This is a genomic window from Hallella faecis (assembly GCF_018789675.1).
In the GTDB taxonomy this organism is placed as follows: Bacteria; Bacteroidota; Bacteroidia; order Bacteroidales; family Bacteroidaceae; genus Prevotella; species Prevotella faecis.
Map to the genome: position 1 here is coordinate 57672 of NZ_JAHKBE010000004.1, position 56491 is coordinate 114162.

Here is a 56491-nt window from a genome sequence, read left to right on the forward strand (position 1 = left end):
ATGGATCGACGCTTATCAGTACGCCACCTATTACCTGACGCTTGAGGGGCAGCGCTTCACTTCAGCCAACCGCGACTTCATGGTTCAGTTGACCATCCTCAACCAGATCCATGAGCTCACGCAGCACATCGACGCCAAACTCGCCAAAAAGGAAGGCGCTGAGGTGCAGGCTAAGTTGAACCAGTTCATCGGCAAGGGTGGCCAACCCATGCAGTAAACCCCTGTTCACTTAAACAACCAATCATAAAAGAGCGCCTGACGGCGAAGAGCTTTGCCGATGCAACAGCCCTTCATCCGCCAGGCGCTTTTAGTTAAAACACAATTCAAATGTTTATAGAACAACCCGCAAAGTGGCTGAGATGGCTCTATCCCAACGCCCTGTGGCGCATGGACAAGAACGACCATTCGGTCTATCTCACGTTCGACGATGGCCCCATTCCCGAGTCGACGCCCTTCATCCTCGAAACATTGCGCCGCTACAACGCCAAGGCCACCTTCTTCATGGTGGGCGAGAACGTGCTGCGCTACCACGATCTCTACAATCAGATTGTGGCCGAAGGTCATCAGGTGGGCAACCACACGTTCAACCATATCGGGTCGTTCAAACACTGGACCCTCACCTATGCCCTGAACATCCAGCAGGCCAACGACCTCATCAAGGCCCATCTCTTCCGCCCGCCCCACGGCTGGATGCGCCATTCCGTATATTGGTGGTTCCAACGCCGTTACAAGATTGTGATGTGGGACTTGGTGACACGCGACTACTCCAAGTGGCTGACGGCCGAGGATGTGGTGCGCAACGTGAAGCGTTACACCCGCAATGGCTCCATCATCACCTTCCACGACTCGCTCAAGAGCATCGATAAGTTGAAAACCGCCCTGCCTGAAGCCCTGGAATGGCTTCAGGAACAAGGCTACGAGTTCAAGACCTTCGAATAATCAGCATGCCGCTTTCCCGTCACGATCTCACGGCGCTCATCAAGGCCGAAGCCCAGAAGTTGGGTTTCGCCGCATGTGGTGTGGCCCAAGCCTCCCACGTCAGCGAGGACGAGGAGGCCCACCTCCGTCGGTGGCTTGACGAGGGCAAGTATGCCGACATGCACTATATGACCAACTATTTAGACAAGCGCCTCGATCCCCGTAAGTTGATGGACGGGCTGAAGAGCATCGTGTCGTTGGCCATGAACTACGCCCCCGAACGTCGGTTGGCCGCTGGCGAGCCACAGATTGCCGCCTACGCGTTGGGCAAAGACTATCACGACGTGATGAAGGAGCGCATCCACCGCTTGGCCGCCTTTGTGTCGGAGCAAGTGGGGCACGAGCTAACCTATCGCGCGTTTGTCGACAGCGGCCCCGTGCTGGAGCGCTATTGGGCTGTGCAAGCGGGCTTAGGATGGGTGGGACGCAACCATCTGCTCATCATCCCCAAGGCCGGAAGCGAGTTTTTCCTGGGCGAGTTGTTTCTCGACATAGAGCTCGATTACGACCAACCCATGGCCAACCATTGCGGCCATTGCCACCGCTGCGTCGACCAATGTCCTACCCATGCGCTGAGCTATACCCATGCGTTCGACGCCCATCTCTGCCTTTCCTACCAAACCATCGAAAACCGTGGCGAGCTGAGCGACGACGCCAAGGCGAAGATGGGTGCGTTCATCTACGGATGCGACCGTTGCCAACTGGCATGCCCCTGGAACCGTTTCGCCCACCCCACCAACATCGCCGAGTTCCAACCGAGCGAGGAATTGCTCTCCATGACGCGCCAACAATGGGAGCAACTGAGCGAGGACGACTATCGCCGGCTCTTCAAAGGATCGGCCGTAAAGCGCGCAAAATATGCCGGCCTCATGCGCAACATCCATAACATGAGCGCCCAAACGAGCGCCACAACCCACCCATCCAACGATGAACCAACCCCGTCAGAACCCTAAGGGTGATAGGGATTTAACGTGTTCAAAACACGTCGTTTTTTGAAAGATAACAGGGGTAGGAAGCCCTCATTTTCGGGTAGGAAGCCCCTATTATTAGCATTCCTTGGGGTTTCTATGATTTTTAACGTCCAAAAGGGCCCTCATTCGTAATCTTTTTTGTAATTTTACACCATGATTCACACCATGCAAGACGACATCAGCTTGTTCTTCCGCCAATTTGCCCTCCAGCGGTTGTCACCGGCTGGCTCGGGCAACATTGACCCACAAGCCATCAAGATGATGATGGTCAACCATTGCGAAGAGATTTATCCCGCATTCTCCGAGACCGAAATCTTCAAGCTCCACTACCAACAAGCGGGCCACGACCAGATGGTTGAGGAGTACAAACGATGCTTCACCCTGCTCCTTTCAGGACGTCTGCCGTGATTAAACCTATAGCTAACCAACAAACATATCACACTTAACCCGACATAACGCAGCAAGCGAACAGCGCAGCTGACACCAACACCCCACTAACAATCACATCGCACCTAATAATACCTAATAACAAATTATTTTATGTCAAACAACAAAACATTCTATGTCCCCTTAGCTTTTGTGGGATTGTTCTTCTTCTCCATTGGCTTCGCTTTGGGCATCAACTCATTCCTCATGCCCGTCCTGAAGGGTGCCATGGACATGTCGGCCGGTGCGTCGAGCCTGCTTCTCGCTGCCACCTTCGTGCCCTTCCTTCTCTTCGGCATTCCTGCCACCAAGTGCATTGAGGCCATTGGCTACAAGCGCACCATGGCTTTATCGTTCGGCATCTTCGCCGTAGCTTTTGCCCTTTTCATCCTGGCCGCCAAAGAGCAGTCGTTGGAGTGGTTCCTCATTGCCAGCGCCGTGAGCGGTGCCGCCAACTGCGTGCTGCAAGCATCTGTGAACCCTTACGTCACCATTTGCGGTCCGTTGGAGAGCGCCGCTAAGCGCATCTCCATGATGGGCATCTGCAACAAGCTCGCTTGGCCTGCCACAACGCTCTTCATCACGTTGGTTATCGGCAAGGGCATTGGCGACATCCACATGGAAGACCTTTACATGCCCTTCGGCATCATCATCGGCATCTTCGTAGCCTTGGCCATCGTTGCCCTGGTGGCTCCGCTGCCCGAGGTGAAGGCCGCCGGTGAGGACGACAGCGCCGATAGCGCCGAGCCAGCCTGCCCTTACGCAGAAGGCAAGACCAGCATCATGCAGTTCCCCCACCTGTTGCTGGGCTGCTTGGCCCTCTTCCTCTATGTAGGTGTTGAGACCATCTCGCTGGCAACAGCCAACGACTACGCCAAGGCGCTCAACCTGCCGGGCGACAACTGGGGCTTCATTCCCTCGATCGGCATGGTGGTAGGTTACCTCGTAGGTATCATTGCCATTCCTAAGTATCTGAAGCAAGACACCGCCATGCGCCTCTGCGCCATCATCGCTGTGGTTGGTTCAGTGCTTGTGGCCGTCATCCCCGACCCCGAGATTTCAACCTACTGCATCTTCTTCATGGCTCTCGGTTGCTCACTCATGTGGCCGGCACTGTGGCCTCTTGCCATGGCCGACCTTGGTAAGTTCACCAAGAGCGGTTCATCATTGCTCACCATGGCCATCGCCGGTGGCGCCGTAATGCCTTGGTTGCAAGGTCTGGCTGTCGACGCCTTTGGTTACCAGGCCAGCTATTGGGTTTGCGTTCCCTGCTTCCTCTTCATCTTCTTCTATGGCATGTGGGGTTACAAGATCAGATAACACATAGGCTATCCAGCAGATAGTTGAATGCTATAAGCCAAACGCCCGATGAGCCATCCGCTCACCGGGCGTTTCTATTATGAGATTTCATACTAAAGCAACAGGGCGTTATATGTATTACCAATTTACCGGAAGAATGATGCAGAAAGATTTGCCCGTTTTAGCATAGTATGGCCTTGGACTAAGGCTTTCAGTCAGCTTAGTTGAATTTTGGCACACCCTCTTTATATGTTAGGGTGTGCCATCATCCAACATGTGTAAACAATTGAACGATGCCCACCATGAAACTCCATGAGAGAGGGGCCTGGCTCATGAAACAAAAATAGGAGGAAAGCCGCAATGGCTTTCCTCCTACGTTATGATTGTTGTATGGATTACATGCTGTAAACCACGTCCATCAATTTCTTGCCCAGCTCATCGGCCTCTTCCATGGTCGAAGCCTCGCTGTACACACGGATGATGGGCTCTGTGTTGCTCTTGCGGAGGTGCACCCACTTGTTGGGGAAGTCGAGCTTCACACCATCGATGTCGGTAACCTGCACATCGGCCTGCTGGCCGTACATCTCCTTCACCTTCACGAGGATAGCATCCACGTCGGTCTCAGGACTGAGGTCTATGCGGTTCTTGGCGATGAAATAGTTGGGGAAAGTCTGGCGCAACTGGCTTGCGGTAAGACCCTTCTGCGCCATAGAGCTCAGGAACAGACCGATACCCACCAAGGCGTCGCGACCATAGTGGCTCTCCGGGTAGATAACACCACCGTTGCCCTCACCACCGATGACGGCACCTACCTCCTTCATCTTCGTGGTAACGTTCACCTCACCCACAGCCGAAGCGTAGTACTTGCAGCCATGCTTCTCGGTAACGTCGCGCAGGGCACGTGTGGAACTCAGGTTCGACACCGTGGCACCCTTCACGTGGTCGAGAATGTAATCGGCCACCGTTACCAGCGTGTACTCCTCTCCATACATCTGTCCGTCCTCCTGGATGAATGCCAAGCGGTCCACATCGGGGTCGACCACCACGCCGAGGTCGTAACCGCCCTTGGCGCAAGCGTCCATGATGCCGCCGAGGTTCTTGGCGATGGGCTCCGGATTGTGTGCGAAGTCGCCATTGGCCTCACCATTGAGGAAGGTAGCCTCCACGCCAAGCGCCTTGAACAGGTCGGGCAGGATCTCGCCACCCACCGAGTTGATCGTGTCGACGATCACCTTGAAGTGAGCCTTCTTGATGGCCTCCACATCCACAAGCTCCAGGGCGAGCACCGAGTCGATGTGGCGCTGGTTGAACGAGTTGTCCTCCGTGTAATGGCCGAGGCCGTCAACGTCAGCATACTCAAAATCCTCTCTTGCAGCGATGTCGAGCACCTCGTTGCCGTCGTCCTTCGTCAGGAACTCACCCTGCTCGTTGAGCAACTTGAGCGCATTCCAGTGGCGGGGGTTGTGGCTGGCGGTGATGATGATACCACCTGCTGCACCACTCCACTTCACGGCGAGCTCTGTGGTCGGCGTAGTGGCCAAGCCGATGTTCACCACATCGTAGCCAATACCCATGAGCGTACCACAGACAACGTTCTTCACCATCTCACCCGAGATACGTGCGTCGCGTCCAACCACGATCTTGTTGCTTGTCGACTTGCCGCTACGGCGGATGAAGGTGGCGTAAGCCGATGTAAACTTCACAATGTCAAGCGGGTTCAAAGTGTCACCCGCACGGCCTCCGATGGTACCACGGATGCCCGAAATAGATTTGATAAGGGTCATAAGTTATTATATTTCGGTGGGTAAAACTCGTTCCCAATAGGGTTGGAGCTCCACTCATCATGATAGTGTTTTGGTAATGTCTTTGCCCTTGCCCCGCCACGCGGTCAGCAATGCCATGTGCTTAGCGTCCGAGCTCGTAGGTGATGTCGTAGAGGCAGGGATACACATACTGCGTAGCGTAAGCGTGTCCCTTGTCGTGCGGCACGATGATACGCACCTTGGCCACCTCGTCACCCTCCTTGGCGGGCCGTCCCACGTTGATGAAGCCCAGCGGCATGAGCCATCCCTGTGGCACCGCCGTCGACGAGTTGCCATACACGGCCTGCAGGAGGCTCTCGCCCCTCACGAAGTAGCCCGTGTAGTCGGCCGAGTTGCGCGTTACGGTCATCTTGTCGACCACGGCGTCCCAGCGCGAGTCTCTGATGTTGGAGAGCTGTATGGTGTCGGTCTTCAGATTATACTCGGTGAAGCGACAGAGCACCGTAACGGTCTTACCGTTGGGGATAGGCTCGCCACAACCCTTGCGCACAATCTGCATGTAGATACCCGATGATTGGAACAGCACAAACTCGTTCTTCGACACGTCGGTGGTGTTGCCCTGAAGCGCAAACTGCGTCTCCGAGATGACGTTGACAGCCGAGTCGGCTATGTATTTGTTGATGGCAGAACGCTCCGCTTTCTTCTGGTCGGCATACGACTCGTCGTCGTTACAAGCCACGAACGCTGTCATGGCGAAAAGAGCCAGAAGCAAATAAGTCAGTTTTTTCATATCCTTGTTTTTGACTGCAAATATACGAAAATTCCACGTGGCACAGGCCCATTGTGCCAATTATTTAATAAATATTGGCAAACAGCTATCGGTCCGGCGCCATGTGCGAGGCACGAATGGCATGCGGGGGCTTACTTCTTCAGTTCTTCGGCGTAATACTTAATGGCCTCTCGCGTAATCTTCACGGCCTCATCGAGCGAGCAGTCGAGCTGTCCGCCGCTGGCGTTGAGGTGCCCACCGCCATTGAAGAAGCGCTTTGCCACCTCTTCCACCGAGAAATCGTCGACCGAGCGCAGGCTCACCCACACCTTATTATCAATGCGGTCGTCCTCGCGCAGCGAGATGCTCATCTTCATGCCCTTGATGCGGAGCGGCTCATTGACCAGTCCCTCGCCATCGCCACGCACGTAATGATAGTCGCGCATCTCCTGGCGGGTTAGCGTGTAGTAGCAGGCGTGGAGGTCGTCGAACACGTTCAACTTCTGGCTCATGAGGTGACCGCGGAGGCGGATGGCCCACGAACTGTAATTATTATATACGTTGCGATAAATCTTGTCTTTGTCGAAGCGCTTGGTGAGCAACTGGCAGACGGCGTAGAAAATCTCGGGCGACGAACTGTTGTAGGTGAAACCGCCCGTGTCGGTCATCATGCCACAATAGAGAGGCACGGCAAACTTCTTGGTCATGCGTTCAAAATCGCCCATCTGCCACACCAGCCGGAACACAATCTCCGATGTGGAGCTGAGGTCGGGAAACGACACCTTCATGTGGGCTTCGACCGTAGGATTGAGATGATGGTCGATGAGCACCCTCTTGGCCTTCGCCGTTTCGAGCGTATGGGCCATGCCCTCGAGGCGCTCCACCGCATTGAAGTCGAGGCAAAACACCAAGTCGGCCTCCTTCATGAGGCGCTCCACCTCATCGGGCCGCTTGTCGTAGCGCATGACACACTGTGTGCCAGGCAACCAATGAAGGAAGTCGGGGTAAGCGTTGGGCACAATGATTTGCGAGCGCTTGCCATAGTGCACGCTGAGATATTCAGACCAAGCCAAAGTGGAGCCAATGGCGTCACCGTCGGGACGCGAATGTCCGAGGATAACGATTTTCGAGGATGATGAGACGAGGGCGCCGAGCTGCGACACCTGCTCAGGGGTTAGTAGTTTCAAATCCATCATGGGTGCAAAGGTACGAAATATATTCGAATGAGCACCCAATATGGTGGCCTGATTTTTAGAAAATTGCAAAAAATCCCATTAAATTATGTCAAGATATTTAGTGTTTTTGCACCACTCTTAGCATCACCTTCCAGAGAAAAAGAAAGCAAAAACACCAACATTTTTTGCGAGAAACGCCGAACGCCACCGGCTCGTCTCACACGGGGCGTTGCCAAAGATGGCCCATCGAGCCTCGAAAGACCAGCTATCGAGGCACCGTTTGGCATGTTTGGTCGTGCGGTTTGGCGTCTTTCGCAACTCGATTAGGCATCTTTCACAAAACAATTCCTTACGATTTTCAAAACCTTCGAGCATCCGCAACGCAACCATCTGATATTCAATGTGTTGCAAAAGCAACCCAAAGTGGCTCATAAATACGTTATTTGGAGCCACAGCCGTTTAATTTTCAAATAACGAAGAAGTTTTTCAAAATTATTCAGCACGGTGCGTTGCCAACTACAAATTGATCTTCCGACATTTGGAGTGATTTGATTTTCGCTTCAGTTCTGGCCTCAGACGGCGCAACAACGAATTACTCGAATTTTCGAATTTTTTCTAATTGCGTTAGCCAAATTCGTTCAAATTGGTAATCGAAAAACGATTACATCAATTCGTTAATTCGTTCAATTCGTTGTTACCGCGTCTGAGCGTAAATACTCACGTGTGTTATTTTTCACTCCAAATGTCGGATGAGCCAACAACAAATCCCGCCATGCCATCAGGAGGCAGGCGGGATCCGTTATGTGTTGGTACGCCTCAGCGAGGCAGAAGCTGTCAATTAGAACAACTTGGCGGGATAAACACCCTCGTCGACGAGCTTCTGGATCTTCTCCACAACGCTGGGACGGTCGGCTGAATAGGTCACGCCGAACCACTTGCTGGTGGTGTCGAGCACCTCGCAAGTAGCCTTGCCAGAGTGGATGAGTTTGTCGACCACCCAAGGAATGAGGTACTCAGCCTTGATGTTGGCCTTGGTTGTGGGAGCATCCAAGAACTCCTTGAAGAACTTGTCGCTATACTCGAAGTAGTCGGGAGTGAAGCCCCAGACGTTCATGCTCACAGGGTTGTTGTCGGGGATGTTCACCCACTCGCCCTTCTCGTCCTTGTAGGCCACCTTGCCGTCCTCCTTGCGCTCGATCTCGGTGCGCTCCACGCAGCTTGTGAGGTGCTCGTTCTCGTCCTTGGAGCACACACCACGCGAAACGGTACCGTTGTCGCTCAGCGTGTTGCTCACGCGGAAACCAACCATGGCGTACTTGCCATTGCTGTTCTCGGGCAGGTTAGCAAGGAACTTGCCAATGACCTGGAAGCAGTCGCGGTTGTAGAAGTCGTCGCAGTTGATGACGCAGAAAGGCTCGTGAATAGCGTCCTTGGCCATCATCACAGCGTGGTTGGTACCCCAAGGCTTTGTGCGGCCCTCGGGAACGGTGTAGCCCTCGGGCAACTTGTCGAGGCTCTGGAACACGAGCTCACAAGGAATCTTGCCCTCATACTTTGAGAGGATCTTATCGCGGAAGTCCTGCTCAAAATCCTTACGGATCACCCAGACGATCTTACCGAAACCAGCCTGAATGGCGTCGTAGATGCTGTAGTCCATAATTGTCTCGCCGTTGGGGCCCAGGCCGTCCAACTGCTTCAAACCACCGTAGCGGCTGCCCATGCCAGCTGCCAGAAGTAACAATGTAGGTTTCATAATCTTATTTTTTTAATGAAAATGATAATCGGTTAATTAGAAAGGAAGGTCGTTCGACGCATCGCTACCAGCGCCAGCTGCAAACGGATCCTGCTGGGGAGCGGCGGCGGCGGGAGCCGATCCCAATGTGCTGGCAGCCTGTGTGGGCTGTGCGCCGGTGTTCACGGCGTTCGGGTCGATGTGGTCCACACGGAAAGCGCGGATATCATTGAAGTAACGATCCTGCCAAGCGTGGGCGTTGATATCGAGCCACACATGCACGGTGTCGCCCTGGTGGAGGTTGAACTGCTCCAGGCGATCGGCGCCAAACACGTTGAAAAGGCAAGTGCGGGGGTATGCCTCACGGGTCTGGATAACAAATTCCTGCATCTTCCAGGGGTTTCCAGACGACTTCGATACACCTTCTTTGGGAGGATATTCCTTGATGATCACACCCTCCACTTCTATTCCTTGTAATGCCATTTTAGTGAAATTTATATGTAATTCTTATGTGTTTATGTTGCGAAATTACGCAATTTATCACTAAGGAGCAAACTTTCAACACACAAAATTCAAAAAAATAAAAAAAATGTCAGCGTCTTCTCCTATTCTCCTTTTTTATTTGTATCTTTGTGCATCAAAAGATACGAACCCAAAAAATACTATTAGATACATGAGATTTACGCTTTCCAGTACGGCTCTCAACGCCAAACTGCAGACCCTTTCGAAGGTCATCAGCAACAAGAACTCTCTGCCCATCCTTGAGAGTTTCCTTTTCGAGGTCAGCAATGGCCAAGTCTTCATCACCAGCTCCGACAGCGAGAATGTTATGAAGACGGCCCTTTCGCTGGACGAGTTCGACTCTGACGGCGCTTTCGCCGTGCCTTGCCGCACCATCCTCGACGCCATGAAGGAGCTGCCCGAGCAGCCCGTTACGTTCGAGGTGAACCTGCAGACCTACGAGGTCATCGTGGGCTATCAGGGCGGCGAATACCGCTTCACCGCGCAGAACGCCGAGGAATATCCCCGTACCGAGCAGCAGACCAACGACCTGAACGTGGTGACGGTCGACGCCAGCGTGCTGGTCGACAACATCAACCGCACCATGTTCGCCACCGACAACAATGAGATTCGCCCGGTGATGAACGGTATCTATTTCGACCTCACCCCCGACTACCTGGCTTTCGTGGCCAGCGACGGCCATAAGCTGGTGCGCTGCCGCTACTACGGCATCAAGAGCGAGACACCCGCCTCGTTCATCCTCCCCAAGAAGCCGGCCACGCTCCTGAAGAACGGCTTGGGCCGCGACGGTGGCGATGTGGTCATCAAGTTTAACAAGCAGGCTGCCGAGATCCACTTCGCCGACGGCGTGCTCACCTGCCGCCTCATCGAGGGCGTCTTCCCCAACTACAACGCTGCCATTCCCACCGACAACCCCAACCAGATCCATATCGACCGCAAAGCCCTCATCAGCGCCATCCGCCGCGTGCTGCCCTTCGCCAGCATGAGCAGTCAGTTGGTGCGCTTCCGCCTCAGCGCAGGCATGCTCGAACTGTCGTCGGAGGACATCGACTTCGCCACAAGCGCCAAGGAGCAGCTCATCTGCGACTACGGCGGGCAGAGCATGCAGATCGGATTCCGTGGCGACTTCCTGCTCGAAATTCTCAACGCCATGGAGACCGAGGACGTCACGGTAGAGCTGGGCGACCCCAGTCGCGCTGGCGTGGTGCTTCCCGGCACGCAGCCCGAGAACACCGATGTGCTGATGCTCATCATGCCTCTGCTGCTCAACGATTAATTTGATAGCATGAAACTCAATATCAATAAGCCCTTAGTCGTCTTCGACCTGGAGACGACGGGGCTCGATTTGGTTAACGATAGGATCATCCAGATATCCTACATCAAGGTAATGCCCAACGGCGAGGAGAAACGCGCAAGCATCTTCGTCAATCCCGGCAAACCCATCCCCCCACTCGTGCAAGAGCTCACGGGCATCACCAATGAGCGTGTAAAGGACGAAAAAACATTCAAGGAGATAGCCAAGGACCTGGAGAAGGAATTCACGGGGTGCGACTTCGCGGGCTTCAACTCAAACCGTTTCGACGTGCCCATGCTCGCCGAGGAGTTTCTGCGGGCCGGAGTGGGCTTCGACTTCTCCAAGTGCCGCCTCATCGACGCGCAGAACATATACCACAAGCGTGAGCCGCGCAACCTGGCCGCCGCCTACCGCTTCTACACGGGCCACAAGATGGACGACGACTTCCAGGCACACCGCGCCGACCAGGACGCGGAGGCCACCTACCGCGTGCTGATGGGCCAGCTCGACAAGTATGCGCCCGACCAGGTGGAGGATCCTGCGATGGCCCTGCCCAACGACATGGACGTGCTGGCCGAGGAGTCGAGGATGAACAACAACGTCGACTTTGCCGGGCGCATCGTGTGGCACGACATGGTTGACAAAGACGGCAGACCCGTGCTCGACAAGGATGGCAAGCCACGCCGACAGGAGGTGTTCAACTTCGGCAAGTACAAGGGACGTGCGGTCAGCGAGGTGCTGCGCGAGGCCCCCAATTTCTACAATTGGATCATGGCCAACGACTTCCCGCAAAACACCAAACAGGTGCTCACGCAGATCCGCATGCGCGAATCGATGCTCAGCATGAACGCATCCGCCACACCCCACAAACAGTAGTAACACCCTAACATCATGCCTATGCGCCATTTACTCGTGTCGTTGCTCTGTCTCTTGGCCGTTCCTGCCGCTGCGCAGGAGCTCAACGCCAAGATCACCATCAACCACAATCAGATCCAAGGAACCGACGCCTCGGTGTTCAACAACCTCCAACAGACGTTGGAGCAGTTTGTCAACGAGCGCCAGTGGACCAACCTACAGTTCCAAAAGAACGAGCGCATAGACTGCAACTTCAACATCACGGTCACCAAGTATGACCAGGCGTCGGGGGTGTTCACATGCAAGGCGCTCATCCAAGCCAACCGTCCGGTGTATAACGCGTCGTACACCACGACCTTATATAATAATACCGACAACAACTTCAACTTCAAGTTTGCGCAGTTCGACCAGCTCGATTTCAACGAGGAGACCATCGACAACCAACTGACGGCGCTCTTCGCCTACTACGCCTTCCTGATCATTGGCATGGATCTCGACAGCTTCTCGCCCATGGGAGGCGAGGATGTGTTGCAGCGCTGCATGAACCTCACCAACAACGCGCAGAACCTGGAGTTCACCGGATGGAAATCGTTCGACAACGACCGAAACCGCTTCGCCATCATCAACGACTATCTCGACGGTGGCATGCGACCCTTCCGCCAACTGCAATACGACTATTACCGCAAGGGCCTCGACGAAATGGCCAACAACGCGGAGCGTGGCAGAACGGAGATCTCCACGGCGATCGAGAACGACCTGAAGAAATGTCACGACGACAAGCCCATGAGCCGTCTGCCTCTCATCTGGACCGACTACAAACGCGACGAGCTGGCCTCCATCTATAAGGGAAAAGGCACACAGAAGGAAAAGGAAACCGTTTACGACATTCTCTTCTCCATCAACGCCTCGCAAAACAACGCGTGGGAGAAAATCAAAAAATAGAACAGGCTCCATTCATAAGCGGGAGGGAACGAACCCAAACGCGTGGGAGCCAACTAAGCAAACGACATGCTCAAACAATTATACGTCAAGGACTTTACGCTCATCGATGAACTAAACATCGACTTCCATCCTGGCTTCTCCGTCATTACCGGCGAAACGGGTGCGGGAAAGAGCATCATCTTGGGCGCCCTCCATCTCTTGCTCGGACAAAGGGCCGACAGCAAGCAGATCAAGAACGGCTGCAAGAAGTGCGTGGTAGAGGCTCACTTTGACCTCTCACACTACGATATGGAGGATTTCTTCACACAAAACAACATCGACTATGATGCCGACGACTGCATCCTGCGGCGTGAGGTGAGCGCCAGCGGAAAAAGCCGCGCCTTCATCAACGACACGCCGGTGGGGCTCACGGCCTTGCGCGAACTGGGCGAGCAGTTGGTGGATATTCATAGCCAACACCAGAACCTGTTGTTGCAGAAGGAAGATTTCCAACTCAATGTGGTGGACATTGTGGCGAAGGATGGCGCGTTGCTGAGGCAATGCCGACAGGCTTTCGACCGATACATGGACGCCAAGCATGAGTATGCGGCTTTCCAGGAGCGCTGCGAGAAGGCACGCGAGAACGAGGATTTCCTGCGGTTCCAGCATGCCGAACTCGACCGCGCCGCCCTTCAGGCGGGCGAGCAGGAGGAGTTGGAGCAACGCTCCAAACTGTTGAGCCATGCCGAGGGAATCAAGGGGGCACTCTATCAGGCGGCGGCCTCGCTAAGCGATGAGGAGGCCGGATGCCTCGGATCGGTCAGGGCGGCAGCCGACAGCCTGCGCGAGATCGAGGAGGTGTATCCCGACGTGGTGGAACTGGCGCAGCGACTCGACTCTGCGTTCATCGAACTGAAAGACATCGCACAGGATGTGGACAACCGCAAGGACAGCATCGACTACGACCCCGCCGAGCTCGACCAGATCAACGAACGCCTCGACACGCTGTATTCCTTACAGCACAAATACCACGTTTCCACCATCGAGGAGCTGATAGCCACGCGCGACCAAATGGCCCAACAACTGGGCAACATCGATGGTGGCGACGAGCAATTGGCCCTGCTGAAGGAGCAGGTCGACAAGGCGTTTGCCACTTATAAGCAGGTGGCCGACCAACTAACGCTGACCCGCCAGAAGGCGGCTGCGGTGGTGGAGGGCGAGATGAAGAAACGCTTGCAACCATTGGGCATTCCCAACGTGCGCTTCTCCATCAGTTTCCAAGAGCGCGAACCGTCGGCAACGGGTGTCGACAAGGTGGCGTTTCTCTTTAGCGCCAACACCAGCTCGCCCTTGCAACCCGTGTCGCAGGTGGCGTCGGGTGGTGAGATCGCGCGCGTCATGCTGTCGCTCAAGGCCATGATCAGCGGCACCGTCAAACTGCCTACCATCATCTTCGACGAGATCGACACGGGCGTAAGCGGTCGTGTGGCAGAGAAGATGGCGCAGATCATGGAGGAGATGGGCGACAACCACCGGCAGGTGATATCCATTACCCACCTACCCCAGATTGCGGCCATGGGTTCCACCCACTACAAGGTGAGCAAGGAAGAGACCGAGCAAGGCACCATCAGCCGGATGGTAATGCTGACCAACGATGAGCGCGTGCGCGAGATAGCGCAGATGCTTAGCGGAAGCAACATCACCGAGGCGGCCATCGACAACGCCAAGGCCCTGCTCCGAAAGTGAAAACTTGACGGGGGCAGCGCTACATGAGAACCATTGAACGGCCTCCAAAAACAATCTGATAATAACATCATTAAATATCGCAACAATCAACAGATGAAACATAGAGTATCAGTCATCGTTATGCTTTTGGCGCTCGCGGTGACCAGCGTTTGGGCACAACCCGCACCGGTCAAGAAGGCCGCGGCAAGCGTTTTCTCTCTCACCACCTTCGCCAAGGATGGCACCATCCTCGGTTCCACACATGGTGTCTTCACAGGAAAGAACGGCGAAGCCATGGCGATGTGGCAACCATTCGTCGGCGCCGACCATGCCGTAGCCATCGACGCGAAGGGCAACAAGCATGAGGTGGATGTCATGATGGGCATCTCCGAACTCTACGATGTGTGCCTATTCCGCGTCAAGGGCAACGTTCCGGGCGCATTGGAGCTGACCACCAGCGATGCAGCAGCCAACAACGTCTACACCGTTGGCTACGACCTCAAGAAGCCGGTCATCAAGAAGCTGACGCCTGTGCGCACGGAGAAATTCATGGAAACCAACAACTACTATGTGTTCAACGACAAGGATGTGTCGGGCAACGACCTCGGATGTCCGGTCGTCAACGAGCAAGGCCAGCTGTTGGGTATCATGCAGCGACCCGCAAACGGTGGCCAGGCGTTCGCCACCGACGCACGCATCATCAAGTCGTTTGTTGTCAGCGGCCTGTCGATCAACGACAAGACCTTCCGCGCAACGGGCATTCGCACGGTACTTCCCGCTGACCAGCAGCAGGCCGCGCTGACCCTGATGCTGGCCCGCCAGCAAGGCGACTCGCTCCGTCAGGTGCAGTATGTCAACGATTACATTGAGATGTTCCCCACCGCCACAGAGGGTTACACGGCCCTGGCCGAGATGCATATCGACCTGAAACAGTTGGCTGAGGCCGACAAAACGTTGCAGAAAGAGGTGAAGCAGGCGGCCAAGAAGGATGAGGCTTACTACGATTACGCCCGATTGGTGTACCAGTCGACCGTCTTCAAGATCGACACCACCTACACCGCATGGAACCTACAAAAGGCACTGGAGCTCTCTGAGCAAGCCTCGAAGGTCAACCCGCTGCCCATCTACAAGCACCAACAGGCACAGATTATCTACGCGCAGGGCGATTACCAAAAGGCGCTCGACATGTTCACCCAACTGCAAAAGACCGAACTGGGCAAGAATGGCGAGGTGTTCTACGAGGCCGCCCAATGCAAAACCAAACTGAAGGCGCCCCAGGAGGAGGTGATCCAACTGCTCGATTCGGCCGTTGCCGCGCAAGACGGCGCCATCTCGGCGCCTTACGTCTTGGCACGTGGCCGCCTACTGGACCTGGCTGGCGAGTCGCGCAAGGCATACATGGACTACCTGAAGTATGACACGCTCATGCACCTGAACGCCTCGGCCGACTTCTACTACATGCGCTACCAGTGTGGCGTGAAGATACACCAGTACCAAATGGCGCTCAACGATATCGCCCACGCCATTGTGCTCAACCGCTTCGAACCCACCTATTACGCGGAGATGGCCAGCCTCCAAGTGCGCGTGAACCAGTTCGACAACGCCATCAAGACTTGCGACATCGCCATCCGTATGGCTCCCGAATACGCCGACCTATATATTATAAAAGGTGTGGCTGCCTGCGAGCTGGGCCAAAAGGAGGAGGGCTTAGCAGCCTTGAAGAAGGCCAAGGAGTTGGGCGACGAACGGGCCGACAAACTCATTGAGAAGTACGAAAAGAAATAACCCACAATCAGTCATCAGGCCGAAACAGGCAGGTTATCAAGAGGGCATAATGTATTTTCAACCATACTGAAGGGAGGCTATGGCACATTCGTCATAGCCTCCCTTCTGCTTCATAGGATCGTAGGGATCATCTTATGGTGGCTTGCCATCGGGCGCTATCGTCCCATTTGTACATTCGCTCCCCTTCAATCCTGTGCCTTGCCCTTACTGGCCTTGGCGTCAAACTTATAAGAGAAGGTGAGATTCAGATAATGGTGGATATAGTCGGATGCTGACTCCGAGCGTTGGAACGCCGTGTAGTCGTTGTTATACCAAATGTCCTTGTTGAATATGTCGTCGGCACGCAACATCAACCGCGCCTTGTTCTTCAGGAATCGAAACGACACATAGGCAGAAGAGATCAAGCGGTGGCCATTCATGGCTTGGGTTTGATAACCCGAACGGTATTCATCGTTAACCCCCACGTTGAACTCAAACGGCGCAAGACTCAGTGTAGCGTCGATGCCCACCACGTTGAAGAGTGGATTGGAGTTGTAAGAGCCGTTGTTGTAGCGGTAGCGGCTCCACGCCAGTTGGTCGCTGAGCGCAAGGCGAACCTTCTCCACCTCATACGCCAACACGAAGTTCTCGTTGAGGCCAAACCGTTTCTGCTTGTTCAGTTCGGGAACGGCATTGCTGGCAGCGTCGACAAGCGTCAGGTAGCCATAAGCCGTCGAGTTGGTGAGACTAATCTTGTTCATCAGTCGGTAGTCGACGCCGAGACCTTGGTCGTAATCGAAATTCACCGTCCACTGGTCGCCACCCTTCACGTTCATCGGCTTCGACTCATACACACCCGTCTGGCTATTGTAGCGGAAGAGCGTGGCCAACGGATTGATGTTCTTGGTATACTCAGCGCGCAGTCCCAACACAATCTGTTGGCGGAGCCACATGCGGTGATAACCCAACGCGGTGGTGTGGCTGTGGGTATTGCCAAGATGTGCGTTACCCGTAGAGATCGACAGAGGGTCGACGGTGTTGCGGAAGGCGAAGGTCTGAGACAGCTCGGGCACCGTGGTGTTGTAAGAGAACGAGAGGTCCACGTTGCGCACACGACTGATCTTCCACTTCATGAAGATCGACGGCGTGTAGGCGTGGGTGGTGCGCACAGTGGCCGTGTCGAGGCGACCATACTGGTAGTCGGCATCCTCTCGGGTGACGGTCCAATCCAGGTTGGGCATGATCATGAAATCCTTGACAGGCGTAATGGTCGACTTCAAGGTGAACTCATTGGTCCACGTGCGATTGGTTGAGTTGAAACAGTTGTCGGCGTCGAGCGTGGTGGCCGTTAGGCCCTCGGCCCCACTCTGATCGGTGTCGGCAAAGAAGGCGCGATTCGAGTGGTAACGGTTGTAGGACAACTTGTCGGAAGCCTTGACATACACCTTCTTCGAAACCCAATATTCGATCATGGCAGAAAGCGACTGGGCGAAGTTGTGCGTCGAGTAATCGAAGAACTGCAACTGTGTCTCGTTGCGACCATCGCGGATATATTCGAGTTGGCGACGGGTGTGCGTCTGATTGTTGTCGCCAGAGACCTGGGTTCTTCCCTGCAACGCAAAACTACCTTTCTTACCACAAAAACGGCTCCATGTGTAGTTGAGGTTAAGACTGCGGTTCTGCTCATCAGAAGTGTTATAGTTGCGGTTGCGCGTCACCAGATGCTCATACAGGGCGTCGCCGGGCTTGGCTCCCATGGCTTCGGCCAACGAGTAGTACTGAAACTGGTCGGGCGAATAGCTGTAAGACGCCCCATCCTGCTTGCTCAAACCATGCGTCTTGCCGTAAGAGGCTCTGGCGTCTACCCTGATAACGTTCACCGAATCGGTATAGGCAAAGAGGTTGGCCTGTAGCTTTGGCCATAGTTTGTGTTTGTAGCGGTATGTCTTCGAGAGCGAAAAGGTGCGGTCCTGGTTGGGGAAGAAGGTCTCCTTTGACGAACTGCTGTTTAGCCATCCATCGTAGTGTCCGAAGCTGGCGCCCAAGTCGACGTGGTTGTTGCTAAACTTCTCTGCACCCTTCGTCACCCAGTTGTGCTGGTAGTTGTAACTGCCATATTGGCTTCTGCCATCGCCATCGATGTCCGAGTTGCTCGAGGAGGTCATCGTGCGGTCGATGTATCGGTTGATACTGTTGGCTTGAGCGTACACCACCTGCGGATCGTGGTCGCTAAGCTTGGACGCCGTCAGGTCAAACATGTACCTATCGTTCGTTTGGTATTGGGCTTTCGCTTCGCCATACCACTTGTCCAAGAATCCGGGCTTCACCTGAATGTCGAGCACATGGTCCTCCTCGCCATCGTCTTTCCCCGTGTGACGCGACAACTCCGACTTACGGTCGTAGAGCTTGAGCTTCTGAGCCACCTCGGCGGGCAACTCATTGATGATCTGGTCGCCACCAAAGAGGTCCTTGCCGTTCATCATCAGGCGAATGGGCTTATCGTTCCAATAGAGCTTGCCGTCGCGGTTCTGAACGCCAGGCAACTTCTTGATGAGCTCGTCGAGGCGCGCCCCGTCTTTCAGCTTGAACGCTTCGGGGTTGAACACAATGGTGTCGCCCGACATGGTGATACGCGGTATCTTCGCCGTCACTTCCACCTCACGCAGCATCAGCGCGGTGGGTTGCAACTTGATGGTTCCCAGGTCGATGGTGTCTTTCACATCTTCGCCATAGGAATAGTCTACCTTACGAAAGTTCTTATATCCTATCATGCTGAAGGTGAAGAGAATGCGGCCTTCCCATCCGTTGCCAATAACAAAGCAGCCCGTGCTGTCGGCTTCTGCGTTGTTTTGCACCGACCATCCCGGCTGGGGATTCACCTCACTGTAGATGCTGGCGCCCACCAGCGGCTCGCCTGTCTCAGCGCTCACCACCTTGCCCTTAAACCAATCGGCATGGCAAGAAAGCGTGTGGACAAAGCACAGCGCCAAAAGCATGAGTAGATTCTTTAGTACATGTTTCATTGTTTGTAATGTGTGATTAATGGGTACAAAAGTTGGTTTGTTCTTACTGATGCCGCAAAGATATAGTTTTTATTGATACCTTGCAACACATAGTACGCTATTTCTTTACCATTTCATCATTTTTTAACGTTTGGCTACCATACTCCATATAAAGAGGTGAAAGAGCCAAATGCCTGCTCGCACGAAACCGATCGACATCAGATCAAGGCGAATCGGGGAGGACGAGGAAAAATTTAACCCAGGGAGGAGCGCTCACCGTGATGCCCATTTTGTTATTATACGTATGAATTTATCAATTTGTGACAATTTTAACAACCGTTAACCACTATCGCAGATCCACTTCCCCAATCCCATTTGGTTAACCCACCATACCTTTCAGACAGGCCAACCCACCTTTTCCTCAAGATCAATGCATATTTCTCACGGGCCCAACACAACTTTCACACACGTTCTATACTCTTTTCCCACAGATCAATGCTACACTCAGCAACCGAAGGCGCTGCCCATACGCCGTAGCCGTTACAAACACCACCACGCAGAAACAGAACATCAAAAACACGCTTTCACAACGATTCTCACACGCATAAGAAGCATTTTCCCGAAAAATATCGAGCAGAATGTTTGGGCGTTTCAAGGAAATATTATACCTTTGCATCGCATTTGCCGATATGGCTCAGTTGGTAGAGCAACGCATTCGTAATGCGTAGGTCCTCGGTTCGAGTCCGAGTATCGGCTCCAAAGGCAAAACATCAAGGTAATCTTACTTACGCGGAATTAGCACATCGGTAGTGCACGGGCTTCCCAAGCCTGGGAGGCGGGTTCGATTCCCGTATTCCGCTCCCTTGATTATCAGGAAGTTACGCTTGTTTACCCTCATTTTCTTCCCTCTATCTTTAATAACCAAAAACATCACTTATACGCTTGAAAACCATCATGGTGCAAGTACGGTGCAAGTAAAAACTGGTATTTACTTAACCCTCATAGCTTTCTACAATAGGTCATATTGTGCCCTTTCCCCATTCTAATACGCTAATCCCACATCGTTAGATTTAGATTCTTGTTAGTGTTTGTTTAGACAACAATCCAATGAACACTTGCAACTAAAACAGATTGCGCTTGGGTTTTCCGGTCTCGGTCATAGGGATTTGGTCAACTTGGATAATTTCCTTGGGTTGCCAATATTTGGGCAGCACGTCGTGGCAAACACTCATAATACGAGTGGCATCGGCGGCTTCGGTAAGCATCACCATCTCTTCACCATACTTCTTCGAGGGTCGTTTGGCCATGATAAAGGGTGCTGAAAGATGGGGCGCCAAGGCCTGCTCCACCTCCTCAATCTGAATCTTCACGCCTCCCGAGCACACCACATTGTCGATGCGTCCTACAATCTTGAAACGCACATAGCCCTGCGAACGATCCACGACGGCTATGTCGTGGGTATGCAAGACCGTGGGACAAACGGCAGGAGCGTCGATCACCAAGCAATCGTTGGCGTCGAGCGTGATGCCGACACCCGGCAACGGACGGTACCAGAGGTTGTCGTCGGCGTTATCGCCATTGATCTTGCGCAAAGCGATATGCGAGAGCGTCTCGGTCATGCCATACGAGCTCCACACGGCGTGGGGGAATTGGCGCAACTGGAGTTCCAATTCCTTGTCGATGGCTCCTCCGCCAATCAGAATATTCTTGATAGCTTTCAAGCGGCGTAGCTCAGTCTCATTGCTCAGCGAGTTGAACACCTGCATGGGCACCATGGCCGCAAAATCGATCACCTCGTCGTCGGCAATGGCCGTCATGGGATGCCCCTGCGGCTCAATGCTAACCATCTGTAATTGGCAAACCAAACTACGCACCACCATCATCTTGCCCGCGATATAGTCCATGGGAAGGCACACCAACGCCTTGTTGCCCGGATGCAGGCCGAGCGCCTGGCAGGTCATGCGGGCCGAAGCCTCCATACGGGCCTTCTCTGCCATCATCAACTTAGGTTTGCCCGTGGAGCCACTGGTGAACACAGGCACGGTGGGTTGGTCGTCGCGCCATTGTGCAAGAAATTCAGCGATGGTCATAATACATTCGTTCGCCCCTCAAAGCGATGGGCATGTCAATGTTATCGGTAAACAATTGGCCCGTACCCAAGCCCTGCGGCATGATGTCGTCGGTGCCATAAGTGTGGGCGGCCAGATGGGCTATGGCGTTGAGCCCGACATTGCTCTCAAGGGCGCTCGTCATCCACGACCCGATGCCTCGGATCTTGGCCATCGACACCCACTCCTCGCAGCCCATCATACCACCATGCAGCGACGGCTTAAGCACAACATATTGCGGATGGATGGTGTCGAGGAGACGCTCCTTCTCGCTTGGGATATTCACGCCAATGAGTTCCTCGTCGAGAGCGATGGCGATGGGCGACTCCTGGCAAAGACGCGCCATGTCGGTCCATTGGTGCTGACGGATGGGTTGCTCAATGGAATGAAGATCGTAGCGCGCCAACTGCTCCAGGCGCACCATGGCCTCATTGGGGGCAAAGGCGCCATTGGCGTCGACGCGGAGTTCCACCTTGTCCTTGGGGAAAGCCGAACGTATGATGCGCAGCAATTCCAACTCCTTATCAAAGTCGATAGCTCCAATCTTCAGTTTGATGCAGCGGAATCCCAAGTCCAACTTCTCCTGCATGCGCGCCAACATCTGGTCGTACGAGCCCATCCACACCAAGCCATTGGTGGGAATGCCCACCTCACCACGGGCGAAAGGGGTGTCAAAAAGAGCTGTGGAGCCACCCGCGGCCAACTGGGCGAACGCCGTCTCGATGCCAAAGAGCATGGAAGGATAAGGGCGCAACGCCTCATAGGGGATGCGCCCCGTACGCTCAATGGTATCACAAAACTGGCGCAGCAACAGGTCATAGTCGGACCGTTCGTCGCACGACAGGTCGGGAAGGGTGGCACACTCGCCCACCCCACGCACACCGCCACTCTCAACGACGACATATCGGCTGATACGCGAGGTGTACTGTCCACGCGACGTTTTCGCAGGTTGCTTGAAGTGCAGCGTGCGTGTATGGAGGGTGATACGCATCGTCATTATGGGAACACAGGGTATTTGTCGAAATCGGGCTTACGCTTCTCCAGGAATGCCTTGCCACCTTCCTGAGCCTCGTCCATGGTGTAATAGAGCATGGTGGCATCGCCAGCCAACTCCTGAATGCCGGCCTGGCCATCCAGTTCGGCATTGAGGCCCGCCTTGATCATACGGAGAGCCAGCGGACTGCGCTCCATCATGATCTCAGCCCAGTCAACGCAGGTGTCTTCCAGCTGTTCGAACGGCACCACCTTGTTGACCATTCCCATCTGCTCGGCCTCATGGGCCGTGTACTGCTTGCAGAGGAACCAAATCTCGCGGGCTTTCTTCTGACCGACCATACGGGCCAAGTAGGACGCGCCAAAGCCGGCATCGAAACTGCCCACCTTCGGGCCGGTCTGACCGAAGATAGCGTTCTCGCTTGCAATCGTCAGGTCGCACATGACGTGCAACACGTGACCACCGCCAATGGCATAGCCGTTGACCATAGCTATGACGGGTTTGGGTAATCGGCGAATCTGCATCTGCACATCGAGCACATTGAGGCGAGGCACACCATCATTGCCCACATACCCACCACGGCCCTTGACGTGCATGTCGCCGCCTGAGCAAAACGCCTTGTCGCCTGCACCGGTCAGGATCACCACACGGATATCAGCGCACTCGCGGCAATAGGCAAAAGCCTGCGACATCTCCCAGGTAGTGAGTGGGGTGAAAGCGTTGCGATAACGCTCACGATTGATGGTGATCTTCGCAATGTGGTTGTATTCTTCGAACAAGATTTCCTTAAAATCGAAACCCGATATTTTCTTCCAATTTCTTTCCATAGTGATTGATATGTTATTGTTTGCCTTATAATTTTCGGACAAGCCCACAATCGCTTACAGCAGCACCTCAAGCAACATGGGGCGTGGGCAGCGTTCTTCTACAAGCCATTGGATACCTGCGGCAAGATCATCAACGGGTTTCACCTGCCGATATTCCACACAATTTTGCAGACATACACCCTCAGCGGTGGCATGATGCTTAGCCATAACATATGTGTCGCGGGCCGGACTGTCGGCCAATGGCTTAAACTTGCTGAATATCTCACCGCGCTGGTTGTTGAGCAGTAGCACACGGAAGTTGCCACAAAGTTGCTCGTTCCACAGCGCATTGGCATCGTAGAAGAAACTAAGGTCGCCTATGATGCATGCCACGGGGCATGGCGACATCACTGAATGGCCTGCCGCAGTGGAGAGCGAGCCCTCGATGCCATTGACGCCTCGGTTGACATACAGGTAGCGATCGGCATACTTCAGCGCCATGCGTACCGACAGACTGTTGGCCACATGTACGTTCATCGATGTGCCTTTGATGGCCTGGAAGAACAGGCGGATGGCCTCGTTCTGCCTGTCGTGGGTAGCCACTTGGACCTCAGCAACAACCTCCGACTGGAGCGCTTGCCATTGGTGGAGCCACGACTCGGAAGCCGAATAGCTGCGGTTGGCCGTCAAGGCTTGTAGCATCTCATGGGGTTGAGCCTCGACCATGTCGGTGGCGTTCATCAGCACGTCGGTCACGGCACCTGTCGAGGTTACGACCACGCTGCGCCGTGGTTTGGCCTGTTGCAACCATTGGCGCATGTTCTTGGCCACGAGATTTCCACCGATATAGATAATGAAGTCGGGAAACAAATCGATATGGGTCTTCGCCCGATTGGCGAGCAAGTCTAACGAGGGCAACGGCCCATCGGTGTCGTCAGAAAGTTTCTCTGCCAGCACCACCACCTTTTGCCTCAGCAATGCCACGGCCTCGGCCGCTTTGCGCCATTGGCTCCTCGCCATCTGTCCCAGCACCAACATGGGTTTCGCGGCCGAAGCAAAGTCGGCGGCTACGGCTGCAAGGTTTTCCGAATCGGCCACCATTGGCGTAAGACAAATTTTACGCTCCACAGGCAAGGAATCGATGGTAAAATTGTACAGAGGCTCGGATATGGGTACATTGACATGAACGGGACTGCATCCATGTGACCGAAGGGTAAGCAAGGCCTCATTGACCATGCGGTTGCAATGCCACCGCTCCAGGTCGTCGTGGGGCTCGGGCAACTGCATACTGGCCTTGACCATCGCTCCCAAGGCACCAACCTGCGGAAGGGTTTGGCCTTGCAACTGATTGATCATAGCCAATGGGCGATCGGCTGAAATAACGAGAAGTGGCACCTCACGGTAATAAGCCTCAGCTACGGCAGGCGCCAAATTGAGCAGGGCCGAACCGCTCGTGACACACACGGCCACAGGATGCTCAGACGCCAACGCCAATCCCAAGGCATAGAAGCCAGCTGAGCGCTCGTCGGTAGCAGCCACACAATACATGTCGGGGCACGAAGCAAAGTTGTGGGCCAACGGCGCGTTTCGGCTACCCGGACAGATCACCACGGTGGTGACGCCGTGAGCCACCATCAGCGAGGTCAGGATGTTAATGTTTATCTTGTCTGAGTACATAGTCTTCTCATTGCCTCCATTTTCATCATCGTCTCCTGCCATTCGCTCTCTTCGGAACTTTCGGCAAGAAGGCCGCCTCCAGCATAGAGCACGCAACGATGGGCGCTCAGCTCCATGCATCGCAACGACACGAAGAGGGCCGTCATGCCACCCACATTCCACGGGCCACAATAACCACTGTAATACCGGCGGTCGATGCTCTCGTTGGCAATGATAAACTCCATGGCCTCCTGCTTAGGCAGGCCACACACAGCGGGCGTGGGATGAAGTGCATCGACCAACTTACCCAAGCCATTGCCATCGGTCAGAGAATCGTCGAGCGTAAAGGAGAAGTCGCTACGCAGATGAACAAGGTTGCCAGCCTTCACGGTATAAGGTTCCGATATCTCAAGATCGGTGGCAAAAGTACTTAAAGCCTCTTCGATATAGTGGGCAACAAGCAGCTGCTCTTTCTTATTCTTCTCAGACCACTCGTATTGCTTTTTACCCTCCCATGCCATGGTGCCGGCCAAGGCCATGGTACGCCATTGATAACCGTCCAAGGCGAGCAATATCTCGGGAGTAGCCATAAGCCAGGTGCCCGCCACCTCGCTGCAAACCAACGCTATCATCATACGGGGATAGCTACGGCAAGCCTCGGCAAACAGTTGCTCGGGACAGTAGAGCTCCGACGATGTGAAAGAAGCACAACGCGAAAGCACCAACTTAGAGAAATGGCCTTGGCAGATAGCCTCATGGAATCGGGCAAAATCGGAGGCGTATTGCTCACGTGAGCAGTGCTCATCCACAGCAACGCGTGATGGCATGGAAGCCATGGGAACAGGCACAGACTTGCCTTCGATAACGACTATGGGTGTGGAGGCTGACGTTTGAAAGGGTGCCATCACAAATCCGCAGACACCATCGAGCTCTTCGGCCGACGACAACAGATGGGTGGTATCGGCATCGATACGATAAGCCTGCTCGGCATAAGGCATCCTATACAAAACAAAATCGGTCTTCATAGGGTATGGGGACAATATTTATTTCGACTCCCCTGAGGTGTTGGGAGCCGACTGAGGTTTGATAATATAATTGGTGACGCTAACCGTAGAGATGAGCTCTTGGTTGGAGTTTCGAATATCCACCTGCCATGTGTGGAGGGTGCGGCCTTTGTGAAGCAAGGTGGCTGTGGCTTCCACCACATCGCCTTCCATCACCGCTTTCACATGCGATCCGCTGACATTGATGCCAACACTGATCTTTCCGGGACAAAGGGCCAACGAACCCACACCAGCGATGTTCTCGGCAAGCGCCAACGATGCACCTCCGCTTAAGAAACCGAAAGGTTGGCGATTGCGATGGTCGACCTTCATTCGAGCCTTACAGGTATTGGGCTCAGGAGTCGACAAAAATTCCATGCCAAGAGATTGCGACAGTCCGTCTTGGCTATCTATCAGTTTTAATACGCGCGATATATCCATCATTACATAGTAAAGATTAATAAATGCGAAGCAGATCTGATCTCTCTCATAAACGAAAGATCGGTCTACCGACAAAGAGTGGCTACTTGCATAATCACCACATATTGTTCCACAAAGATACACATTATTTTCATCATATAGCCATTATCTTCGAATTTATGTTTCAATGGGGCATGGAATAAGCATGAAATTGTTGGCATGCCCATGTAGCGGGGAGCGAAATGAGCGAAACAACGAGGAAGGGAGAGAATACTGGCTTCAGTAGGACGTGGGGAGAATCGAAAAAGCGGTTGCCCTTACGTTTGATTCAAACGATGGGACAACCGCCATTATATGTACTATCTGTTGGCAATGTTCACATACCGATGCTCAACACATCACGCATGGGTTTCGACAAAACAGATTGCGTATAGTGGGATTATTCTGTAGGAACGAGGAACTTATCGCCTGTGGTCTCGGCCAACTTCTTTTGGAAAGCCGCAGCTGATCCTACACGTTTCACTGTGGCGCCAAGGCCCTCCTTCGTGCGGAGGAATTTGCCATTCTGGTCGGGTTTCACAGCCATATCGTTGTACTTCACGATGAGATAGAAAGCCAACTCCTTCCAACGCTCGAGCATCTGCTGAGCCTTGGTGTTACTATAGGTGTTGAGATACTTCACAGCCTCTTCCTCGCTGGTTTTGCAGAGCTCTACGGCACGGGCCTCAACCTCTGCCTGCTGAGCGAAGTAGCTCTGGTCAAGGGAGTCGCGAACAGCCTTCAGACTGGGGAACATCAGTGAGTAACGGGGATAAACCATGTTGCTCACCCAGTTGCAAACCCAGTAGGCATTCTTCATAGAGAATGTCACAGCATCGGCACCAGGAGTATCGTAACACTCGGGAGGAACCGTGTTGCCGCAATAGATCGGCGTATAAGCCACCATGTTGCCATCATCGTTGCCGAACCACAGGACACCACCTATCTGACGGGGAAGCCAAGAACGCATCTGCGATACGTATGAGAAGCCTGTCTGCTGGGTAGAGGTAGGACGCTCATTGAAATATTTCTTGCCGTTCACCTCGTAATACAATGGTGTGGGACGATAAGGCATCTGCCATACGCCACCGCCGATATCGGTAGAATCGAGTGCCATCGGAGTGCCCTCAAAGTGGTCGCGCATGGCGGCCTCTACGTCTTGAACCGACAGCTTCTTATCAGGGATGACCCACAAAGGCATGTCCTCAGCGTTCTTGTCCTTACCCAAAGCCCAAGGCAGGTAACGGTCCATTCCCTTCACGAAGCGATTGAAGAACGCCCATACACGAGCGTCGCAGATGCGTCGTCCGGCAAAGTCGGGGGCTGAGTAAACCATCTTCCATGAGAAGTCGGCATCCTTACCCGTAAACCATCCCTTATCGCGGGCAAACTTGATGACGTCCTTTGAATACATGACGTTCTTCTTGTCCTTCATGTTAAACTTGCCTATGCGGCTTTGGTTGGCATGACCAGAGATGGCGTTGTCGGGGATGCGCTGAGCTACCCATACCACGCCCTTCGAGCCGGGACCCTTGCCCAGCATCTCCATAATCCACGCCTCGTTGGGGTCGCAGATGGTGAACGACTCACCGCTTGAGCAATAGCCGTAGGTCTGAGCCAGGGTGGTCATGACCTTAATGGCCTCGCGAGCAGTCTTAGAGCGTTGCAAAGCGATGTGGATCAGTGAGCCATAGTCGATGATTCCCTGAGGGTCTATCATCTCCTCACGGCCGCCACAGGTTGTCTCACCAATGGTAACCTGATACTCGTTGATGTTGCCGTTGACCGTATAGGTAACGGGTGCCTCAGGGATTTGTCCGTGGTAGACGTGGGTGTCCCAGTCAACCACATCACGCATCTCGCCCTTCTTGTGTGTGCCAGCGAGGAAATGCTGCAGACCGATGAACATACCATAGTCGTCGGCGGTGTACGTACAGATCACCGAGCCATCGACCGAAGCGTCCTTACCAACAATGAAGTTGGTGCAGGCCGAAGCGTAACTTGCGGCCAGGACCAGGGCTGAAAGAATAAAAAACTTTTTCATAAATTAGATATTAACAAGCTTTAAAACTCATGTCAAGACCCTTGACGCTGTGCGTAAGCGCACCAACGCTGATGAAATCAACGCCCTGCTCAGCATAACTACGAATGGTGTCGAAGGTGATTCCACCCGACGACTCCACCTCAAAACGATGATTGATAATGTCGACAGCCTTCTTTGTGTCGGCCACAGTGAAGTTGTCGAGCATGATACGGTTTACACCGCCCTTGTCGAGAACCTGCTGAAGCTCATCGAAATTGCGAACCTCAATTTCAATCTTAAGATCCAGTCCCTTCTCGTTAAGGTAGTGATGGCAACGGTCAATGGCATTCTCAATGCCACCGGCAAAGTCGACATGGTTGTCCTTGAGCAGGATCATGTCGAACAAACCGATGCGATGGTTCACACCACCACCGATCTTAACGGCCTGCTTCTCCAACATACGCATGCCCGGAGTGGTCTTACGTGTGTCGAGAACATGTGCTCCAGTGCCCTCAATCAGTTTCACATACTTGTTTGTCATGGTGGCAATGCCGCTCATGCGCTGCATGATGTTGAGCATCAAACGCTCTGTCTGAAGCAACGAGCGAACCTTACCCGACACCACAAACGCAATGTCGCCCTTCTTCACTTGCGCACCATCCTCCATGAAGACTTCCATCTGCATAGTGGGATCAAAGCGGTGAAACACCTCGCGGGCAACGTCAACACCCGCCAGAATTCCATCCTCCTTAATGAGCAGGTGACTTTTTCCCATGGCATCTTCAGGAATGCAGCACAAGGTTGTGTGATCTCCATCTCCTATATCCTCAGCGAATGCGAGGTCGATAAGAGCATCTTCAAGTTCGTTTACTGATAGCATATTATTCGGTTTTAATGTTTGATTATTCTTGATTAGACAGGGTTCAGCGCCCTACAGGACTGGTTCTGACGGCCCCTCAGTGTTGTTCCACAACAGGTTTTACGGCCTATCGGGGATGTTTTTCATATTGTCAGCGCCCCATTAGAAGAGAGCAAACGCCCCTTGGAAGGAGTGCCAACGTCTCTTTTAGGGAACTTCCACTCGACTTCTGAGTCTTTGTCACATCTTCAGTCGAGATCATTTATCTTATCATTCCTCTGAAAATAACACCTTGATAGCGGTGGTTACTTCATCGGTTTGATAACCTCCTTCACTATTTTCAGGTTCTTTCGTGAAGCCAGTTGTCGTTGGGGACGGGCACCATTAGTAGCGGGCACCAAAGCACTCCTGTTCGAAGGAGGCACTGCGCCATTTTTAGTTGGTGGCGTAGCGCCATTATTGGCTGGAGGTGTTACGTCCTTATCTATGGGCACAACAGTCTGCTTATTGGCTGGAACCGCAGAAATCTGTTCGGATGACTTGTTGACGGCGGGAGCTGGTTCCGCCGTCTTCTCTAACGACGACGGCGCAGTATTAGCCTGCGACTTGTTTCCTTCAGTCGTACGATGGCATCTCAGAAGGTGGATTCGGTCGAAGCTCACCAGTCGCAAGGTGGTGGATGAACTGTTCGCCTGATTGTTCTTATTGAGCAGGAAATAGCCTCTGATCTCCTTAACGCCAAGGCTATCGCCATCGGTCAGCACCACTTGCTGTTCGGACGACGATGAAACATGCATCGTTCTTGAAACCACACTGTCGTTGGTAAACGTCAAGGCCATGCAAATGATGGCATCGCGCATGCCGTCTTGGAAGATGAAATTACTATGGGTCGTCAACACATAATCATCACCCTTCTGCGCTTTCGCGTCAGGGCTATAATGGAACGACACAACGTTATAGGGCTCATTGGGAATCAAGACAACCGACTGGGCACCCTTCCAAATATCAATAGTGTCGCCCGAAGCCGTGTTAAAGGCATCGTTGTCTGTGTTGAGGCTCACCGATGAACCCATGGCCTGCGCGTCGTCTTCCATTCGCTGCGCGATCTTTTCATACATATCATGGAGTTGCGACGTATGGCGCATGTAATAAACCATCGACGAATCAAACTCAGCGCTGGTCACATCATACTTCTTGAACACCGCCGTGTGATAAGCGATGAGGTTCTGGTTGCAGTCGCCTTCAGCCGAATAGGCCATGGCATCAGCCAAATGATAATCGTAAAGCAAATCCTCCATCACATCGGGTTGTATGATACCCGATGGAGCCGAGGGCTTGCACGAACTAACAGCCATGACGAAAGCCATTACGACCAACCAAAATCCAAGTGTACGATGTGTATGATTTCTCATGCCTTAGGATCAATTTCTTGTTTATTATCCTTGTGGAAGGCCACACGGAACGTTGTCTCCATTTGCTCCAAATCTTTTCTACAGAACAAAAGAAGGCTAATTACTCCCACCGTAATGCAGGAGTCTGCAAAGTTGAAAACGGGCGAGAAAAAGATGAATTCATCACCACCCCACATAGGCATCCATGTAGGCCAAGTGCCGTGGAACAAGGGGAAGTAGAACATGTCGACCACTTTGCCCATCAAAACATCGGCATATCCAGTACCGAACGGCACCCAATAAGCCACATAAAAAGGCGACGAGGCACTGAAAACAAGGCCATAAAATATGGAATCAAAGATGTTACCAGCCGCTCCAGCCAAAACCATCGAAAGAAAAACGACGTAGCGCGTACGCCCCTTCTGCTTGACGGTTTGACAAATAAACCAACCTATGGCAGACACAGCAACAATGCGGAGCACACTCAGAAAAAGCTTGTTGATAAACGTCATACCCCAAGCCATTCCGTTGTTCTCCACAAATGTGATGTAGAACCAATCGGTAATGCGAATCGACTCACCCAATGTCATGGATGTCTTTACCTCGATCTTAATGACCTGATCGATGATCAGAATGGCCAGGATGATAATCCACGCCATTCTGCCATCGGTCATCCATTCGTGTTTCTTTACTTTGGCCATTTAGTGATTTCTTGAATTTTTGGAAGCAACGCTCAGCGTAGCGTGCGGCACAACGCGCAAGCGCTCCTTGGGAATCAACTCTCCCGTCAGTCGGTCGATGCCATACGTCTTGTTCTCGATGCGGACAAGTGCCGCCTCCAAACCCTGTATGAACTTCTGTTGACGCTGAGCCATCGAGATGAGTTGTTCTTTCTCCATGGCATCTGTACCTTCTTCCAAGATCTTGTAAGTGGGTGCAGTGTCACTATCCGAATTGCTATCGGCGTTCATCAATTGCCGCATCATCTCGTTGTAACTCTTTCGGGCTACCTCCAATTTCTCATTAATGATCTGGCGGAACTCCTGAAGTTCCTCATCAGAATAGCGTGTTTTTGTTTCCATAATGATTGATTAAAGATTAGGCATCTACGATTCTCCACCTTGATGAAAGGCAGAGAAACCTTCGATGGATGATAGAAGAACCTTATCGGCTCATCCAGCGAAAAAGACAACCTTGGTTGCTTTTTCCACTGGATGGCACTAAGGTATGATTGTCGGGAGCGGTGTCTTAGGCCTTCTCCACCTTAATATTGATCTTGAATGTGTCGAAGTCGGTCTCCACACCATCATTGGGAGCCACCGTGATGGCATCAGCCAACACCTGACCCTTGATATAGTCGCCGAAGGAAGCGATGGCGGAGTCGGTCTCTTCGTTCGACTCCACGGTGACCTTCACGCGGTCGGTAATCTCGAGTCCACCCTCCTTACGCATATTCTGAATGCGGTTGATGAGCTCGCGAGCCATACCCTCGTTCTTCAACTCAGGGGTCAGCTCCACCTCCAGGGCCACAGTCAAGTTGCCCTCGTTAGACACCAACCATCCGGGCATGTCCTCAGAGATAATCTCCACATCGGCCACCTCGACGGTAACGGGCTGTCCCTCAACCTCAAAGCTGTACTGACCGTCGCGCTCAAACTTAGCAATCTCCTCTTGAGAGAGGCCACTCATTGTAGCGGCAACGCCCTTCATGAGCTTACCAAACTTCTTACCCATAACGCGGAAGTTGCACTTCACCTTCTTCACAAGGATATTCTGACCCTCAGCATAGGTCAAGGCTTTAACGTTAACCTCATTGATAATCAGATCCTTAACAGCCTCAATATGGTTTTTCTGAGCCTCATCGATCACAGGAATCATGATCTGAGCCAACGGCTGACGCACCTTGATGCTCACCTTACGGCGCAGGGCGAGAACCATTGAGGTAATCTTCTGAGCCATGGCCATGCGGGCCTCAAGGTCCTTATTGACCCAAGCCTCATCGACCTGCGGGAAGCGATCCAAGTGTACCGACTCCAGTTCGCCCTTCAAATCCTTATAGAGCTGGTCAGCGAAGAACGGTGCAAAAGGTGCCAACAACTTGGAAACTGTCATCAAGCAGGTATAAAGCACACGATAAGCGGCAAGCTTGTCGGCGCTCATCTCCTTACCCCAGAAACGCTTACGGTTGAGGCGAACATACCAGTTGCTCAAGTCGTCGTTGACGAAAGCGTCGATCAGACGGCCGGCACGTGTAGGATCGAAGTTCTCAAGTTCCTTTGTTACACCCTTGACAAGCGTGTTGAGGCAAGAAAGAATCCAGCTATCCACCTCCGTCAACGCCTCCTTGCTATCGGCCAATGAGCCCTCTGCGGGGTTGAAACCGTCGACGTTGGCATAGAGCGCAAAGAAGCTATACGTATTATATAAGGTGCCAAAGAACTTACGACGGCACTCATCAACGCCATTCGGGTCAAACTTCAGGTTGTCCCAGGGCTCTGAGTTGGTGAGCATATAGAAACGTACGGGGTCGGCACCGTACTTGTCGAGCATCTCGAATGGATTGGTTACGTTGCCCACGTGCTTACTCATCTTATTGCCCTTGGCGTCAAGCACCAGGCCCGAACTAATGACATTCTTAAAGGCCACAGAGTCGAAGACCATCGTAGCGATGGCATGAAGCGTGAAGAACCATCCACGCGTCTGGTCAACACCCTCATTGATGAAGTCGGCGGGGAAGAAGGCAGGAGCCACAGCTGTGCCCTCGTAAGTGCTATGTACCAATTGGTTGCGATATTCGTCCTCACTCAAGCCAGTGGCCTTCAAGCCCTCAGTGTTGATCTCACCCTCAAACGGATAGTGAAGCTGCGCATAAGGCATTGAGCCCGAATCGAACCACACGTCAATCAAATCGCTCTCGCGGTGCATGGGCTTACCGCTCTCACTTACCAAAACGATACGGTCGATATAGGGGCGGTGGAGGTCCACCTTATCATAGTTGGCCTGTGAGAAATCGTTGACCACGAAGCCGAGGTCCTTCAGCGGGTTGCTCTTCATGAAGCCCGCCTCGACCGACTTCTCGATCTCCGCATAGAGCTCCTCGATTGAGCCGATGCACTTCTCATTGCGATCCTCGTCGCGCCAGATAGGCAACGGAGTTCCCCAGAAACGTGAGCGCGACAGGTTCCAGTCGTTGAGGTTCTCCAGCCAGTTGCCGAAACGACCTGTTCCAGTGCTCTCCGGCTGCCAACGGATGGTCTTATTGTAAGCCACCATCTCCTGCTTCTTCGCCGTGTCGCGGATAAACCACGAGTCGAGCGGATAGTAAAGGATGGGCTTATCGGTGCGCCAGCTATGAGGATAGTTGTGCACCATCTTCTGGATCTTGAAAGCAGAACCCTCTTGCTTCATCTCCATTGAGATGATAATGTTGAGGTCTTCGGCATTGGCCGACGCCTTCTTGTCCCATACGCCCTCTGGGTTGAACTTAGGATCGTAGGCGTTCTTCACATAGTCGCCAGCATGGTGGCCGTAAGCCTCCACGTCGACACAACGCTCCACGAAATTGGCGTCGAGGTCTTCGATCAGATAATACTTACCCTGCAGGTCGACCATAGGACGTGTCTCGCCCTTCTTCGAGATGAGGTATAGTGCGGGAATACCAGCGTCGTTACACACCTTGGCGTCGTCGGCACCGAATGTAGAAGCCGTGTGCACAATGCCCGTACCATCCTCAGTGGTGACGTAATCGCCAGGGATGACGCGGAATGCTGCATCAGACATCTCCACAAATTGGTCGCGACCATCGGCACCCTGGAACACCTTCTCAGGATGGGCGGCAGCGTATTCGTTGACGAAAGCATGGCTATACTGGCTCACCTTCTCGCATGGCTTCACCCAAGGCATGAGCTGCTTGTAGTGGATACCCACCAAATCGGCACCCTTCATGCGGTCGACAATCTTCCAATGACAATGCTTAGCTTCCTTGTCGTATGCAGGCAGCTCGCCCTCCTTCACCTCATGGTCGGCGTCGAGGTAAGCGCCCAGCAGGCTCTCGGCCATCACGGCTGTGATCGGCTCGCCCGTATAGGGATTGTAAGTCTGCACTGCCACATAGTCGATCTTCGGCCCTACGCACAGTGCCACGTTAGAAGGCAAGGTCCAAGGCGTGGTGGTCCAAGCCAGGAAATAAGGCTTACCCCACTTGGTCCACTCGGCCTTCGGCTCGGTGATGAGGAACTGAGCCGTAACGGTAGTGTCCTTCACATCCTGGTAGCAACCCGGCTGATTGAGCTCGTGTGAGCTAAGTCCCGTACCGTCAGAGGGCGAATAGGGCTGAATGGTGTAACCCTTGTAGAGCAGACCCTTGTTGTAGAGCTGCTTGAGCAACCACCACAGGGTCTCTATATACTTGGTGTCGTATGTAATATAGGGGTTCTCGAGGTCGACGAAATAACCCATGCGTTGGGTCAGTTCGTCCCACTCCTTCGTGAACTTCATCACGTCTTGGTGGCAACGGTGGTTGTACTCTTCCACGGAAATCTTCTCGCCAATATCCTTCTTGGTGATATGCAGTTCTTTCTCCACATTGATTTCCACGGGCAGTCCGTGAGTATCCCAACCAGCCTTACGCTTCACTTGGAAGCCTTGCATGGTCTTATAGCGGTTGAAAGCGTCCTTGATGGAGCGTGCGAGAACATGGTGAATACCTGGGTGGCCATTGGCAGAGGGGGGACCCTCGAAGAATATGAACTTGGGGCATCCCTCACGTTCATCAATACTTTTGTGGAAGATATCGTTTTTCTCCCACTGCGCCAAGACCTCCTGGTTCGTCTTGGTCAAATCCAATCCACTATGTTCGGCAAATTTCTTAGCCATAATCTTTTCTAACTTTACCTTAATAAATAATTTGGCGCAAAGTTAACAAAAAAGTGTGGAACAGGGAAATTTTTCATTATTTCTTTTCACATACCATCCATCCCCAAGGCCGTTCAACTATCAAATCGTTATTTTTTAGTGCCCATAACTTTGTTAGTCGACGATAATTCCGTACATTTGCAAATAAAAAACGAACAAACAGATATGGGAAAGAATGAACTCTATGTGTTGATTGCCGTCTTCGTGCTGCTCACCGTCATCATCGTTTGGTTTGGCGCAAAGTGCATCAACGATATTCGCAATCGGAAAAAACAACAAGAAAAGCGCCGTCAGGAGTGGCAGGCCAAGATCAGAGGCCAGCGCCAAGCCAACGGATAGCGTAGGGTCTGCGTTGTGTTTCGGAAGCCCATTTTTTCAATAAGGCCTACAGATACGGTAATAGACGCAATCAAATCAGCTCCCACTCTGGGGACGGAGAACACGCCTTGTTGTTCCTACACGATGATTAGCTCGAGGTGGTCTGAATCTTCCTTACATTTCAAGCCACCAACGCCAACCCTTTGATAATATTATTCGAGGGTTGGCGTTGGTGGTTCTTATGTTTATTTACTTACCTGCGACTTTCAGTTTGATGGTGTTTTGAAGTTTGGCTTTCTTATCCTTCACCACAACGTCGATGTCGCCGATGGCGTTGCCTGCCTGCACCGTGACTACCAGTTTGCCACTGAACAGGTGCATGTGGGGTTCGGTAAACACCTCAACCGATGTGGCGTCGCCATTACAGATGGCCTTGAACGTTCCAGCGCCACGCACCTCCACTTCGATGTAATCGGTGGCAGTGGGCAGCTCGGTGCCATTCTTATCCACCAGACTCACTGTGATATAGCTCAGATCAGCTCCATCGGCGTGGAGCGTGCTACGGTCAGCCTTCAGTTTGATGGCTGCAGCGCGCCCGGCCGTCCTTACGGTCTGCTCGGCTGCGGGACGTCCAGAAGCATCGTAGGCCACCACGCGCAACTCGCCCGGCTCATACTTCACATCGTTCCACATAAGGCGATAACGCTTGGCGCGCTCGGCAGCCAATTCGGGCGTTGACACCAAGGGGCCATCCCCCCTCAGCGTTTTGTCCTTCTGTCGACGGCCTTGCGACTTGCCGTTCACAAAGAGTTCAGCCTCAGGGTAGTCAGTATAAACAAACACCGGGGTCACCTGACGCTCACGGCCCGGCCAGGTCCAATGGGGCAACAAGTGGAGCGTGTGCTCCTGCGTGTTCCACACCGACCGATAAAGGTAATAGCGGTCTTTGGGCAATCCGGCTAAGTCGAGAATACCAAAGTAGCTGCTTCGACTCGGCCAATAGTTGTCGTATGGCGTGGGCTCGCCCAAATAGTCGTAGCCAGTCCACACAAACTGCCCGATGGTGTACGACTTGTCTTCCATCGCCATGAAGTCGACCTCTGGGAGGTTGCTCCACGAGCACCACTCGGTATCGTAGCCGTTCACCTGTCCATCGGCTTCCTCGGAAGCCACCTTGAAACGAACAGGGAACTTGTAAACGCCGCGCGAACTGACGGTAGAGGCCGTTTCGGAGCCCAACAGGAAACCCTTTGGCAACTGGCTGATGGCCCCATCATATTTGTGGACACGATAATTGAATCCTGCAATGTCCATCACCTGCGCAAACCCAGACTTCAGGGCAGCGTCTACACGGTCCATGCCTTGCGTAACGGGACGCGTCGAATCGTAGCGATGACAGATGTCTTGCAAGCGACCAGCGATGTCGCGGCCTTCACGACTCCCCTGCTCGGGTATCTCGTTACCGATGGAATACATCACCAACGAAGGATGATTGCGGTTCGACAGCACCAGATGGGTGAGGTCGCGCTCGCTCCATTCGTCGAAATACTGTGCGTAACCGTTCTTGCATTTGGGATAGCGCCACATGTCGAAACTCTCGGCCATGACCATCATTCCCAACGAGTCGTACACCTCCATCTGCATCTGCGAGGGCAGGTTGTGGGAGGTTCGTATGGCATCAGCTCCCATGTCCTTCAACGCCTTGACCTGACGGATGAGCGCTGCCTTGTTGAGCGCCGCACCAAGCGGGCCCAGATCGTGGTGCAGACACACGCCCTTAAACTTGCGCGCCTGTCCGTTAAGTTCAAAGCCACGCTCCTTGCTGTAAGCGATGGTTCGTATGCCCGTATTCATGTGGAAAGCGTCAACCACACTTCCGTTTTGGTAAAGCGTCACAGCAACGCGATAGAGATGCGGAGTCTCGGGCGACCAGAGACGGGGGTTGGCCACCGGAAGACTGATGTGCACACGTCCCTCCTGATCGAGCGATGCGTGTGCAGCCTGTTCCACCCATCCCTTAGGGTTAAGGAGCGACACTTCCACCGCCCAACCCTCTTGCCCCGTGGCGCCTTTCACCTGTGTGTCGAACGCCAGCGTGGCAGATGCCGAATCGGCCTTTTCTGTACGCAGGAAGGTGGCCCACGGGTCGATGCTCACCACCGGCATCGTCACCAGCTTCACCGGTCGGTACAGTCCTGCGCCAGGATACCAACGACTGCTCTCTGGCTGATTGCGCAAACTGACAGCGAGGGTGTTGCTACCCGGGTGAAGAAAGGGCGTGATGTCGAGGCGGAACGGCGAATAGCCATAGGCCCAAAAGCCCGCTTTGTGACCATTGACATAGACCGTGGGCTCGGCCATGGCGCCATCGAACTCAAGCGTATAGCGCTGGCCCGACATATCACCTACGTTCAAGGATGTGGCATAATAGCCCTCGCCTATCCATGGAAGGGCTCCTGAGCGCCCTGATTTTTCCGTCTTCTCCTTCTCGCCATTTTGCACAATGGCCACCACCTGCAAGTCCCATTTCTTGTCGAACGGTCCGCTAATGGCCCAGTCGTGGGGCACACTGACGGTTTGCCAATGGAGACTATCACGTGAGAACTGCCACGTGTTGAGCGATTGTTCATGGCGGGTCTGGGCTTGAAGACTGATTGATGACAAAAGTAGTAGTCCACAAAGGGTAATAGGTTTCATAAGTAAAATGTCTTAATTTTGCTATTTCGATGTTGCAAAGATAATAAAAAATAAAGGGAAAATAACTTTTTCTTAAAAAAAGTTTGCAAAACATTTGGCTTGTTAAAATATTATGCTATCTTTGCAAATGTTATCCTGAAAACAATCTTTTTACCTTAGAAGGAAACTAATACCTATTGAAGATTTGGAGCGATTGCCTGTGAAGGCCATCGCTTTTTTTATTCCCTTATCTTTCATCACCTCAAGGCGGGTCAAACCGCAACGCCATCGTTTTCGGGTTCACACCCGTATCATTATGCTTTTACCCCATATCAGTCATTTGGGATTAACGCCACAGGGGCTTCGTACCCTTTCTACAAGACGACAAAAGGATGGTCAAGAAACCATCCTTCTATCCTACTTATTTCTTCCAAAAGCGGTAAGTGATATCCTCCAACTCGTCGCCATTCACACAGCGATACAAGCGTTGGTTAGTGGTCGACTGGTTGAGCGCACCCATATGACGGATATACGGTCCCAACTTGATGTAGTCGAAATGGCGCTTGTCTATGTCGCGCGAGAGTCGAATGCGGCCACTATACCATGCCGTCTTGATCTCAGGATGGTGGTCATGGAGCCATGCAGCCAATTGGTCGACGGTGGCCGGCTCTGCGTCGCCACCCATAAAACTGACGCAGGTGAGCATGCCATCGTTCGATTGGATGAGATGCTCAAGCTCGGTGGTGGTCAGCGGCGTGCCCACATCCTCCCAGAGATAACTGCTGTGGCAACCAGGGCAATGGCAGGGGCATCCAGAGATATTGATAGCAAGGGTCGTCTCATCAGGTATTTCCTGAAAGACGACCTCGGTGTTCACATATTTAATCATGTTGTGATCTGCTGAAAGAGGATCGGATTACTTGGTAACCTCCTCGTGCTTCTTGCCCAACGCAATCTTGTTGGCCTGCGGCAGACGGTCGACACCTGCGTAGAAACGGCGGTGAGCCTCCTTCTGACGTGCCTCAGAGAAGTTGGACACGCGTTTCAAGTAACCGATAATGCGCGTCAAGTAGTCCACATTCTTCGAGTGGCACACGGGGCACTCCTTGAGATAGCGCTTGTCGATGTGGCCACACTCGTTACACAAGGTGTTGGGCACATTGAACGTGAAGTAGTTGCATCCCTCCTTGGCGGCCACACGGAAGAGCTGGCGATACTGGGCCTTCGAGAGGTGCTCCTCGAGGTTCATATGCAAGGCCGAGCCACCGGTAAGGTGCTCAATGTAAGGAGCGCCATGCAACTTGAACTTATCGATGATCGACAACGAGTCGTCCTCCACCACGTAGAAATAACTGTTGTAGCAATCGCGCGGCACGAAGTAGCCATCCTCGCGATCCCACTTGGCGTGCTTCACACCCACATTCTCTGCGGGGATCATCTCGCAGTTGAACATCACCTCCTTGGAACGATACTGCTTGTTAAACTTCTCCACCAATGAGAGGATGCCCTGCACAAAGTGGAGGTAGTCGTCGTTAGGCGTGATGTTGAGGCCCATAAACTCGGCAGCCTCCACCAATCCGTTGATGCCGATGGTGAGATACTGGCGGTTGATATTGATGTAACCTGCGTCGAAGAGAGGCAACATGCCATGACGCTGCAGGTCCTTGAGGTTCTCGTTGTATGCCAACTGCACCTTATGGCAAAGGTCGATCACATTGGCAAGATATTCCTTGTAGTCCTTGCCATGGTTCACCGCATACTGCACGCAGCGGTTGAGGTTCACCGTGAGCACGCTCTTCGATCCGGTCGACACGCCACCGGCACCCAGGGTGTAGCTGAAGCCGTTGTCCTGGATCTCATTGCGCAGGCGGCAGCAGCTCGACAGCGAGTCGGCATTGTCGGAGAGATAGGTGAAGAAGCTATGGCCCTTCGAGTACATCTCAGCGGCGAAATCGCCCCACTCCTCGTCCTTGCAGTCGCCATTCTCGGTGAGCATGGCCATGGTTTCCACAGGGAACGTGAGCACGGTCTTCGTGCGCTCCTGGTTGAACCAATTCATAAAGCGCTTCTGCAACCAGTCGACGCCCTCCCAATGGGGCTGTGATCCGTCGGGGAAGAAGAAGTTACCAAAGAGCGAATCAAAGTAGTAACGGTCGTAATAGCTGATGTTCCAGAACACAGCCTGGTAGTTGCGGGCACCTGTAGGCTGGTTGAGCGAGTAGACAATCTGCTCGAAGCAGTCAGTGATGACCTTATCGATCGTGCGCTTCTTCAAGCTAAGGTCCACCACATCATCAGCGTGCTTGTAATAGTCCTTACCATACTCCTTCTCGATGAAGTAGTTCATATACATCAAGAACTCTGGTGTGGCGCATGCGCCAGCGAGCATGGAGCTCACCATAAACACCATGTTGATGAAGCCACCGCAGAACGACTTGAGGTTGGTGGGTGCCACCGAGTTGCCGCCAATGCTCATCGTACCGCCAATAAGCCATGGGTACATGGTGATGGAGGCGCAATAGTTGGCGAGGTTGGTCTCGTCGTTCTTATATATAAAGTGGTGGGTCAGCAAGTCGAGATACTCGTTGGCGAGGTCCTTTCCATACATGCGTTTGATGCGCTCGGTGAGCAAACGGCGGTTGAGGCGGATAAAGCTGGCCTTGGGCAACTCACCAATCAACGTGGCGATATTCTTGTGCTCCACGTTGGCGTTGGCGTCGAACTTAGAGCCTGTGGCAGCGTTTTCTGCCTCCATGTAGTCGGACAGGAACTTCAGCTTGTCCAGCGTCTCGCGGTCTTCCTGGTGCTCCTGACGATAGAGGATGAACGACTTGGCCACCTTGTAGTAGCCTTCCTTCATCAACGACACCTCCACCTGATTCTGAATGTCCTCCACGCGCACACCATCTTGGATGTCGAGATGACTGAGAATCTTCGAGACTGAACCCAAGTCGATGGGTTCCTGACATGCATTGAATGCCTTGAGAACAGCATTCATGATCTTGTCGAGAGAGAAACTATCTTTCGAACCATCACGTTTCGTAATAGTAAAGTTCCTGATTTCCATGTTTTTATGTAAGGTTTAAACGTTTATTGTTGCACTTTTGGGAAAACTTTTATGATTTCCGATCTCGAAAAGTTTTCCAAAACGGACAACTTCGATTAGTATTTTGTGTTGCAAATGCGATTATTTTATCAACCTTTTGCAATGCAAAGTTACTCATAATTTTCCAAAGAACACCACTAAACAGCCCACCATTTTCATGCCTGTTTACATATTTTAATGACTGATTCAATACAAAACGTCACACCACTACTTGAGCGCTCAACAAGCTAAAGTTTGATAATCACAAGGTTATGTATCATCGACGAAGTAAACTTATGGCATTCGTCGTTTTCTGCGTTTGATCATCCCGAGATAGCAAACCCGATGTTTCACAGGTCAACAATCCTATGAAGTCGAAAACGGCTCAAAAGTAAAAACGAAAGAGAAAATTGCTACGTCTATTATATAAATAAGGTGAAGAAACAAAACTGTAGGCTTTTCATCCTACATTTGTAGGTCCACATCACCTTAATACCATTATTTTTAGTACCTTTGCATACAAGAACAATCCATCATCATGAAGCACTCACTCACACTGATCATCATATCCCTACTCACAGCTATGGCTGTGGGATGCAAAGAAGAAAAGTCATCACAGGTCATCATCATCAAAAAGCCCAAGGTGTTGAAATCGGAGCGCCCCCAAAAGATGGGCAACCTGGTGCACTCACAGTCGGTCAACTGGATGGGCAGCAAGTACACGGTGGAGATTAAGCGTACCGCCGCCGACTCCCTACCCCTTGCCACCGATGGCGTGAAGCGCTATTACGACAACACCATTTCCCTGCGCGTAGTGCGCGCTGATGGCTCGGTGTTCTTCAGCCGCAAGTTCCACAAGAGCGACTTCAAGAGTTACGTGGACGACACCTACTATAAAGATGGCGCCCTGTTGGGCGTGGCGTTTGTGAAAGCCGAGGGCAACCAGCTAACCTTTGGCGCCAGCGTGGGAAGTCCCGACCCTGCCAGCGATGAGTATGTGCCCCTCATTGTGAAGGTCGACAACTTCGGCAACTACTCCGTAACCAAGGACACGAAGGCCGACGTTAACTCCATGAACATCGACCCTGAGACGGAGGACGAATAAAAGTGGCCGCACGCCTCAACAAGCCACACGGCCCAGAAGCCAAAAGATAAGAAGCTATCACCCCTAAAAAATAATGGCGAGAGGTATCCACGATTTGTGGAAGCCTCACGCCATTATTCTTTTACCCCCTATTCGGCGAAAGCAAGATGTCGAAAGAAACGCTTACAAGAGCTGAAAAGAATTCGTAAGATCCTAATAAGCCTCCTATTTTAGCTTCATCATCAATTGGGGTTAATAACGACTTGGCCGAAAGGTTACAGAAGGGTCGTTAGCGCTCCGGACGGGTCAGCTCGGCGTAGGCAGCGTCGAACTTTCGCGGATGAGTGCCGATAAAACAGATGTTCACCAAGCTATTGGCCAGGATCTCAGCATCGCTCAGATCAATGCCGCGCTCACGCACCACATCCTTTCCCAAGCAAACCTCCCAGGTGCAACGGAAATCAGCATCGGCGGCACCCATGTACGACTCGTCCGAATTATCCATGTTGAAAAACCTATAGCGGACAGACTTCTTTGACGGCACGGGCCGCATCTCCAGCAAGATGTCATAGGCTTGCTTCAACGGCTCACGATACTTGGCTGTGCCGGGAAACATCCTTAAGATTTCCGGCATGATCTCATCAAAATTGTATGACTGAATGAGTTCGTATAATTTCATGATTCTTACAAATAAAAAGCGGTGATAACAGGGGCACAACGACACCTTGTTATCACCGTTATGGAGTTACTTAGAACTTAGCCATCTTGATGGCGTCGATAGCGCACTCGTCACCCTTGTTGCCCAACTTGCCACCGCTGCGATCCTTTGCCTGCTGCAAAGTGTCAGTGGTGAGCAAACCGTAAATGACCGGAATGTTCTGTACGGCGTTGAGATGAGCGATGCCGTAGGTCACACCCTGACATATATAGTCGAAATGGGGTGTCTCGCCACGAATCACACTTCCAAGGATAATCACCGCATCAAACCCGTCGTTCTTGCACATCTGCTGTGCGCCATAAATCAGTTCGAAACTACCCGGAACGGTCTTCACATGGATGTTCTCCTGCAAGGCTCCGTGCAGCTCAAGGGTCTTGACAGCCCCGCTGAGCAATGCGCCGGTTATCTCGTCGTTCCACTCAGACACCACAATACCGAAACACATGTTACTGGCATCAGGTACCTTGTCGAAATCGTAGTCTGAAAGATGATGAAGAGCAGTCGCCATGGCTATTACTTAGTGGTACGCTCGATGTACTTGTCGATCTCATTGCTCTGCACGAGCATAGAGTTGACATACTTCTTCTTGATGTCCTGATAAACCTTCAGAGCCTCATCGGTCTTGTTCTGGCTCTCCAGCAACTCACCGGCCTGCAAAAGGAATGTAGGCGACAGGCTGTTGTTGGCACCATCCTTCGACTCGCTGTCGGCCTTTGAGGCAGCATCCTTCAGCTTGCTCACAGCCTTGTCGAGCTGACCAACGGCAGCGTAGGCGTTACCCAAAGCGGCCACAGCAGCGGGGCTCACCATAGCATCGCTTGCGGGAGAATACTTCTCGAGGTAGTTCACAGCCTCCTTGGCCTTGCCCAGATAATAGTAGCAGAGACCGGCATAGAGGTTGGCGAGGTTACCAGCGTCGGTGCTTCCGTAGTCGCTGGCAATCTTCACGAAGCCTGCATAACCAGCGCCGTCTCCGTTAAGGGCCTTGTCGAACTGCTCTGCGTTGAAATACTCCTGGCCACGAGCCAATGCTGTGCTGGCCTTGTCCTCGCGAGGACCGCCGATGAAGGTGTTGTAACAGACTACTGCTGCAACAACCAGAATGATTGCTGCGACAGCTCCTAAAATAACATTGCGATACTTAGTGAAAAATGCCTCTGACTTTCCAGCAGCATCGAATGTTGCTTTTTCGTTTTTGTTTGCCATTATTTTTTGTTGTTTTATTATTTTCAGATTTAGTCGCAAAATTACCAATTTAATCTCAGATATTGAAATTTATTCCATTCTTTTTTCGTTTTTCACTGTCAAAACTCGTAACTTTGCAACAACAAGGGGTTGCGCCAGAAGAATGCAACCGCTACACAACGACAGCATCTCACCATGATACTCAGCCAATTATCCATTATCAATTATAGGAACATACGGGCAGCCAATCTATCGTTTTCGCCCAACGTGAATTGTCTCATCGGCCACAACGGCGAGGGAAAGACCAACCTGCTCGACGCCATTTACTACTTGTCGTTCTGCCATTCGAGCTTCACAAACATCGACAGTCAGGTCATCACACACGACCAAGACTTCTTTGTGATTGAGGGCAACTACCTCACGGAGAGCGGCGAGGCCGAATCGGTGTATGCGGGCATGAAGCGCGGAACCAGAAAGCATTTCCGCAGGAACAAGAAGGAATATAAAAAGTTTTCGGAGCACATCGGACTGATACCGCTCATCTTTGTGTCGCCCAGCGATAGCATCCTTGTGGACGGAGGCGGCGAAGAGCGCCGCAAACTGATGGATATGGTCATTGCGCAATACGACAAGCGCTACCTGGAGGCGCTCAACGCCTACAACAAGGCATTGCAACAACGCAACGCCTTGTTGAAGATGGAGCCTGCGGTCGATCCGGCGCTCATGGAAATATGGGAGGCGGAGATGGCCCAGAAGGGTACCGTGGTATACGAGCGGCGAAGTGCGTTTGTGGATGAGTTCGTGCCCGTGTTCCAACAGATTTACCAAAAGATATCGGGCGAGAAGGAAACGGTGTCGCTACGCTATGTGTCGCACGGCCAGCGGGGCGACCTGCTCGACGTGATCCAGCGCGACCGCCTGAAGGATCTCGCCGTGGGCTATAGCCTCCATGGCGTTCATCGCGATGACCTGGAAATGCTCATCAACGGCTATCCCATGAAGCGAGAGGGCAGCCAGGGACAGACGAAGACGTATGTCATGGCGCTAAAACTGGCCCAGTTCGACTTCCTGCGTCGCACCTCGTCGCAGACAACGCCCCTGCTCTTGCTCGACGACATCTTCGACAAGCTCGACTCAAGGCGCGTGGAGCACATCGTCGACCTGGTGTCGGGTGGCTCGTTCGGCCAGATTTTCATCACCGACACCAACCGCGACCACCTCGATGAGATACTAAGCCATAGCGGAAAAGACTACCGCATGTTCAACGTTGAGAAAGGCGAGTTTGCCGAGATTTAACCCCCATCGGCCATTCTACCGGAACAGGAAGATTAGTAGGACATTATAGCTTCTCACGTTAGCCACCATCCGGTGGCGGCAACCATGGCTACAAGCCTACCAAGATTATAGCAAACAAGAGATATGTTTAGAAAAGACGTGAAACCCTTAAGTGAGGTGCTCTCGCAGTTCTTACGACAGGAAGGACTTGAAACGCCTTTGTTGCAACGACGACTCGTCGACGCGTGGGACACCATCGTCGGCCCCACCATCGCGCAATACACCTCGGATAAGTTTATCCAGAACCAGGTGTTGTTCGTCAAGATCGTCAATCCTGCCCTACGACAAGACCTGAGCATGATGCGTACGGAACTTGTGAAAAGGCTGAACAACGCCGTGGGCTCACAAATCATCACGGAGGTTCGCATCTACTGACTCCCAATCGGGCATTACGCTTCAATCCCAGCGAGCGATTTAATTCCTATCGGTCATTAGACCGAAATAAGGAAAATAGTAGGTTGTTATGTAATGACCGATTTGGGTTTAACATAAAACCTGATGGCCGATTTGGGAACCAACGGCGGCCCCCTGCGGTTGGGAACACCTCCCCCTCTCTTAGAGAAGCCACCCCCTAATGGCACAAACGGCAACCCCTGGTCTCACACCAGCGGTTGCCGTTTGCCATATTTCAATCTTAATGTTTCTTACGCCAGCAAGGTTGCGTGGCAACCCATGCGGGCACGGTTGTCGAAGCCCGAAAGACTGGCCTTGGCCACCTTGCCCTTAACATCCCTGCTCTTTTGTGGAGCTTTCGGGAAGGCGGCGTCGTTGCGCATTACCCGAAGGGCCATGCCAATAACCGGATCGTCCTGGTTAAGATACTCGGTCCAAGCCTGCTCATCCATCATATTGTATATGATTCTACTGTTGATGTAACGCTCAAGCAGCGTGTGGCTCTTCCTGATGAGCAAGTTGCGGCGTTTCAATCCGTGACTGTTGGCATATCCCACAAACTGCTCCACCGTGTTCTGCTTTTTCAGATACTGGGCCAACTCGAGCATCTCCTTAAACGCCTTCATCTTCTGACGGTTGTTGTCGGTATAGTTGAAGGCGAACTGCAAGATCAATCCGCTCATGGCAGCCTTCTTATAATAAGATGTCACGTCGGAGGTGTCCTCGGGCACGAAGATGTCGGGCGTGATGCCACCTCCGCCATACACCACCCTGCCATTGCCGGTGTGATAGGGCTTTCCGGTATGTTTGATGCTGTCTTGCGAGAAGAACTCACCATGCTCATAGCGCGAAATGAGATCCTGCTCGTAGCTGGCGTCCTCGCCATGGGTATAAGGCTTCTGGATGCAACGTCCCGAAGGAGTGAAGTAACGGGCTATGGTCAGGCGAATCATACTGCCATCGGGGAATGGGATCTGCTGCTGCACAAGGCCCTTGCCGAACGAACGGCGACCAATGATGGTGGCGCGGTCGTTGTCCTGCATGGCACCAGCGAAGATCTCCGACGATGAAGCCGAGCCCTCATTGATGAGCACCACCAACGGCATGTTCTGGTAAGCGCCATGTCCATCCGAACGATATTCCTTGCGAGGCGACTTTCTGCCTTCGGTGTAAACAATGAGTTTCTTGTTGGGAAGGAACTCGTTGGCCATCTGGACGGCACTTTGCAGATAGCCTCCCGTATTGTCGCGCAGGTCGATCACCAGGTTCGAGAAACCTTGCTGTTGCAGACTTGCCAAGGCTATCAGCAGTTCGGGATAGGTCTTTTCACCAAAGTTCTTCACCTTGATGTAGCCCGTGTTGTCGTCGAGCATATATGCTGCGGTGATCGTCTTGGTGGGAATCTCACCACGGGTAACCTCATACGTAATGATCTTGGGGTTGCCATAGCGCGCCACACCAATCTTCACCTTCGATCCCTGCGGACCTTTCAGTCGGTGCATGGCCTCCTCATTGGTCACCACCTTGCCCACAAACTTCTTGCCATCCACATACACAATCTTGTCGCCGGCCAACAGACCCGCCTTCTCTGCCGGTCCGTTCTTGATGACGTTTTGCACGTGGATGGTGTCCTCACGGATGGTAAACTCAACACCTACGCCCGAGAACGATCCCTTGAGGTCGTCGTTGGTGGCCTGCACATCCTTGGCGCTGATGTAGACCGAGTGGGGATCGAGCTCAGCGAGGATCTGCGGGATGGCACTCTCCACGAGCGAGTCAATGTCGACCTTGTCGACATATTGGTCATCGATGATGCGCAACAAGTTGTTCAGACGGTTGCTACCGTTATTGATCACCGTCAGTCGGTTGCCCGAAAAGTGGTTGGCGTAGAACGAGCCTATCACTATTCCGACCACCACGCTGATAGCCATCAGCAGCGGCATGAACCTATTTTTCTTATCGTTTTTCATTGGCTGAATAATCCGTTAATAAGGGATAACTAATCCGTTTTTGTTCTCAGGACAATCCCGTTTTGGCTCTCAGGACAATCCGTTGGGACTCTTAGGCCCTTCCATCAGGGCGTTTCCGAGGTTTCGACATTCAGGTAAATCACCTCGATGCCTGCCCTTTCGAGCAACCGAAGGCCATCGTCGAGCCTGTATTTCTCCCCATACACCACACGCTTGATGCCCGCTTGGATGATGAGTTTTGCACATTCGATGCACGGTGAGGCTGTGACATAGAGCGTGGCCCCCTCACTGTTGTTGCTCGACCGGGCCAACTTGGTGATGGCGTTGGCCTCGGCATGAAGCACATACGACTTCGTGAGGTTGTTCTCATCCTCGCACACATTCTCGAAGCCGCTGGGCGTTCCGTTGTAACCGTCGCTGATAATCATCTTGTCCTTGACGACCAACGCACCCACCTTTCGGCGTATGCAGTAGGAGTTCTCCGCCCAGATGTGCGCCATCCTGAGGTAGCGCCCATCGAGCTTTCGTTGCTTATCGTTTGATGCCATTTCGCTTAAGTAATGCTTCTATCGTGGGTTCCTGTCCTCTGAATCGCTTGTAGAGCACCATGGGATGCTCCGTTCCTCCCTTCGAGAGGATGTCGTCGCGGAAACGTTGCGCCGTCTCGCGGTCGAATATTCCGTGAGCCTTGAACACGCTGAACGCATCGGCGTCGAGCACCTCGGCCCACTTGTAGCTGTAATAACCTGCCGCATAGCCACCCGCCATGATATGCGAGAACTGTGTGGTCATGCACGTCTCGGGCAGTTGGGGCGTGATGATGGCCTTCGCCCACGCTTTCTTCTCAAACGGGATGATGTCGTCGGTGAACGGCTTGTCCATCGTGTAGTAGGCCATATCGAGCAATCCGAAGCTCACCTGGCGCATGCAACTCATGGCCACATTGTAGTTGCGACTCTTCCGGATGCGGTCAATGAGATCGTCGGGGATGGGTTCGCCCGTCTGGTAATGGAAGGCGAAAGTGCTCAAGAAATCTTTCTCGACCGCATAGTTCTCCATAAACTGCGACGGCATCTCCACGAAATCCCACCACACATTGGTGCCCGACAGACTGGCGAAACGCGTGTTGGCAAACATGCCGTGGAGCGAATGGCCAAACTCGTGCAGGAAGGTCTCCACCTCACCGAGCGTCAGCAGGGCCGGCTTCGAAGGCGTCGGCTTGGTGAAATTCATCACCACACTGGCGTGCGGACGCACATTCTTGCCACTCTTGGTGATGCACTGCTCTTGGAACTCGGTCATCCACGCCCCACCCTGCTTGCCCTTGCGGGGATGGAAATCGGCATAGAACACGGCAAGGTAAGATCCATCCTGGTCGAACACCTCGTAGGCCTTTACATCGGGATGGTACACAGGGATATCCTTGTTCTCCTTGAACGTGATGCCATAGAGCTTGTTGGCCAAGCCAAACACGCCATCGATGACCTTGTCGAGCTGGAAATAGGGGCGCAACATCTCGGCGTCGAGGTTGTAGCGTTCCATCTGAAGCTTGTGGGCGTAATAGCTCACATCCCAAGGCATGAGTTGGAAATCATCGCCCTCAACGTCCTTGGCCTTCTGCTCAATGGCTTTCTGCTCCTCAATGGCGGTGGGCTTATAGGCGTCGATCAGGTCGTTGAGCAACTTGTAAACATGGGAGGCCTGGGAGGCCATGCGATGCTTCAGCACATAGTCGGCAAAGGTGTTGAAGCCCAGCAACTGCGCCAACTCACGGCGGAGATTGACCAGACGCTTGCATATCTCAAGGTTATTCGTGTCGGTTCCCTCATGCGTACACTCCGTATTGCGAGCCATATAGATTTGCTGGCGCAGGTCGCGGCGGTCGGCATAGGTCATAAAGGGCGAGTAGCTCTCATAGTCGAGCGTAAATACCCAGCCCTCAAGGCCCTTCTCCTTGGCGTTGTTGGCAGCGGCCTCGCGAGCCGTCTCGGGCAGTCCGCTCAGATCGTCCTCGTTGGTGATGTGCAGCGTGTAAGCCTTAGTCTCCTTCAACAGGTTTTGAGAGAACTGCAAGGTGAGCAGTCCAGCCTCCTCGGTCAACTTCCTGAGCTGTTCCTTTCCAGCCTCGTCGAGCAGCGCACCACTTCTGACAAAGCCGTCGTATTCCTTGTCGAGCAGCATCTGCTCCTCGGGCGTAAGCTCGCGGTGGTGCTCATACACATACTTCACGCGCTGGAACAGGCGTGGGTTGAGAATGACATCGTTGCCGTGCTTGGTGAGAATAGGACTGAGCTTTTGGGCCAAGGCCTCCATGTCGTCGTTGGTCTCGGCGCTCATGAGGCACGAGAAGACCGTGGACACACGGTCGAGCAAGTCGTAGTAGTGTTCGCCCTTGCTGTCGTCGGTGACGGCAATGGTGTTGTCGAATGTGGGCTCGTCGGGGTTGTTGACGATCTTCGCGATCTGCTCGTCGTCGCGGCGGATGCCCTCCATGAAGGCGGGCTCAAAATCCTCAAAGCGTATCTTGTCGAATGGCACCGTGTCATGGGGCGTCCCATAGGGCTCCATGAACGGATTTTTGCGTTCTTGACTGTCGATCATGTCAGTGTGTCTGTTTTCTCTCAATTCTTTGTGCAAAGATAACAAAAAGTATATAAACGCGCGGGGAGAATAAGCATTATTTAACTTTGCCGCGCTAAAAAAGCGTATCACGACAGTTTCTCAAGGGCTGGAACCTCTATCTGTCCTCTGCGAAGCAGCAACAAACCGTTTTGCTGCATGACATTGAGACACTGCGACACGTTGCGCCTACTGTCGTTGACCTCGTCGGCCAACCGCTGCATCTTGATCTTGAAGACCTTCCTGCCGGAGGGATGTTGGCAGTGGTCGGCCATGAAACGCACGATGCGTTGGCGCAGGTCGTGGGGCGTAGGCCGCCACGCCTTATGGCCCTCCTTTTGCAGACGGGTGGAGAGCAGGTTCATCAGGTTGAGCCTGAAGATGAGCGAGGCGGTCGTCAGGCGCTGCGTCTCGTTCTTGTCGATGCTGATGAGGTTGCACGTGGTGAGAGCCTTGTAGGTACGGGTGAAGCGTTGGCGCAAGCCGAAGGCGCACTCGGGTTGCAACACGTGGCACCCGCTCTGCTCCTCCACCACCATGAAGCCATGGTCGTCGGAACGCGTCTCCACCAACAGGGTGCCCTCCAGCAGGAACCACAAGCACCCACATCGGTCGCCCTCGCTGACCACCACTTCGTCCTTTTCCACTTTCTGGAAGAGGAGTTTGGTCTTGGCGACGATGTGTTCCAACTCATCCTTACCCATTCCTGTGAAGAGCGGAATCATCAGTAGCTTGTCGTAAACCCCCAATCGCTCCATGTCGACAACCGATTTTAGTTGTCCAATATTTTACCCTCCATTGAGGGCGAGAACCACACTTGGTTGTTGCCTTTCTCGTCGGCGTAAATCAAATAGGCCATCAACTCAGGATGTTTCTCCAATATCTTCTTCGCGCCATCCAATCCCATGACCATAAAGGAGGTGGCGTAGGCGTCGGCCTCTGCGCAATGATTGGCAATCACCGTGGCAGAGAGGATATTGTGCTGAACGGGATAGCCCGTCTTGGGATCGACAGTATGGGCGTACTTCTTGCCGCCTTTGTAGTAGAAATTCCTATAGTTACCACTGGTCGCCATGGCCTTGTCGGTGACATTAAGCACGGTTTGCAACTCGCGGTTGGTCTGCGTAGAGTCGTCGGTAGGCTTGGTGACGCCTATCTTCCACGGCATGCGCTGCTCGTTGATGCCACTTGTTACCACCTCGCCGCCGATCTCAACCATGAAGTTTTGGATGCCCTGGCTCCGCAGGTAACGTGCCACCACATCGACGCCGTAGCCCTTGGCGATGGCCGAGCAGTCGAGCATGATGCGCGGGTCGGCCTTCACGATGCGACCCTTCATGAGCTTCACCTTCTCGTAGCCCACCAAGGCGCGCAGCGAGTCGACAACATGGCGGGTGGGCTCTACGCCTTGCTTAAAGCCGAACCCCCACTCGTTGACCAGCGGCGCCACCGTGATGTCGAATGCGCCATGGGTCTCCTGCGAGATGGTCTGCGCCAGAGTGAACACGTCGGTGAACATATCGTTGAGCTGAACAGCCTCGTTGCGGTTCACCTTGGATATGACCGACTGCTTGTTGAAGGCCGACAAGGCGTCGTCCACCTTCTGCATCTCCGCCACAATCGCAGGCTGGAGGTCTTTCTTGCTTTGGTAAGTGATGTGGTAAACGGTGCCAAAGACAAAGCCTTCGTTATGCTGATAGGGCATCGTGCGCTGCTGACGGATGATCAGCACTGTGCCCACGATGAGGAGCAGGAGGAACACCACCTGCCAAAGGATTTTCTTTTTCTTGACCATAAGTGTCAGAATTCGTAAATGATATTGAACGTTCCGCTGATGCGCGAGGAGCCTTGCTTGCCATAGCCTGGCACATACCACACATTGTCCATGAGGCCATTGTCGTAATGGACGCGGCGACGATAGCGCACGGTCCAACCGAGACGGAGGGGGCCGGCTATCTTAGCGTCGACACCAGCAAGCACTTCCATCCAATGGTAGTTGGCCTTCACGCCATGGGCTGAGAACGGCGTCTCCCCACCCCACACGGGATCGGTGATAGGCGCATGGTCGATATCGCACTTAAAATAGGTGCAGGCGTAACGCAAACCAGCATACACGCGGTTGTCGTCGTGCTTGTTCTTCATGATGTTGAAGTCGACACCCAACTTGCCATAAGGCGCCGAGGTCTTATAGCTGTTCTGCGTAACATCGTCGGTATGGTCGGCCTCGCCATATCCCACCTCCACCACGGGGAAGTACTTATCCTTGAGGTTGACGCGAACACCCGCCTCATACTGGCCATAGGCCGACACAGCGCGCTGGATGGGGCCGATGAGGTCGACCATGACCTGCACACCTCGAAAGAGGGGGATGGAGTCGTCAATCTGTTTCTGCCGCATCTTCTCCCACTCGGCCTTGCTGCGCGACGATTGTGCCTGCGCCACGGGGGCCGCCATGAGAAGGAGCAGACTAAAAACGATACTCCTTGAAATAAACGTAGAAATGCTTTTTAGTGGCATCATAGTTGACATCCTTGTGGTTGATGACAATGGAGTCGAGGGCGTGGCGCGTGTAGCGGACGCGCTGCAGGGTGTGGAAATAAGCCACCCCACAATCCACCGACTCGAAGTGCGGTTTGTTGGTCTTCTCCACCCAAATGGTGTCGATGAGCGAATTGACCTGCAAATACAGCTCGTCGACGTCATGCCCATAGCTCATCGGCAGCGAGAAGCTGTCGGTGTTGACCTGATGGTTGATGAGCACCGAGTCGTTGCTATCGGCACGCGAGGTGGAAATGGTGAGCGTATCGGTCAGCGTGCTGACGGGCCCCATGAGCTTGTAGTTGGCGTAGACGGAGTTGTTCAACGGACAGTCGACCGAAGAGCAAGCCGTCAGGGCCAAGCCCACGAGCAACAGGAGCACGCTGCCCCATGCTTGCAGCCGACAGCCACGACGTGTCTTCATTGGCATGTAATGGTTAGTCATATCAGACGAACTTTGGGTCGAACACTCAGATGGTTTTCTCTATCTGATAGTCGTTGCGGTTGGGGCTCTGACGGCTGACGAGGTCGCCCAAGAAGCCGGCAAGGAACAACTGCATGCCCAGGATCATGCCCACCAGGAACACGAAGAACCAAGCCGACGAGGCCAACGGACCATATACATGATTGCTCAGGTCGATGATCTTGCCAACACCCATGACGATAAGCGCCACAAAACTGATGAAGAACATGATGCTTCCGAGGAAACCAAAGAAATGCATGGGCTTCTTACCAAAGTTGGTGAGGAACCAAAGGGTCAGCAAATCAAGGTAGCCATTGAAGAAGCGGTTGATGCCAAACTTCGACTTACCAAACTTGCGGGCCTGATGATGCACCACCTTCTCGCCAATGCGGTCGAAACCGGCGTTCTTGGCCAGATAGGGAATGTAACGGTGCATCTCACCGTAAACCTCGATGTTCTTCACCACTTCGCGGCGATAAGCCTTCAGGCCGCAGTTGAAATCGTGCAGGTTATGGATGCCCGAGATCTTACGCGCCGTGGCGTTGAAGAGCTTCGTGGGAAGGGTCTTGGTGAGCGGATCGTAGCGTTTCTGCTTGTAACCCGACACAAGGTCGTAATGATCTTCCATGATCATCTTGTAGAGACCGGGGATCTCGTCGGGCGAGTCCTGCAGGTCGGCGTCCATCGTGATGACCACATCGCCCTCCGCCTTCTCGAAACCGCAATAGAGAGCGGGGCTCTTTCCATAGTTTCTGCGAAACTTAATGCCTTTCACCTGTGGGTCCTTGGCCGACAGGCTCTCGATGACATCCCATGAATGGTCGGTGGAACCGTCGTTGACAAAAATGACTTCGTATGTGAAATGATTGGCCTTCATCACGCGCTGAATCCACGCATGCAGTTCGGGCAACGACTCTTCTTCGTTAAACAGGGGTACTACTACTGAAATATCCATATGTTATCGTTGTTTTTTCTTACAAAATAAAGCTACGGGAAGGCTCACCACCCACCCGATGAAGATGTTTTGCATCATGAACAGAAACGCCAACTCGATGGGCGACAACTGTCCCATGAGGGTCAAGCCCTCCGTAATGTCAGTGGTTGGCATGCCGTTTTGCTTATACACCTCCGCAAGCAGGCCAGCCTGGTTCACGATGTTGGTCAGGAACAAGCCGTGGTCGAGGAAACGGAAGTACACGTATTGCGCCAATGCAAAAATCATCGAGGCATAGAAAAAGGTGAGGCAACTGAAAACCAAGGCGCGACGGAACGAAATGGCGCCGTCCAAGGCTTCGTTGCGGAAACGCTGAAGAAGCCATCCCACCAAGAAGGGAGACGACATGGCTACAAGGCCACCCCAAGACGACTTGGGAACCAGCAATATGAGCGCAAAGCTGACAAGCCACGCCAACGAGAGGAACAAGCCACCCTGACGGGCATATGCCTTCACCTGCACTATGGAAACAACATCTATCATAATTGGTGCAAAGGTACGCAAAAATCCCAATAATGCGAGCGTTTAACTACAAAAAGAAAACCATGCGAATGTTAATGCATCTTAAAAAACAGCGCACCTTTATGGGATATCAACAAAAAGTGTTACCTTTGCAGTCGCTTTTCAGGAAGCATGGCAACATCGCTTCCTCTGAAGAACGAGAAATGGGCAAGTCTCTTACGGCCAGCTCCCTCGGAATCCCCCCAGGACGGGAACGTAGCAAGGGTACGAGGTTGTAGCGGCGCGATAAGAATCGCTTGCCCACCTTCGTTTTTATACCTTTCCTATTGGAAAGGACTGATATCAACCCGTCATTCTTTCGAACATCCTCAGCCAATAGGCGCATAGGCCACGTGCGTTTCGCCCAAGCGAACACAAACAACCGGTGGCTTCGACATAGACAACCAACGGTTACGACGTGGAGCTGGTGGCACCCCTACCTGCGTCTACGCATATTCGCCCATTGTTGAGAGCATACAAAACATCCAACAACCCTCCCCCAATTTTAACACTTATTCTCAACGCGCCCTAAGGGGAGACGCAAATATGCGATTCTCGCGCACTTTACATAACCACTTGTCACTCAATGGCTTGCAACATCCGAGAGTCATTAAACACGCCACTTTTCACATTCAACATGAAATAACACGCATCAGCCTCTGCGAAAGGTATGCTTTCGCACTGCGATACATGGTCTTTCGCAACGCGATACATGGTCTTTGGTGTCTCAATACATGGTCTTTCGTAATGCGATAGATGCCTTTTCGCAATCGCGAAGCTCATGGCGACAGTCTTCTTCGCTCAAACGTGGCGTCCACAGACTCTCTCACACCCAAAATCTCTGCACAACTTTTTAACCAAAAATCACAACAACTGTCATCCTGGCTGCCCTAAGCGTTGTGGGCACAAAGGAACCTGGACAAGAGTAGGTCGCATAAGAAGAGCGCGTATTTGCTTGCCATGGCGATGGCGTCAGCAGATACGCGCTCTTCTAAGTTAGGGATGCTCGTAAATCAGTCAAAAACAACCTAACGATCTAATTGTCAGTGTTATAAGAATTTTGTATCTTTGCATAAAATAATAAAAAATCCCCCAAACTGCTTTGACCGGCCTGTTTTGGGGGAAACGAAAAATAATCGTCATGGCAAAGGTACTACAATTTT

48 protein-coding genes, 2 tRNA genes and 1 other RNA gene (1 of these 51 running past the window's edge) are annotated in these 56491 nt (G+C 52.9%); 18 read left to right on the top strand and 33 right to left on the bottom strand.

The window, feature by feature from the left end:
* The 5 genes from KM934_RS01905 to KM934_RS01925 form a co-directional block, all read left to right on the top strand.
* Positions 1 to 217 carry the final stretch of a protein O-mannosyl-transferase family gene (locus tag KM934_RS01905; protein WP_215758924.1) on the top strand. Its footprint begins 3110 nt before the window's first position, so only the last 217 of its 3327 coding nucleotides appear in the window; the start codon falls outside the window, past its left edge; it ends in the stop codon at positions 215 to 217.
* A 110-nt stretch (positions 218 to 327) separates the two neighbouring features.
* A complete protein-coding gene (locus KM934_RS01910; RefSeq protein ID WP_215758925.1) occupies positions 328 to 939 on the top strand; it encodes a polysaccharide deacetylase family protein in 612 nt (203 codons plus the stop codon).
* Positions 940 to 944: 5 nt separating this feature from the next.
* Positions 945 to 1931, top strand: a complete 987-nt coding sequence (gene queG / locus KM934_RS01915; RefSeq protein ID WP_215758926.1) for a tRNA epoxyqueuosine(34) reductase QueG — start codon at positions 945 to 947, stop codon at positions 1929 to 1931.
* Between the two features lie 171 nt (positions 1932 to 2102).
* The gene (locus KM934_RS01920) at positions 2103 to 2357 is read left to right on the top strand and encodes a hypothetical protein (RefSeq protein ID WP_215758927.1); all 255 of its coding nucleotides are present in this window, start codon (positions 2103 to 2105) and stop codon (positions 2355 to 2357) included.
* Between the two features lie 132 nt (positions 2358 to 2489).
* The gene (locus KM934_RS01925) at positions 2490 to 3695 is read left to right on the top strand and encodes an MFS transporter (RefSeq protein ID WP_215758928.1); all 1206 of its coding nucleotides are present in this window, start codon (positions 2490 to 2492) and stop codon (positions 3693 to 3695) included.
* Between the two features lie 374 nt (positions 3696 to 4069).
* On the opposite strand, the gene glmM is transcribed toward KM934_RS01925, so the two are convergent.
* The 3 genes from glmM to KM934_RS01940 form a co-directional block, all read right to left on the bottom strand.
* On the bottom strand, positions 4070 to 5458 hold the full coding sequence (gene glmM / locus KM934_RS01930) for a phosphoglucosamine mutase (protein ID WP_215758929.1): 1389 nt from the start codon (positions 5456 to 5458) through the stop codon (positions 4070 to 4072).
* A gap of 121 nt (positions 5459 to 5579) precedes the next feature.
* Positions 5580 to 6227, bottom strand: a complete 648-nt coding sequence (locus tag KM934_RS01935; protein WP_215758930.1) for a DUF4827 domain-containing protein — start codon at positions 6225 to 6227, stop codon at positions 5580 to 5582.
* Positions 6228 to 6358: 131 nt separating this feature from the next.
* Positions 6359 to 7399 carry a DHH family phosphoesterase gene (locus KM934_RS01940; RefSeq protein ID WP_215758974.1) on the bottom strand — a complete coding sequence of 347 codons (1041 nt, stop codon included), beginning with the start codon at positions 7397 to 7399 and terminating at the stop codon, positions 6359 to 6361.
* Between the two features lie 30 nt (positions 7400 to 7429).
* Between KM934_RS01940 and KM934_RS01945 the strand changes: the two genes are divergently transcribed.
* Positions 7430 to 7708, top strand: a complete 279-nt coding sequence (locus KM934_RS01945; RefSeq protein WP_215758931.1) for a hypothetical protein — start codon at positions 7430 to 7432, stop codon at positions 7706 to 7708.
* Between the two features lie 511 nt (positions 7709 to 8219).
* On the opposite strand, the gene KM934_RS01950 is transcribed toward KM934_RS01945, so the two are convergent.
* Positions 8220 to 9134 (bottom strand): glycosyltransferase family protein, encoded by a 915-nt coding sequence (locus tag KM934_RS01950; RefSeq protein WP_215758932.1) that lies wholly within the window; start codon positions 9132 to 9134, stop codon positions 8220 to 8222.
* Positions 9135 to 9170: 36 nt separating this feature from the next.
* Positions 9171 to 9596, bottom strand: a complete 426-nt coding sequence (locus KM934_RS01955) for a DUF3127 domain-containing protein (RefSeq protein WP_215758933.1) — start codon at positions 9594 to 9596, stop codon at positions 9171 to 9173.
* Between the two features lie 190 nt (positions 9597 to 9786).
* On the opposite strand from KM934_RS01955, the gene dnaN reads away from it, so the two are divergent.
* The 5 genes from dnaN (at position 9787) to KM934_RS01980 (ending at position 16215) form a co-directional block, all read left to right on the top strand.
* Positions 9787 to 10911, top strand: coding sequence for a DNA polymerase III subunit beta (dnaN, locus tag KM934_RS01960; protein ID WP_215758934.1), 1125 nt, complete (start codon positions 9787 to 9789; stop codon positions 10909 to 10911).
* A 9-nt stretch (positions 10912 to 10920) separates the two neighbouring features.
* Entirely contained in the window at positions 10921 to 11805 is an 885-nt protein-coding gene (locus KM934_RS01965; RefSeq protein ID WP_215758935.1) for a 3'-5' exonuclease, read from the top strand.
* 21 nt (positions 11806 to 11826) lie between these two features.
* Positions 11827 to 12726, top strand: a complete 900-nt coding sequence (gene porD / locus KM934_RS01970) for a type IX secretion system protein PorD (protein ID WP_215758936.1) — start codon at positions 11827 to 11829, stop codon at positions 12724 to 12726.
* Between the two features lie 66 nt (positions 12727 to 12792).
* Positions 12793 to 14451, top strand: a complete 1659-nt coding sequence (gene recN / locus KM934_RS01975) for a DNA repair protein RecN (RefSeq protein ID WP_215758937.1) — start codon at positions 12793 to 12795, stop codon at positions 14449 to 14451.
* 93 nt (positions 14452 to 14544) lie between these two features.
* On the top strand, positions 14545 to 16215 hold the full coding sequence (locus KM934_RS01980; protein WP_215758938.1) for a tetratricopeptide repeat protein: 1671 nt from the start codon (positions 14545 to 14547) through the stop codon (positions 16213 to 16215).
* A 185-nt stretch (positions 16216 to 16400) separates the two neighbouring features.
* Here the strand turns inward: KM934_RS01980 and KM934_RS01985 are convergent, their stop codons facing one another.
* Positions 16401 to 19217, bottom strand: coding sequence for an outer membrane beta-barrel protein (locus tag KM934_RS01985; RefSeq protein ID WP_215758939.1), 2817 nt, complete (start codon positions 19215 to 19217; stop codon positions 16401 to 16403).
* A gap of 662 nt (positions 19218 to 19879) precedes the next feature.
* Between KM934_RS01985 and KM934_RS01990 the strand changes: the two genes are divergently transcribed.
* Together KM934_RS01990 and KM934_RS01995 are read left to right on the top strand one after the other, a co-directional pair.
* Positions 19880 to 19955 (top strand) — tRNA-Thr (locus tag KM934_RS01990).
* A 30-nt stretch (positions 19956 to 19985) separates the two neighbouring features.
* Positions 19986 to 20056: transfer RNA gene (locus KM934_RS01995), tRNA-Gly, on the top strand.
* 261 nt (positions 20057 to 20317) lie between these two features.
* On the opposite strand, the gene KM934_RS02000 is transcribed toward KM934_RS01995, so the two are convergent.
* The 12 genes from KM934_RS02000 to ileS all read right to left on the bottom strand — a co-directional run bounded on the left by KM934_RS02000 (position 20318) and on the right by ileS (position 35410).
* Complete coding sequence (locus KM934_RS02000) at positions 20318 to 21286, bottom strand: AMP-binding protein (RefSeq protein ID WP_215758940.1); 969 nt, start codon at positions 21284 to 21286, stop codon at positions 20318 to 20320.
* Positions 21273 to 22301, bottom strand: a complete 1029-nt coding sequence (locus tag KM934_RS02005; RefSeq protein WP_215758941.1) for an o-succinylbenzoate synthase — start codon at positions 22299 to 22301, stop codon at positions 21273 to 21275. The genes KM934_RS02000 and KM934_RS02005 overlap by 14 nt, the downstream gene beginning before the upstream one ends.
* Positions 22301 to 23125 carry a 1,4-dihydroxy-2-naphthoyl-CoA synthase gene (gene menB / locus KM934_RS02010; protein ID WP_215758942.1) on the bottom strand — a complete coding sequence of 275 codons (825 nt, stop codon included), beginning with the start codon at positions 23123 to 23125 and terminating at the stop codon, positions 22301 to 22303. Before menB ends, KM934_RS02005 begins: the two co-directional genes overlap by 1 nt.
* 54 nt (positions 23126 to 23179) lie before the next feature.
* A complete protein-coding gene (gene menD, locus KM934_RS02015) occupies positions 23180 to 24781 on the bottom strand; it encodes a 2-succinyl-5-enolpyruvyl-6-hydroxy-3-cyclohexene-1-carboxylic-acid synthase (RefSeq protein ID WP_215758943.1) in 1602 nt (533 codons plus the stop codon).
* Positions 24763 to 25785 (bottom strand): chorismate-binding protein, encoded by a 1023-nt coding sequence (locus KM934_RS02020; RefSeq protein WP_215758944.1) that lies wholly within the window; start codon positions 25783 to 25785, stop codon positions 24763 to 24765. The genes menD and KM934_RS02020 overlap by 19 nt, the downstream gene beginning before the upstream one ends.
* An 18-nt stretch (positions 25786 to 25803) precedes the next feature.
* A complete protein-coding gene (locus tag KM934_RS02025) occupies positions 25804 to 26244 on the bottom strand; it encodes a PaaI family thioesterase (RefSeq protein ID WP_215758975.1) in 441 nt (146 codons plus the stop codon).
* A 418-nt stretch (positions 26245 to 26662) separates the two neighbouring features.
* Complete coding sequence (locus tag KM934_RS02030; RefSeq protein WP_215758945.1) at positions 26663 to 28306, bottom strand: dipeptidase; 1644 nt, start codon at positions 28304 to 28306, stop codon at positions 26663 to 26665.
* Positions 28307 to 28316: 10 nt separating this feature from the next.
* A complete protein-coding gene (nadC, locus tag KM934_RS02035) occupies positions 28317 to 29165 on the bottom strand; it encodes a carboxylating nicotinate-nucleotide diphosphorylase (RefSeq protein WP_215758946.1) in 849 nt (282 codons plus the stop codon).
* 284 nt (positions 29166 to 29449) lie between these two features.
* Positions 29450 to 30499 carry a DUF4296 domain-containing protein gene (locus KM934_RS02040; protein ID WP_215758947.1) on the bottom strand — a complete coding sequence of 350 codons (1050 nt, stop codon included), beginning with the start codon at positions 30497 to 30499 and terminating at the stop codon, positions 29450 to 29452.
* Between the two features lie 53 nt (positions 30500 to 30552).
* The gene (locus KM934_RS02045; RefSeq protein ID WP_215758948.1) at positions 30553 to 31236 is read right to left on the bottom strand and encodes a lipoprotein signal peptidase; all 684 of its coding nucleotides are present in this window, start codon (positions 31234 to 31236) and stop codon (positions 30553 to 30555) included.
* Positions 31237 to 31617: a TraR/DksA family transcriptional regulator gene (locus tag KM934_RS02050; protein WP_215758949.1), complete on the bottom strand. Its 381-nt coding sequence runs from the start codon at positions 31615 to 31617 to the stop codon at positions 31237 to 31239. It abuts the gene before it with no gap.
* A gap of 166 nt (positions 31618 to 31783) precedes the next feature.
* The gene (ileS, locus tag KM934_RS02055; protein ID WP_215758950.1) at positions 31784 to 35410 is read right to left on the bottom strand and encodes an isoleucine--tRNA ligase; all 3627 of its coding nucleotides are present in this window, start codon (positions 35408 to 35410) and stop codon (positions 31784 to 31786) included.
* Positions 35411 to 35614: 204 nt separating this feature from the next.
* Here ileS and KM934_RS02060 point away from each other — a divergent pair, with 204 nt between their 5' ends.
* Positions 35615 to 35788: a hypothetical protein gene (locus tag KM934_RS02060; protein ID WP_215758951.1), complete on the top strand. Its 174-nt coding sequence runs from the start codon at positions 35615 to 35617 to the stop codon at positions 35786 to 35788.
* Positions 35789 to 36016: 228 nt separating this feature from the next.
* On the opposite strand, the gene KM934_RS02065 is transcribed toward KM934_RS02060, so the two are convergent.
* The 3 genes from KM934_RS02065 to nrdD form a co-directional block, all read right to left on the bottom strand.
* The gene (locus KM934_RS02065) at positions 36017 to 38464 is read right to left on the bottom strand and encodes a DUF4982 domain-containing protein (protein ID WP_215758952.1); all 2448 of its coding nucleotides are present in this window, start codon (positions 38462 to 38464) and stop codon (positions 36017 to 36019) included.
* Positions 38465 to 38864: 400 nt separating this feature from the next.
* On the bottom strand, positions 38865 to 39332 hold the full coding sequence (gene nrdG, locus KM934_RS02070) for an anaerobic ribonucleoside-triphosphate reductase activating protein (protein WP_215758953.1): 468 nt from the start codon (positions 39330 to 39332) through the stop codon (positions 38865 to 38867).
* Positions 39333 to 39359: 27 nt separating this feature from the next.
* Complete coding sequence (nrdD, locus tag KM934_RS02075; RefSeq protein WP_215758954.1) at positions 39360 to 41510, bottom strand: anaerobic ribonucleoside-triphosphate reductase; 2151 nt, start codon at positions 41508 to 41510, stop codon at positions 39360 to 39362.
* Between the two features lie 556 nt (positions 41511 to 42066).
* Between nrdD and KM934_RS02080 the strand changes: the two genes are divergently transcribed.
* On the top strand, positions 42067 to 42633 hold the full coding sequence (locus KM934_RS02080) for a DUF4738 domain-containing protein (protein ID WP_215758955.1): 567 nt from the start codon (positions 42067 to 42069) through the stop codon (positions 42631 to 42633).
* Between the two features lie 268 nt (positions 42634 to 42901).
* On the opposite strand, the gene KM934_RS02085 is transcribed toward KM934_RS02080, so the two are convergent.
* The 3 genes from KM934_RS02085 to KM934_RS02095 all read right to left on the bottom strand — a co-directional run bounded on the left by KM934_RS02085 (position 42902) and on the right by KM934_RS02095 (position 44536).
* A complete protein-coding gene (locus tag KM934_RS02085; RefSeq protein ID WP_215758956.1) occupies positions 42902 to 43291 on the bottom strand; it encodes a hypothetical protein in 390 nt (129 codons plus the stop codon).
* 70 nt (positions 43292 to 43361) lie between these two features.
* Complete coding sequence (ribH, locus tag KM934_RS02090) at positions 43362 to 43838, bottom strand: 6,7-dimethyl-8-ribityllumazine synthase (RefSeq protein WP_215758957.1); 477 nt, start codon at positions 43836 to 43838, stop codon at positions 43362 to 43364.
* A gap of 5 nt (positions 43839 to 43843) precedes the next feature.
* On the bottom strand, positions 43844 to 44536 hold the full coding sequence (locus KM934_RS02095) for a tetratricopeptide repeat protein (RefSeq protein WP_215758958.1): 693 nt from the start codon (positions 44534 to 44536) through the stop codon (positions 43844 to 43846).
* Positions 44537 to 44710: 174 nt separating this feature from the next.
* On the opposite strand from KM934_RS02095, the gene recF reads away from it, so the two are divergent.
* Positions 44711 to 45811 carry a DNA replication/repair protein RecF gene (recF, locus tag KM934_RS02100; protein WP_215758959.1) on the top strand — a complete coding sequence of 367 codons (1101 nt, stop codon included), beginning with the start codon at positions 44711 to 44713 and terminating at the stop codon, positions 45809 to 45811.
* Between the two features lie 123 nt (positions 45812 to 45934).
* The gene (locus KM934_RS02105) at positions 45935 to 46225 is read left to right on the top strand and encodes a DciA family protein (protein ID WP_215758960.1); all 291 of its coding nucleotides are present in this window, start codon (positions 45935 to 45937) and stop codon (positions 46223 to 46225) included.
* 269 nt (positions 46226 to 46494) lie between these two features.
* Here the strand turns inward: KM934_RS02105 and KM934_RS02110 are convergent, their stop codons facing one another.
* The 9 genes from KM934_RS02110 to KM934_RS02150 form a co-directional block, all read right to left on the bottom strand.
* Positions 46495 to 48213, bottom strand: a complete 1719-nt coding sequence (locus KM934_RS02110; RefSeq protein ID WP_215758961.1) for a S41 family peptidase — start codon at positions 48211 to 48213, stop codon at positions 46495 to 46497.
* 104 nt (positions 48214 to 48317) lie between these two features.
* Complete coding sequence (locus tag KM934_RS02115) at positions 48318 to 48761, bottom strand: deoxycytidylate deaminase (RefSeq protein ID WP_215758962.1); 444 nt, start codon at positions 48759 to 48761, stop codon at positions 48318 to 48320.
* Positions 48745 to 50814, bottom strand: a complete 2070-nt coding sequence (locus KM934_RS02120; RefSeq protein ID WP_215758963.1) for a M3 family metallopeptidase — start codon at positions 50812 to 50814, stop codon at positions 48745 to 48747. Before KM934_RS02120 ends, KM934_RS02115 begins: the two co-directional genes overlap by 17 nt.
* 107 nt (positions 50815 to 50921) lie before the next feature.
* Positions 50922 to 51590 carry a Crp/Fnr family transcriptional regulator gene (locus tag KM934_RS02125; protein WP_215758964.1) on the bottom strand — a complete coding sequence of 223 codons (669 nt, stop codon included), beginning with the start codon at positions 51588 to 51590 and terminating at the stop codon, positions 50922 to 50924.
* 14 nt (positions 51591 to 51604) lie between these two features.
* Entirely contained in the window at positions 51605 to 52627 is a 1023-nt protein-coding gene (locus KM934_RS02130) for an FAD:protein FMN transferase (protein ID WP_215758965.1), read from the bottom strand.
* Positions 52628 to 52632: 5 nt separating this feature from the next.
* Positions 52633 to 53352: a DUF6048 family protein gene (locus KM934_RS02135; RefSeq protein WP_215758966.1), complete on the bottom strand. Its 720-nt coding sequence runs from the start codon at positions 53350 to 53352 to the stop codon at positions 52633 to 52635.
* Positions 53300 to 53794, bottom strand: a complete 495-nt coding sequence (locus KM934_RS02140; protein WP_215758967.1) for a DUF6452 family protein — start codon at positions 53792 to 53794, stop codon at positions 53300 to 53302. The genes KM934_RS02135 and KM934_RS02140 overlap by 53 nt, the downstream gene beginning before the upstream one ends.
* 46 nt (positions 53795 to 53840) lie before the next feature.
* A complete protein-coding gene (locus KM934_RS02145; RefSeq protein ID WP_215758968.1) occupies positions 53841 to 54788 on the bottom strand; it encodes a glycosyltransferase family 2 protein in 948 nt (315 codons plus the stop codon).
* 3 nt (positions 54789 to 54791) lie between these two features.
* The gene (locus KM934_RS02150) at positions 54792 to 55310 is read right to left on the bottom strand and encodes a DUF4199 domain-containing protein (protein WP_215758969.1); all 519 of its coding nucleotides are present in this window, start codon (positions 55308 to 55310) and stop codon (positions 54792 to 54794) included.
* Positions 55311 to 55494: 184 nt separating this feature from the next.
* Here KM934_RS02150 and ffs point away from each other — a divergent pair.
* Positions 55495 to 55588: signal recognition particle sRNA small type (gene ffs, locus KM934_RS02155), an RNA gene on the top strand.
* Positions 55589 to 56491: the final 903 nt, after the last annotated feature.

Excerpts from the sequence above, each read along its gene's own strand:
- KM934_RS01910 (WP_215758925.1), top strand. The coding sequence starts at position 328 with ATGTTTATAGAACAACCCGCAAAGTGGCTGAGATGGCTCTATCCCAAC.
- queG (WP_215758926.1), top strand. The coding sequence starts at position 945 with ATGCCGCTTTCCCGTCACGATCTCACGGCGCTCATCAAGGCCGAAGCC.
- KM934_RS01920 (WP_215758927.1), top strand. The coding sequence starts at position 2,103 with ATGATTCACACCATGCAAGACGACATCAGCTTGTTCTTCCGCCAATTT.
- KM934_RS01925 (WP_215758928.1), top strand. The coding sequence starts at position 2,490 with ATGTCAAACAACAAAACATTCTATGTCCCCTTAGCTTTTGTGGGATTG.
- glmM (WP_215758929.1), bottom strand. The coding sequence starts at position 5,458 with ATGACCCTTATCAAATCTATTTCGGGCATCCGTGGTACCATCGGAGGC.
- KM934_RS01935 (WP_215758930.1), bottom strand. The coding sequence starts at position 6,227 with ATGAAAAAACTGACTTATTTGCTTCTGGCTCTTTTCGCCATGACAGCG.
- KM934_RS01940 (WP_215758974.1), bottom strand. The coding sequence starts at position 7,399 with ATGGATTTGAAACTACTAACCCCTGAGCAGGTGTCGCAGCTCGGCGCC.
- KM934_RS01945 (WP_215758931.1), top strand. The coding sequence starts at position 7,430 with ATGAGCACCCAATATGGTGGCCTGATTTTTAGAAAATTGCAAAAAATC.
- KM934_RS01950 (WP_215758932.1), bottom strand. The coding sequence starts at position 9,134 with ATGAAACCTACATTGTTACTTCTGGCAGCTGGCATGGGCAGCCGCTAC.
- KM934_RS01955 (WP_215758933.1), bottom strand. The coding sequence starts at position 9,596 with ATGGCATTACAAGGAATAGAAGTGGAGGGTGTGATCATCAAGGAATAT.
- dnaN (WP_215758934.1), top strand. The coding sequence starts at position 9,787 with ATGAGATTTACGCTTTCCAGTACGGCTCTCAACGCCAAACTGCAGACC.
- KM934_RS01965 (WP_215758935.1), top strand. The coding sequence starts at position 10,921 with ATGAAACTCAATATCAATAAGCCCTTAGTCGTCTTCGACCTGGAGACG.
- porD (WP_215758936.1), top strand. The coding sequence starts at position 11,827 with ATGCGCCATTTACTCGTGTCGTTGCTCTGTCTCTTGGCCGTTCCTGCC.
- recN (WP_215758937.1), top strand. The coding sequence starts at position 12,793 with ATGCTCAAACAATTATACGTCAAGGACTTTACGCTCATCGATGAACTA.
- KM934_RS01980 (WP_215758938.1), top strand. The coding sequence starts at position 14,545 with ATGAAACATAGAGTATCAGTCATCGTTATGCTTTTGGCGCTCGCGGTG.
- KM934_RS01985 (WP_215758939.1), bottom strand. The coding sequence starts at position 19,217 with ATGAAACATGTACTAAAGAATCTACTCATGCTTTTGGCGCTGTGCTTT.
- KM934_RS02000 (WP_215758940.1), bottom strand. The coding sequence starts at position 21,286 with ATGACCATCGCTGAATTTCTTGCACAATGGCGCGACGACCAACCCACC.
- KM934_RS02005 (WP_215758941.1), bottom strand. The coding sequence starts at position 22,301 with ATGACGATGCGTATCACCCTCCATACACGCACGCTGCACTTCAAGCAA.
- menB (WP_215758942.1), bottom strand. The coding sequence starts at position 23,125 with ATGGAAAGAAATTGGAAGAAAATATCGGGTTTCGATTTTAAGGAAATC.
- menD (WP_215758943.1), bottom strand. The coding sequence starts at position 24,781 with ATGTACTCAGACAAGATAAACATTAACATCCTGACCTCGCTGATGGTG.
- KM934_RS02020 (WP_215758944.1), bottom strand. The coding sequence starts at position 25,785 with ATGAAGACCGATTTTGTTTTGTATAGGATGCCTTATGCCGAGCAGGCT.
- KM934_RS02025 (WP_215758975.1), bottom strand. The coding sequence starts at position 26,244 with ATGGATATATCGCGCGTATTAAAACTGATAGATAGCCAAGACGGACTG.
- KM934_RS02030 (WP_215758945.1), bottom strand. The coding sequence starts at position 28,306 with ATGAAAAAGTTTTTTATTCTTTCAGCCCTGGTCCTGGCCGCAAGTTAC.
- nadC (WP_215758946.1), bottom strand. The coding sequence starts at position 29,165 with ATGCTATCAGTAAACGAACTTGAAGATGCTCTTATCGACCTCGCATTC.
- KM934_RS02040 (WP_215758947.1), bottom strand. The coding sequence starts at position 30,499 with ATGGCTGTTAGTTCGTGCAAGCCCTCGGCTCCATCGGGTATCATACAA.
- KM934_RS02045 (WP_215758948.1), bottom strand. The coding sequence starts at position 31,236 with ATGGCCAAAGTAAAGAAACACGAATGGATGACCGATGGCAGAATGGCG.
- KM934_RS02050 (WP_215758949.1), bottom strand. The coding sequence starts at position 31,617 with ATGGAAACAAAAACACGCTATTCTGATGAGGAACTTCAGGAGTTCCGC.
- ileS (WP_215758950.1), bottom strand. The coding sequence starts at position 35,410 with ATGGCTAAGAAATTTGCCGAACATAGTGGATTGGATTTGACCAAGACG.
- KM934_RS02060 (WP_215758951.1), top strand. The coding sequence starts at position 35,615 with ATGGGAAAGAATGAACTCTATGTGTTGATTGCCGTCTTCGTGCTGCTC.
- KM934_RS02065 (WP_215758952.1), bottom strand. The coding sequence starts at position 38,464 with ATGAAACCTATTACCCTTTGTGGACTACTACTTTTGTCATCAATCAGT.
- nrdG (WP_215758953.1), bottom strand. The coding sequence starts at position 39,332 with ATGATTAAATATGTGAACACCGAGGTCGTCTTTCAGGAAATACCTGAT.
- nrdD (WP_215758954.1), bottom strand. The coding sequence starts at position 41,510 with ATGGAAATCAGGAACTTTACTATTACGAAACGTGATGGTTCGAAAGAT.
- KM934_RS02080 (WP_215758955.1), top strand. The coding sequence starts at position 42,067 with ATGAAGCACTCACTCACACTGATCATCATATCCCTACTCACAGCTATG.
- KM934_RS02085 (WP_215758956.1), bottom strand. The coding sequence starts at position 43,291 with ATGAAATTATACGAACTCATTCAGTCATACAATTTTGATGAGATCATG.
- ribH (WP_215758957.1), bottom strand. The coding sequence starts at position 43,838 with ATGGCGACTGCTCTTCATCATCTTTCAGACTACGATTTCGACAAGGTA.
- KM934_RS02095 (WP_215758958.1), bottom strand. The coding sequence starts at position 44,536 with ATGGCAAACAAAAACGAAAAAGCAACATTCGATGCTGCTGGAAAGTCA.
- recF (WP_215758959.1), top strand. The coding sequence starts at position 44,711 with ATGATACTCAGCCAATTATCCATTATCAATTATAGGAACATACGGGCA.
- KM934_RS02105 (WP_215758960.1), top strand. The coding sequence starts at position 45,935 with ATGTTTAGAAAAGACGTGAAACCCTTAAGTGAGGTGCTCTCGCAGTTC.
- KM934_RS02110 (WP_215758961.1), bottom strand. The coding sequence starts at position 48,213 with ATGAAAAACGATAAGAAAAATAGGTTCATGCCGCTGCTGATGGCTATC.
- KM934_RS02115 (WP_215758962.1), bottom strand. The coding sequence starts at position 48,761 with ATGGCATCAAACGATAAGCAACGAAAGCTCGATGGGCGCTACCTCAGG.
- KM934_RS02120 (WP_215758963.1), bottom strand. The coding sequence starts at position 50,814 with ATGATCGACAGTCAAGAACGCAAAAATCCGTTCATGGAGCCCTATGGG.
- KM934_RS02125 (WP_215758964.1), bottom strand. The coding sequence starts at position 51,590 with ATGGAGCGATTGGGGGTTTACGACAAGCTACTGATGATTCCGCTCTTC.
- KM934_RS02130 (WP_215758965.1), bottom strand. The coding sequence starts at position 52,627 with ATGGTCAAGAAAAAGAAAATCCTTTGGCAGGTGGTGTTCCTCCTGCTC.
- KM934_RS02135 (WP_215758966.1), bottom strand. The coding sequence starts at position 53,352 with ATGATGCCACTAAAAAGCATTTCTACGTTTATTTCAAGGAGTATCGTT.
- KM934_RS02140 (WP_215758967.1), bottom strand. The coding sequence starts at position 53,794 with ATGAAGACACGTCGTGGCTGTCGGCTGCAAGCATGGGGCAGCGTGCTC.
- KM934_RS02145 (WP_215758968.1), bottom strand. The coding sequence starts at position 54,788 with ATGGATATTTCAGTAGTAGTACCCCTGTTTAACGAAGAAGAGTCGTTG.
- KM934_RS02150 (WP_215758969.1), bottom strand. The coding sequence starts at position 55,310 with ATGATAGATGTTGTTTCCATAGTGCAGGTGAAGGCATATGCCCGTCAG.